Consider the following 55323-nt stretch of genomic DNA (forward strand, 5'->3'; position numbering starts at 1 on the left):
GCGTCGTACCCGTACCACGCGATGACCGATGTCCGCGCGGCCGGATCGGCTCGCTCGGCCGCTTCGAGCAGCGCCAGCGCGCGGCCGACCCCGACACCGATACCGGTCAGCGACGATCCGGTACCGGGAACGAAGGTCGCGACATTGACCGTGAGATCCGGATTGTTCAGTGCGATCGCGCCGTGCCCGTTCCGGTCCACCGCCAGCACCAATCGGCCCGAGCCCGGATCTCCGGCCTGATTCGCGAGCGCCGCGTACCCGGCATCGCGCGTTTGCGTCTCCTTCCGCGCGGCTTCCCACTCCCGCAACCGAATCCAGCCCGCGCTGGTGGTCGGCAGGTTCTCGTGCCGCGTCCAGTCCCGGTGCCGGTCGGCCAGCCGCCGATCCTCCACCGCGGCCTCGGCCCGCAACCGTTGTAAGGCGATCCGGTTGTAGTGGTCGCGGGCCAAGGCCGGCATCCCATCGCGGTCGCCGAGCAGCGGATCGGCCGCGAACAGCGCGTCCTGATCCGCGGGTGTGAGCGACTTCCACAGCGCGCAGAGCACTGTGGGATCTTCCGGAAGACTCGCGGTCCCGTCGAGAATCCCGGCGACCCGAGTGCTCGGCCCGCCACCCGTCGGATCCACGGCCAACCCCGCCAGCGCCTCCGCCACCGCGCCGAGGCGGGCCCCGACCCGCTCGTCGATCTCCCCCGCGAGATCCAGCAGGGGCACCAGCCGGGCCTGCACCTGCTTCGCCTTCGCGTCGAAGCCCGCCTGGAAGATCAAGTCCAGCGCCGAGTTCCCGGTATCGGAGCGCGGCCCGCGGACCGTGCCGTCCTCCGCGATCCGGCAGCCGGTGGCCCGGGCCTCGTCGGCGAGCTGCCCGACCAGCGCGCACACCCGCTCGAGCGCGCCCGCCTCGGCGAACGCGTCGGCGATGTCGAGCAGTGCCGCACCGATATGGTTCGCCGCCAGCTGCGACTCCCATGCCCGCAGCGCGGCCGCCGTCCCCGCCGCCCCCTGCCACCCGGCGACCGTGACATCGGCCAGGCGCCCCACCCGTGTCATGGCCCCGGAGAACGCCGAATCAGCCACCGCCACACCCGAACTGGCGCGGATCGCAGCTCCCGGCTCCCATCCCCGCACTTGCGAAAACCCCGCTCGCACCATCGCGCCTCCCCACGCAATCCCTTCCGATTCGCGAAATCTGCACTGCCGCCGGGGCGCAAGCCTCCCGCGCTGGGCGCCCGACTCCGTCCAACGCGCCACCGGTCACCCTCGGCGCGGAACGCCACAGGTGCCAACGGCGAATACCGTTCAGCAGGAGGCGAGTTCGTTGTTCGTGCGGCCGCCGGACCGGCGAGGCCGGTCAGGAAGCGCCGTGCAGATAGCCGTCCAGCTGGGTTTCGAGAGCTAGCTCGGTGGCCTCATAGGTGGTTGCGGTGTGGACGGTGGTGTCGGCGAAGGTGTGGAGGTGGGCGGCCAGCCTGCGGAGGGCGGCGAGGAGTGGGTCGCCGACGGTGACGGCGGCGGCGCCGATCGCGGAATTCGGCATGGCCCGACCGACTTTCGCGATCAGGTCGACCGGGTCGACGGCCGAGATGGCTGCGGCTTCGGAGTGGATGCCCGCCGCCATGATTCGAAGCGCCGTGATGTCGGCGCGCAGCATGTCTGTCATGCCTCCCCCTTCGTGTGGACACACCCTAGCGGCGGCGGGACGGGAGGTCTCGGCGAAAAGGCGGGGGCTGTGGACAGCGCGGTGGCTGTTCACATGGGCGGGTTCAGGTGGTCGCGGCGGCCCGGCGGGCGGCATCGCGGGCGAGCGCACGGTCGCGCTGCTCTTCGAACCGGACCACGTCCTTGCCGAGTTTGTCCAGGTACGTGGCCAGACTGTCCCGGATCCGCTCGCCGCGGCCGGAGAAGTCGGTGCGCTCGAAGATGTTCCATTTGCGCAGCACCGGGAGGATCACCTCGTCGAGATGCTGGCGCAGATCGTAGATGCCGTGCTTGGCGATGAGGACGCTGTTGCGGCGGAAGTCGGGCATGCCGGCACCGGGCATGCGGAAGTTCTCGATGACCGCGCTGATCGCCGCGAGGGCGTCGTCGGGGACCAGGTCCAGGGCCGCGCCGCAGATATTGCGGTAGAAGACCATGTGCAGGTTCTCGTCGGTGGCGATACGGGCGAGCAGGCGGTCGGCGACCGGATCGTGGCAGGCCTTGCCCGTATTGCGGTGCGAGACACGGGTGGCCAGCTCCTGGAACGTCACATAGGCGACCCCGTGCAGAACGGCGTGGTCACCGGTTCCGGTGGGGTCGTCGACGCCGGTCCCGACACAGATCATGCGGGCGTGCTCGAGCGCCACCGGATCGACGCCGCGGGTGACCACCAGGTAGTCGCGCATGGCGATCCCGTGCCGGTTCTCCTCGGCGGTCCAGCGGTCCACCCAGGTGCCCCAGGCCCGCTCGCGGGTGAACGATTCGGAGATGAGCCGGTGGTAGGAGGGCAGATTGTCCTCGGTGAGCAGATTGGTGATCATGGCGGCCCGCGCCGCCGGGCTGAGCCGGGACTGCCCGGGCTCCCAGTCGATTCCGCCCAGGGCGGCGAAGTTGCGCCCCTCGTTCCAGGGCACGTAGTCGTGTGGATGCCACTCCTTGGCCACCGAGAGGTGCCGGTTCAGATTCGCTTCCGCCACCGGTTCGAGTTCGGCAAGCACTGCGCTCGCGGTCATGGAATTCGCCACGTCGTGACCCTGCCCTACGACTTGATCTCGGCACTCCCCATTGCCAGCGAGCCTACCCGGATCTGCGGTGAATCGCCCTGGCGCTCTTGGAAGACGACCGTTCTGTCGATTGGCGGAATCCGGGTGATCGATACCGATGGGCTGTAAAGATTTTCTCCGTCTGCGGCACCGCACTCGTTTTCGATCTTCAAATCGTGTTCAATGAACCCGGCAATCCATTGCCTTCGGTTCGAATCACCGATGGGTCCGTGACTGCGGTCCGGACCAGGTAGTCCTCGCCCGCCAGGTGCCGGCTACACCCCACGCCAGCAGAACGACCAGCCCGATAGGAAGCGCCGGTCCGGCAGCGCCGTGACCAGCAGGCGGGTCCCCGGCAACCCGCCACGGACCAATCGGGCGACGCGAGTCCACGCGCCACCGACCGCGTTGATGTTGATCTGCGCAAATGCGATTCACCGGCGAAAAAAGATATCTGCGATACCTAGGAGGGCAGATGGCGGCCGTTCCCGCATCTGCGAGAAAGGCACTACCCACCATCGTCTTCACCGTGCTGGTGATGGCCGCGGCGTTCTGGCAGCGGGACGCGGTCCTGACCGGAGTCCACGCCCTCGCCGCAGCCGACCCGCGCTGGCTGCTGCTGGCCGCGCTCGCCACCCTCGCCCTCTGGCCCACCTCGGTTTTCATGCTGCGTGGTTCGATACCCGCCGACACCTCCGCCCGGCAGCTGTTCGCCCTCCAGCTCGCGGTACCCGCCATCGGCCTGGTGCCCGCGGCCTCACTGCTGCTGCGAATGCGGTTTCTGCGCCGCACCGGACTGAGTCATACCGGCGCGGTGGCGTCCATCGCGCTGATGGGATTCGCCGCGCTGGTGGTGCGGGTTCCGCTGGTGGTGATCGCGGCGCTGGCCGCGCCGGGCCTGATGAGCCGCAATGGCGCGCAACCCCCGTGGCACGACCTGGGTACCCGTGCTTCGGCGTGGTGGCACCACCTGATCGGCGGAAATCTCTGGCACACAGCCGCGATCATGATCATCGCCGTGCTCGCGGGAAGCATCGTCCTGGCGGTGGCCGCCCGGGCGATGAACCGCCGGGTACAGGCGCACGGCGGCTGGCGGCAGCTGCCCGCCCGCATGTGGCACGCGCGCTCGGAGGCCGAACTGGCCTGGAAATCGGTGGCTGCCACCGCGGTCCGTCCGCGCCGCGCGGCGGCCCTCTGGATCTGTGCGCTGATCCAGCCGCTGCTCATGGTGGTGGCGCTGTGGGCGGTGCTGCACGCGGTCGGCGCGAACCTCAGCCTGCCCGACACGTTCGTGGTGGAACTGGTGACCGTGGCCCTGGCCCCGCTGCTGCCCTCCCCGAACGGGGTGGCCACCAAGGAGATCACCATCGCGGCCGGCCTCACCGCCGTCGCGGGCCTGACCGGCGGGGTGGCGGTCGGCGCGGCCCTGGGCTTCCGGCTCCTCACCTTCTGGTGCCAGATCCCGCTGGGCCTCGCCTCCTTCGCCTATCTGAACCATCGCCGCGCCATCTGAGCGCGGCCCGGATTCGGTTACCGATCTCGCGGGATCAGTTGCCGATCTTGCAGTCGATGGTCGCGAACTTGGCGACCCCGCCCCACATGGTCTGTGCGACGCCCTGCGCCTGATACTTCCCGTGTTTGGCCTCCACCGTCACGGCGGGCAACTGGTCCCCCGCCCACGTCTGCGCGGTACAGGTGTAGGTCGGAACGGCGGCCTGGGCGGTCGCGGCATCGACAGCCGCCAGGGCCGGTGACATGGCGGCGACGGCCAGGGGCAGGCCGACCAGATACTTCTTGCTCACGGCGACTCCTTGTGCGATCTCGGGTGAGCGGGGCGAACAGCAGCCCAGATTCTCGCACGGCTGCGGCGAGCCCGCCGCCGAACCTGCCGAGCAGGGTCGACGATCAGGGCACTTTCGACGGCGTTGCGGCGTTGATCACCCTGAGGGCGGCCACTACGAAGGAGTTCGCCATGTCATTCCTCGGTTCCCTGCTCGGGCTCGCCCTGACGCTGTTCATGCTGCTGTTGCTGGCCCGCCTCATCATCGACTGGATCGGCGTGCTCGGCGACACCCCGCCGGCGCTGCGGAAGGCTCGCGATGTCGTTCATCGCCTCACCGAGCCGGTGATCGCGCCGGTGCGCCGGGTCCTGAAGCCGGTCCGGCTCGGCGGCGTCTCGATCGACCTCGCCTTCACCGTGGTGTTCATCGCGGTGCTCGTGCTGCGCGCGATCGCCTTCAGCTTGTAGCGGCGGCTACCGGTTCCGCGGCGGGGAGGTCGGGAAAACTGTTGGGGCGCAACAGCAGAATCGTGGCGAGCATGAGTAGTCCGGCGAGCGCGATGGCGGTGCGGGGGCCGGTGACGGCGGCGAGGAGGCCCCAGAGGGCCGTCAGGGCTGCGGTATTCATGTTGCTGGTGATGGACCAGGCGGAGAGCATGCGGGTGGTGCGGTCGGGTGCGGCGCGTTCGAGGCGGAAGGTCGCGTAGACCGGGTTGAAGACTCCGCAGCAGATGATGAGGCCGAATTCCACCACGATCACCACCAGCAGGCCGGTGAGGCCGGGGCCGATGCAGGCGAGGGCGGGCACCCAGCAGGCGCGCAGCATCCCGGCGGCGACGAGCACCCGGCGCTGACCGAACCGGCCGACCAGCGGTGTCGCCAGCCGCGAGCCGATCAGGCCGCCGAGGCAGGGAATGCCGAACGCGAGCCCGTACTGCCAAGGCGCGAAGCCGAGATCGCGCAGCATGATGACGGCCAGCAGCGGTTGGGTCGCCAGGATCAGGCCGTTGACCAGGATCGTGTTGACGAACAGCGGCCGCAGCGCGCGGTGGGTCAGGATGTAGCGCCAGCCCTCGACCAGGTCGCCCATCCGGAAGCCCCCGCTCCCACGCGGCGCGGGCTGCGGCTCACCGCCGCCGATGGCCCGAATTCCCAAGGCGGACAACAGGAAGCTGACGGCATTGGCCGCCACGGTGACCACCGGTCCGAAGATCCCGATCGCCGCGCCCCCGAGCGGCGGGCCCAGCACGGACGCCGTCCACATGGTCGATTCGAATCGCCCGTTCGCCAGGAGCAGGTCCTCCTTGGGCAGCAGGGATTTCAGGTATGCCCCCGACGCCGCCCGGAATGCGATGTCCGAGGCCGCGACGATCACCGAAACCACCACCAGCTGCGCGAAACTCAGCACGCCCGCCGCGAAAGCCAGCGGCACGCTCAGCACCACCGCGAAGCGCGCCAGATCGGTGGCGATCATGACCGGCCGCTTGCGCCGGAATTCCATCCACGGTCCCAGCGGTATCGCCACCACCGCGCCCACCGCCAGTCCGGCGGCCGCCAGCAGCGACACCTGCCCGGGCCCGGCGTGCAGGACCAGCACCGCGATCAAGGGGAAGGCGTCGAAGGCCAGCCACGATCCCGCCGTGCTCACCGCGAAAGCCGTCCACAACCAGCCGAATCCGCGTCCCAGTGACCGCCTGCCCGTCATGCCGCCCGCCTCGTGCTGTCCCGCCGTCGTTGTCCGGCAAGATCGAAGCAGACCCGCGACCTCGGGATCAAACAACCGAACCGCCCGCGAGCCACAACCGGACGTTGTGCGCATACTCTCGTCGCATGGATCTCGAGGCCGTGCGCACCTTCGTCGCGGTGGCGGACGCGGAACGTTTCCAGGACGCCGCCACGGATCTGTCGATCAGCCAGCAGGCGGTCTCGAAACGCATTGCGGCCCTGGAGAAGACGTTGGGCGCCCGGTTGTTCACCCGCACCGCGCGCGGCGCCCGCCTGACCCTCGACGGGCAGGCCTTCCTCCCCCATGCCCGCACCCTGCTCCACACCGCCGAACGCGCCCTGGCCTCGGTGAGCCCGGGCCGGCGGGCGTTGCGCGTGGATGTGGTGGGTCGCCAGCTCGCCCCGGCCGGGCTGCTGCGCGACTTCCACCGCGCCCATCCCGATTTCGAACTGGACGTGGTGCGGCTCCCGCACGCGGGCGCGGCCATGGAGGCGCTGCTGGAGGGCTCGGTCGATGCCGCCTTCCGCTGTGTGCCCGCGCCGGGGCACGCGCTGCCCGAGGGCCTGCAGGCCACGCCGATCTTCGACGAGCCACTGGAGCTGCTCGTCGGCCCGGCCCACCGGCTGGCCAAGGCGCGGACAGTGTCGCCGGAAGATCTGGCCGGCCATCGCATCTGGATGCCGAGCCTGGTGAGCGGTACCGAATGGTCCGCCTATTACGCGTCACTCGCCGCGGCCTTCGATCTCACCATCGATTCGGTCGGCCCGAATTTCGGCCTGGAGCCGCTCCTGGACGCGGTGGCCGATTCCCCGGAGGTCGCGACGCTGGTCGGCGAGGACACCCGCTTCCTCTGGCCCGACACCCACGGTCTGCGGCGGGTGCCCTTGCGTGATCCCACGCCCGTCTACCCGCACTCCCTGCTCCAGCGCGCCGCGGACCCCCATCCCACGCTGGCCGCGCTGCACGGCCATCTGGCCGGCGCGGATGTGGACCGTCCCGGCACCTGGGTTCCGGATTGGGCGCGCGCCTCGGAATAACCTCCGGCCCGTGGTGATTGGATGAGGGCATGACGAGCGCTGACTTGCTGGTGGACGCATTCGGGCGGATCAAGGAGAACGTGCACGGCGCGGTGGAGGGGCTCACCCCGGCGGAACTGGCCACGCGGCCGGACGGGGATGCCAATTCCATCGCCTGGCTGATCTGGCATCTGACCCGCGTGCAGGACGATCACATCGCGGATGTCGCGGGCCTCGAACAGGTGTGGACGGCGCAGGGCTGGGCAAAGCGATTCGACCTGCCGTTCGACGATTCCGCCACCGGATACGCGCACAGTTCCGCCGAAGTGGCGCGGCTGGACGGCGTTTCCGCCGACCTGCTACTCGGCTACTTCGACGCGGTGCACGATCAGACCATCGGGTACGTGTCCGCGCTCACCGACGCCGATCTGCCCCGCATCGTCGACACCCGCTGGGATCCGCCGGTCACCCTGGGAGTCCGCCTGATCAGCGTGGTCGACGACGATATCCAGCATTCCGGCCAGGCGGCCTACCTTCGCGGAATGCTGTTGCGCCGCCGTTGATCTTGCTACGGGACGCACGGAGAATGCGGACATGGCATTCACCGTGGACCGTTTCGATCATGTGGTCATCAACTGTCTCGACCCGGTGGCGACAGCCGACTGGTACGCCCGCGTGCTGGGCATGAGCGTGGAGCGGTTCGGCCCCGCCGGGCGGCTCGCGCTCACCTTCGGGAATCAGAAGATCAATCTGCGGCCGGTCGGCGCGCTGGACACCGACCCGAACTGGACCACCGGGGCCACCGAAGCCGCTGGGGCACAGGACCTCTGCTTCGTGACCACGGCCGCGCCCGAGGCGGTCGCGGAGCACCTGACCGCGTGCGGGGTCGAGATCGTCAACGGCCCGGTGGTCAAGATCGGCGCGCTGGGCGAGATGGTCTCGCACTACTGCCGCGATCTCGACGGGAATCTCATCGAGATCGCGGTCTACCCGTCCTAGCTCGGGCCGCCGGTCAGGTCCACCGGTAGTCGACGCCGGTCAGCTCCGCACTGAGCTCCCAGAGCTTACGGGCCTGGAATCGGCTGTAGGCGAGGGGATTTCGCAGGGTGCGGCGCGGATATCCGAAGGCCTCGAAGGCCGGGCCGCAGTAGGAGTTGCCCGCCAGGCCGGGCATGGTCGCCGCATACAGTTGCGGCAGCGCCCCCTTGGCGTCGGATTGCGCCAGCGAGAACAGCATCCGCTGCTGGACGGCAGCGAAGGCCGCCCCCACACCTTTCTCCGGGCCGGAATCGTAGAGATTGGTCGCCGACAGGCCCGGGTGCGCGGCCACGGCGGTCAGCGCCGACCCGGCGGCGCGGGCCCTGCGCTGCAGCTCGGCGGTGAACAGCAGATTGGCGAGTTTGGATTGGCTGTAGGCCAGCCAACGGCTGTACACCACACGCCAATTCGGATCCAGCCAGTTGATCAGGCCACCCCAGGCGGCGATGGACGACACGGTCACCACGCGTGCTTCGGGTGCGCGCAGCAACTGGGGCAGCAGTAGTCCGGTCAATGCGTAGTGGCCCAGGTGGTTGGTGCCGAACTGCGCGTCGAAGCCGTCGGCGGTGCGCTGATGCCGCGGCAGTGCCATCACGCCCGCATTGTTGACCAGGATGTCGATCGGCGTGCCGCGCACGTCGAGGTGATCGGCGGCGCGGCGGATGGAGGTCAGATCGGCCAGATCCAGCGGCAGCACTTCGGGTTTGGGGCCCGTGGCCGCGGCACCCACCCGCTCCAGCGCGGCCGCGGCCTTGAGCTCGTTACGGCAGGCGAGCAGGACGTGCGCGCCCTTGGCGGCCAGGGCTTCCGCGGTGCGCAAACCGAGTCCGCTGTTGGCGCCGGTGACCACGGCGGTCCGGCCGGTCTGGTCGGGGATGTCGTCGATGGTCCAGCGGCGGGCGAGCAGGGGCGGGCTGGTCACGGTCGGCCGGTCGGGCAGCGCCTCGGTCATACGGTCGTTCTCCTCCTCGAATTTCCGTCTGAGACAATGTACCTGGTGATGCGGGACCGCGCAGTTCCGCGAGCGGAGTCGACCAGCCGGGACCAGATCCCGATCCATTCTGTCTGGGACAATCCGGGGGAGACGGCCCATCATGCTCGCCACCATCATCGTTATCGTCGTCGTCGCAGTGGGAGCGATCGCCGCGGGTCTTGCCGCACTGGTGCTGCGCGCCTGGGCCACCACGGTTCTCGCCGGCCGGCAGTGTCGCCGTGCGGCCAGTGTCGAGCGCCGACATCGTTCGGCTTCGGCGGCCACGATGCCGCGGTGCCGTTCAGCCGCTACTGAGCACGAAACCTACCGACTGCGCTCGATTCTGCGGGCCGGCTGGTCGCCGAGACGGGTCAGCGCGCCACAGCGGGTCAGGCGCGGGAAAAACCCCGGGCCGGACGCGGGATCGTCGCCGCGGTCGAGGGCAATCGCGGCCTGCTGCCACTGCGCGCCGAATCCTGGCTGGTCTACCTGGTCACCCGCGCCTTCCCTGCATCTGCCGGACCCTCATGGGGGTGACGGGCGGACCCGAGGTCGAGCGGGTGGCGCGTTTTCTCATCGACCACCCCGGTTTCATCGGCGCGGCCAGGGAAGCGGCCGAGATATTGCCCCAACGTGGAGGACTCCAAATATATTGGGAGCCCCCGGAATACGATGGCCTCGACCACCCATATCGATGAGGAGACAGATCCATGACCGTCCATCCACCCGCCGAGCCACCCACCAAAGGCAACCGGGTGATCCTGGCGGTGCTAGCGCTGGCCATCATCGGCGCGCTCGTGGCGGCGGCCATGGCGACCGCCGTCTGATCAGGCGGACGCGCTCTGCCGGTGCACCGCGGAATCCCGGCCCATACCCAGCAGTTCGTCGAATTTGGCCAGCACCTTCTCGTGGTACATGGCGAACAGATCCTCGAACAGCGCCAGCTGTGCCTGGGACGGACCGGCCGTGGATTCCCACACCGCCAGCAGCGCCCGCCACACCAGTACGTGCAGATCGGCCGAGGCCGCGAAGTACGCCTCCACCGCCTCCGGCACCTCGAACAGCATCTCCCCCACCGAATTGAGCACCGCGCGCTGCATGGTGTGGCCCAGGTCGGTCAGCACCAGGCGCACCAGGCCGACCTCGAGCTCGAGCATCCGGGTGTGATCGGGTTCGGCGCTGCGCGCCCGGGTTTCGAGTTGGTCGACCGCGGCGGTCAGCACCGCGGGCTCGATGCCGCGCTCGGCGGCGGTGTAGTCGAGCAGTGCCTCCAGCACGATGGCGCGCTCGGCGGCCACGATATTGCCGAACATCTCCGCGGCCACCTCGGGCGCGTGCATGGACAGCCGGAACAGCCGCCGGTACACATCCACCCCGCCCGCGCGGCGCACATCCCGGACGGTGAAACCGCGGCCGCGATGCGCGTCCACGAAGCCGTAGGACTCCAGCCGGCCCAGCACCAATTGCGCTGTGGCCCGGTTCATATCGAATTCCTCGGCAACCTGACGGACCGATGGCATCAGATCACCGGGCGCGTACTCACCGGTCGCGACGCGGCGAGCGAGCTCGTCCGCGACATCGGACACGACCGTCTGGGCACCCATCCTGTCACCTTTCGACAACTTTCGGATACGTCCCAGACAGTTTAGACTTTCGTGTGCCAAACTGCACGTGCATGCGCCGGGGCGGGCTACTCATCGGACCTGGTGAGAGCCACACCGGACGCCGGCGCGGTGCCGCGCACACGACGAGGTGAGCAATGTCGATTCGGCGTATCGGGGAACGGTCGGGGGACGACGGGGGCAGGCCGCCCGTCCGCGGCGCGGTCCGCAATGCGCGAATCGCCAGTCTTCCGGTCGCATTCGCGGGCCGGCAGGCCGCCGGGGTCGGCAAGCGGGCCCTCGGCCGATCCGCCGCCGAGGTGGACTTCGAGATCCGGATGCGCACCGCCCAGCACATTTTCGAGGTACTCGGCGAATTGCGGGGCTGCGCCACCAAACTCGGGCAGTTGCTCTCGCTCTACGAACTCGCGCTGCCCTCGGAGATCGCGTCGCCGTACCGCACCGCGCTCACCCAGCTGCAGGATGCGGTGCCCACCATGCTGCCCGGGACCGTGCACGAGGCCATGGCCGCGGGCATGGGCGAGAACTGGCGCTGGCACTTCACCGAATTCGACGATCGGCGGGCCGCGGCGGCCTCCATCGGACAGGTGCATCGCGCGGTGTGGCACGACGGGCGGCCGGTGGCGGTCAAGGTCATGTATCCGGGCGCGCACCAGGCGGTGCTCGCCGATCTGGAACAGCTGCGCCGACTCTCGGTGCTGGCCACGGTGTTCGCGCCCGGCGCGGACGTCCCCGCGGTGACCGAGGCCATCTGCACCTGTGTGGCCGACGAACTCGACTACGCGGCCGAGGCCGACCATCAGCGGCGCTTCGCCGAGGCGTACGCCGACGATCCGGATTTCGTGGTGCCCGGCGTGATCACACAGCGCGGCGATGTGATCGTGACGGAATGGCTCACCGGCACACCGGTTTCGCGGATCATCGAATCCGGTGCGCCCGAGGAGCGCAGCCGGGTCGGGATGCTCATCATCCGATTCCTGCTGTCGACCTGGTCGCGCACCGGCCTGCTGTACTGCGACCCGCACCCGGGCAATTTCCGGGTGCTGCCCGACGGGCGGCTGGGCGTGGTGGATTTCGGGGCCTGCACGCCCTGGCCGCCCCCGGGCTTCGAGGCACTGGTGGGCGAGGTGATGGAGGCCGCGTTCAACGGCGGTATACCGGAATTGGACGCGGCGGTGCGGCGGCACGGCTTCGTGCGGCCCGGACGCAACTACGACGTGGCCGCCTTGGCCGAGGGGCTCGACGCGGTCGGCGAACCGCTCACCGTGCCCACCTTCCGGCTCACCACCGCCTGGCTGCGCGGGCACGTCCGCTCGGTGCTGGCCCCGCGGTTGTCGAATGTCCACCGGCAACTGGACATGCCCGCCTACTTCACCCCCTTCGCGCGCTCCTTCCTGACCGCGCTGGGCGTGGTGTGCCAATTGGAGACCGAGGGGCCCATCCGAGCCGAATTCGCGCGCTGGTCACCGGAATTGGCCGCGGTCTTCGACCGCTACGACACCCGCCACGCCCAGCCCACCGACCTGGCCGTCGTCCGGCACCTGCGCCCGGTCCCGCCGGACCGCCGTGCCTCCATAGTCGGCTGAACTCCCCACCATCGCAACGAGTCTCGCGCATCGGCCGGCATGAACGCGACTCCCGATCTGCGCTCATGCCGGCCTGGCCGCGGTTCAGCTGGTCGGGGTGAGCGCGGGCGGCTGCCAGCTTCCATTGGCGGCGTCGTCGCGCGGCGCGTAGAGGCGCATGGCGAGATCGAACGTCCCGGAGGATGGGATCGGCAGCCAGTTGCCCTGGGGGACTTCGGGTCCGGGCTTGGCGGCCTGCAGGACGAGATCCACCGAACCATCGGGGTTGGGGGTGACGGCGGGCTGGTGGCCGACGGAGTAGATATTGTCCGGGTTGGGGACCAGGAAGTGGTCGGCGGTGTAGGCGGTCAGCGACCAGAAGGCGTCCGCGGGCGGCAGCTGGCCTGCCGGAAAGTGGCATCGGTAGGTGTGCGGGGTACCGCCGGAATCGGCGGGAACATTGCCCATCATCGGATAGATCGCGTCAGCGGGCAGATTCGCGCCGAGGGCGGTCGATGCCGTGTTGGCGCGCAATGGGTAATCGGTGCCGTAGGCGCCGAGGTCGGTGGCATAGCTCCAGCCGTTGACCTCCTTGGCGCTCGGGTTCTTGTAGTCGTGGATCCGCTGCTGTGCGTCGCGGACCGCGGCGTTCAGGGTGTCGGCGTCGATGCCGGTGACCGAGCCACCGGGCTTGATGCCCAGGCCGGCGAATCGGGCGAGCGCGTCGGCGTCGGCGGGTGCGGGAGCGTCGGCCGCCATCAGTTCATTGAGCTTGGCGAAAAAGGCTGTCGGCCGTGGCCGCCAATCCGGCCGCGGCACCGAACAATCCGCGTCGTGACATCGGGAATCCGGGAACACCGTCGGGCATGGCTGCCGCTCCTGTCGGTATGGGAACCTGAAAAGGCCGTTCCCACACAGTAGCTATTCATTAGCGAATTTCCCGGGCTTCTCCGGTTCATGTCGACACCGACCGTTCAGATCCTTTGCACCACCTCGGATTCAATGCCCGCAATCGCCGCATTATGGTTTCCCATCGACCAGGCATGAGATCAATAGCGAACTGTTGGCGACCCGACAAACTCCCCGACATCCAGCCCGCGTGACCGCCGCGTCCGGATCGCGATACGGCACCGGATCATGCGACCAGGTGTTCCGAAAAGCGGTGGGGTGATGAGCGGTCTCGATACCATTCTCTGGGAGGTGCGCCATGACGAAGGTGCTCTTGATCACCGGAGATGCCGCCGAGGACCTCGAGGTGATGTATCCCTATCAGCGATTGCTGGAAGAGGGGTACGAGGTCGACATCGCGGCTCCGGCTCGGAAACGGTTGCAGTTCGTGGTCCACGACTTCACCGAGGGGTTCGACACCTACACCGAGAAGCTGGGGCGGACCTGGCCCGCTGATCTGGCGTTCGCGGAGGTTGACCCGAGCCGGTATGCGGCGCTGGTGATTCCGGGCGGGCGGGCGCCGGAGTATCTGCGCGGGGACCAGGATTGCCGGCGCATCGTCCAGCACTTCACGGAAACGGACAAGCCCATCGCGGCGCTGTGCCACGGACCGCTGATCCTGGCGGCCGCGGGCGTGCTGCGGGACCGGTCCGCGAGCAGTTACCCGGCGCTCGAACCCGATGTGGTGGCGGCCGGAGGGCAATGGGTCGACAGCCCGGACCACGTCGACGGCAATCTGATCACCGGGCGCGCCTGGCCCGACCATCCGCAATGGATGCGCGCCTTCCTCGACGTGCTGCGCAAATCCGCTCCGCCCACCGCCTGACGATCCGGTACATCGTGGCGGCATAGAACAGGACCGGGGTCGGACATAGAACCGATCTATGCATCCATCGAATTGTGAGCGCTACCGGGGGAAGTGCCGGTCGGCGAGGGTTGAGGCATGACCACCGTGACCTTCCGCCGAACCGCTGCCGCAGCTCCCGCCGCACAGGTGAGCACCCCGACGGCGGCGGGCGAGGGCGACGGGCGGCAGCCGCTGCGGCACCTGGCGCCGAACTGGTTCGCCGCGGTGATGGGCACCGGCATCATCGCCAATGCCGCCGCCACCCTGCCGATGCAGTTCCCCGGATTGAAGGGCGTCGCCACCCTGGTGTGGGCGCTGGCCGCGCTGCTGCTGACCGTGCTGGCCGGGGCCTGGGTCCTGCACTGGCGGCGGTATCCGCAGGAGGCCCGCGGACACGGGCTGCACCCGATCATGATGCAGTTCTACGGCGCGCCGCCGATGGCCCTGCTGACCGTGGGCGCGGGCACCCTGCTGCTCGGCAAGGACATCATCGGCTCGACCGCCGCGGTGACCGTCGACTGGGTGTTGTGGTCGGCCGGAACGGTTTTCGGGCTGATGACCGCCGCCGCCATTCCCTACCGGATGATCACCCGCCACACTTTCGATCCCGACTCGGCCTTCGGCGGCTGGCTGATGCCCGTGGTGCCGCCGATGGTGTCCGCCGCGCTGGGCGCACTGCTGGTGCCGCACACTCCGGCCGGGCAGCTGCGGCTGACCATGTTCGTGGCCTGTCTGGCCATGTTCGGACTGAGCCTGATCGCCTCGCTGGTCACCATCACTTTGATCTGGTCGCGGCTGCTGCATCACGGCCTGCTGCCGGCCGGGATGGTCGCCACCGTCTGGCTGGTGCTCGGTCCCCTGGGCCAGTCCGTGACCGCCGCGGGCAGCCTGGCCAATGTCGCCCCCGGCGTCGTGGACGACCGCACTGCCGCCGGGCTCGATGTCTTCGCCGTCCTCTACGGCGTTCCCACCTGGGGATTCGCCATGCTGTGGCTGGCGCTGGCCATTGCCGTCACCCGGCACGCCCGCACCTCCATGCCGTTCAACCTGACCTGGTGGGGCTTCACCTTCCCGCTCGGCTGCTGCGTCACCGGCAGCACCGCGCTCTACCAGCACACCGGCGCCGACCTGTTCGCCGTCACCGCCGTGGGCCTGTACGCCCTGCTGGTCGCCGCCTGGGCCGTGGTCGCCGCCAGGACCCTGCACGGCGTGCTGCGGGGCGATCTGCTGCGACCCGCGCGCTGACAGCGCGATCTGCGTACGTCCCGGGTGGATCCGGCCGGATCCGCCCGGGACGAATTCGTTGCGATACCGCCGAAACGTGCTCGCTGTAACCCCGGGCGCTATCTACTGACAGACGTGAACACGCGTCTATGTATTCGTTGGATGCGGGAAGCGGCGGTTCATGGTGCGACGGGTCGAATCCGAGCACCGGACGCAGCCTGTCTCGAGCTCGAGCTCGGGTCGGGAGTTGCGGCTGGTGTCCGGTGACAGCTACGCCAGCTGGGAAGCGGTGTACCGGGACAATGTCACCTGGGTGTACGCGTTGATGTTCGGCAAGGTCGGCAACCGGGCCGACGCCGAGGATCTGACCGCCGAGGTGTTCACCGCAGCGCTCAAACCGCTGCGCATCACGGCGAGCGCCCCGGAGGTGCGGGCCTACCTGCGCGCCACCGCGCGCACGGTGCTGGCCGCGCACTGGAAGGCGCGAATGGGCCGGGAGATCACCACCATCGAGGGCGATATCCCCGATGAACCGCCCGAGGAGTTCCACGACTCCGGGGCGGAGGCCCGCGCCAAGGCGGTGCTGGCCGAACTCCCGGACCGCTACCGCCGCATTCTGGAACTGCGCTTTCTCCAGGGGCTTTCGGTCCGGGAGTCGGCGCAGAGCCTCGGTGTCACGGTGGCGAATGCGAAGGTGTTGCAGCATCGGGCGTTGCAGATGGCGTCCCAGCTGAATGAGCGAGGTGTGCGGTGAGCGGGCGGGAAGTGCGGCGGTTCGTCGACGAACTACTGGCCGGAAAGAAGTCCACGGGCTTCCGGCCCGATGAGGCCGAGGCCGAGGAGATGCGCATGGCCATCGAACTGCGGGCCGCGCGCCTGGGCAGCGACGCGCCCAGCGAGGAGTTCCTGAGCAGTCTGCAGCGCCGGCTCGCGGCCGAGATGGACGAGGAGCCGACCCCCTTGCACCCGGCGAACGGCTACCGCCGCCGGAACCTGCTGATCGGCACCTCCGCGGCCGCGGCCGCCGCCACGGTCGGCGCGGTGGTGGATCGGACCCTGATCGGGCACGGGCAGCCGAGCTCCCCGCCCGCCGCCAAGCAGGCCCCGCTGTCCCCCAATACGGGCGCGTGGCTGCCGATCGCCCGCTCCACGGATCTGCCGGAGGGCGCGACGATCGCGTTCGATGTCGGCACCGTCAATGGATTCGTGCGCCGCGACAAGGGGAATCCGGTCGCGGTTTCCGGCGTGTGCACCCATCAGGGCTGCAAGCTGTGGCTCGACGCCCCGGCCGAGCGCCTGCGCTGCCCGTGCCACTCCACCTCCTTCTCCATCCAGGGCGAGGTGGTCACCCATCAACTGCCGGTGGCGCCCGCGCCGTTGCCCACCGTCCAGGTCCGCGAGAACAACGGCACCATCGAGGTTTTCGCGCCCACCGAACCCGCCTAGCCTCCAATAGCGTTGGTGCACAGCGGTTTCCGTCCCATGTAACCCCCGCCCCTATCTATGGATGACCGGTTCGCAGCAGCGAACGGAACCATCCCGGATGGAGGCCCGGACCCCATGACACCCACCCGCAGCCGGCGGCGCGCAGCCGTCGCCGTCACCGTCGCCGCGGCAGCCCTGCTGACGGCGAGCGCGTGCAGCTCGAACGGCGGCGGCAAAGCCACGGACAATGCCGCCCCCGGCTTCACCTTCGCTTCCGGCACCGCTACGCCCGGCATGGTGCCGGACGGCAGCGGGCCGACCGGTATGCCCGGCATGTCCATGCCGAGCTCGTCCGCCCCGGCGGCGGCACCGGCCGGCCCGAATGCTGTCAACATCGACAATTTCGCCTTCGGGCCCAGCTCCCTGACCGTCAAGGTCGGCACCACGGTGACCTGGACCAACAAGGACGAGGAACCGCACACCGTGGTCGCCAACGACGGCAGCTTCCGCTCGCCGACGCTGGGCAACAACGCGACCTACACCTTCACCTTCTCGAAAGCGGGCAGCTTCGCCTATGTCTGCTCGATTCATCCCTTCATGCACGCGACCGTGGTGGTGACCCAATGAACACTCGCAACCCGAACGACCGGTACGCGGACTTCGAGGACGAGGACGCGGCCCGCGATCCGCAGCAGATGACCCGCCGCCAGCTCATGCGGCACTCCGCCTGGTTCGGCGCGGCCGTGGGCCTGGCGGTGGTGGGCGGCGAGGTGGTCTCGCACGTGGCCGGCACCGCGCTGGCCGCCCCCGCCCGGCCCACGCTGCGGTTCGCTCAGGTCAGTGACAGTCACATCGGTTTCACCGGTACCGCCAACACCAGCGTGACCGATACCTTCACCGAGGCCATCTCACAGGTGAATTCGCTGGGCTACGAGCCCGACTTCGTCATCCACACCGGCGATCTCACGCATCTGGCCACGGCCGAGCAGTTCGATCAGGTCCATCAGATGATGCAGGGGTTCAAGACCCCGCACGTGTTCACCGTTCCAGGAGAACATGATTCGAGTGACGACGGCGGTTCCCGATACCGGTCGGCGTTCGGGAACGGCACGCGGGGGGACGGCTGGTACAGCTTCGACATCGCCGGCGTCCATGTGATCGGGTTGGTGAATACGCTCAATCTCAAGGATCTCGGACACCTCGGGCAGGACCAGCTGGACTTCGTGCAGAAGGATGTGGCCGGATTGTCCAGTGACACACCGATCATCGTGTTCAGCCACATTCCGCTGTTCGCCATGTACCCCCAATGGGGCTGGGGCACAGACGATGCCACCCAGGCGCTCAGTTATCTGAAGCGGTTCTCCTCGGTGACCTGCCTCAACGGCCATGTGCACCAACTGTTCACGAAGACCGAGGGCAATGTGACGTTCTACAGCGGCACCACCACGGCCTATCCGCTGCCGAAACCCGGTGACGGGCCTGCACCCAAGCCGGTGACGCTGCCCGCGGGCAAGCTGCACGATGCCCTGGGCATCCGCGAAGTCACGTATCAGAAGGGTCAACAGCAACTCGCTATCAAAGAACAATCGCTGAAATGACCACTGCCCAACGGCGTGTCGCACACGGGTCTCACATCGTTGTCATTTCGTCAGCATGACCGGGCGACGGAAGATCGGAAACGGAGGGTAATCTACTACGCTGGGCAGTAACAAGATGCTGTGCAGCAGTGCGGCGCACGGCGATTACAGGAGGGAAGCTATGCCACCCCGCCGTTTTCGGACGAACGCCGCAGCGAGCGTGTTGATCGCATTGGTGCTGGTGCTGGCGGCCTGCTCGTCCAATCTCCCGAGCGGGAATGTGGGTCCACGCACTCCGGTCGCGCAGTCCATCACCATCACCCCGGCGCAGGGCGCGGACAAGGTGGATCCGTCGGCGCCGGTGAAGGTGAGCACCTCCAGCGGAGTGCTGACCGATGTCACGCTCACCAATGAGGACGGCAAGGTCATCGAGGGCACCTACACGCCGGACAAGACGGCATGGAAGCCGAACGATCAGCTGGGCTACAGCCGCACGTACACGCTGAAGGCCTCGGGCATGGACGTGACCGGTCCCACCGGTCCGGTCACCTCCAGCTTCACCACCATCGCCCCGAAGAACCAGACCAAGGTGTATCTGAACACCACGGGCGGGCAGGCGATCGTCGACGGCAACAGCTACGGCGTGGGCATGGTCATCGTCGCGCACTTCGACGAGGACATCACCGACCGGGCCGCGGCGCAGAAGCGTCTGGTCGTCACCACTGATCCGCCGGTCGACGGCGCCTGGTACTGGATGGACAACCGCAACGCGCACTGGCGGCCCAAGGAGTACTGGAAGACCGGCACCAAGGTGAACGTGGCGGCCAACCTCTACGGCGTCGAGGTCGGCAACGGCCTGTTCGGCCAGGAGGACTCCAAGGCCAACTTCGTCATCGGCCCGTCGCACGTGTCGATCGCCGACGACAACACCCATCAGGTGCAGGTGTTCGAGAACGGTCAGCTGATCCGCACCATGCCCACCTCCATGGGCCGCGGCGGCAGCGAGACCATCGCCGGCAAGACGTTCACGTTCTGGACCATGCCGGGCACGTACACGGTCATGGACAAGGCCAACCCGGTCATCATGGACTCCTCGACCTACGGTCTGCCCGTCAATTCACGGCTCGGATACAAGGAGGCCATCGGCTGGGCCACGCGCATCAGCACCGACGGCATCTATCTGCATCAGCTGGATTCCACGGTGTGGGCGCAGGGCAATACCGACACCTCACACGGCTGCCTCAACCTCAATGCCGAGAACGCGCAATGGTTCTTCAACTTCGCGCAGCCCGGCGACGTGGTGGAGGTGCACAACACGGGCGGCGCGCCGCTCGAGGTGTGGCAGAACGGCGACTGGACGCTGAGCTGGGATCAGTGGGTGGCCGGTAGCGCCGGCTGAATCCGCTCGCGCGCGGCCAGCTGACCGGTCCGCGCGAGATACCAGGCGGCGACACAGAATTCGGCGGCCACCGTGCCCCACACCAGCGTCCACACCGAGTGGGTGCGCAGGGTGAGGAGCAGCGCGGTGGCCGCCACTACTGTCCCGACCACCGCACCGATCATGATGCCGACGGTGTCCTGCCGCACCGGCAGGATGGCGGTGGTGACGAACGAGGTGGTGGCGGTGGCGACCAGAATGCAGACCTCCGCGCGCAGGATCGGCACCACGGCGCGGAAATCGTCGTCGTAGATGAGCTGCACGGCGAACGGGGCGGCTACCCAGATCCCCGCCACGGCAACGGCGGCCACGATCACGCAGGCGGCCAGGGCGCGCATCTCGTGCCGCCAGAAACCCGGATCGGTACGCTCGCGCGCCATGCGGGGCAGCAGTGCCAGCCCGATCGGATCGAGCAGCGACTGCACCGCGCGCACGAGTTTGTCACTCGCCGAATACAACCCGAGCGAGGCCGCGTCCAGCACCGAGGAGTAGACGGTGGCGGTGCCCTGGCCGTAACTGGTCACCAGCAGCCGTGACGCGAGTACGGGTGCACCGATGCGCAGGATCATCACGACCTTGGTGGGGCGTCCCGGGCGGCCGAACCGGGTGTGAGCGTCCCGCCAGGTCAGCGCGACGGTGACCACGGACGACAGCAGCAGGCACAGCAGCACCACCTCGGCGTGCGGAAGTCGCGGCAGCACCGCGACCAGCAGCACGAGGTACACCACGCGCCCGGCGATCTGATAGGTCATCGAGGCCCCGAATCTGGCCTGCCCCACCAGCAGCCAGTCCTCGGACATGGACAGGAATCCGCCCACGAACAGCCCCAGCAGGATCATGCGCAGGTGCGGGCCGGCGCCGACGGCGAGCCCGGCCGTGAGCGCCACCGCGATGATGCTCAGTCCCGCGCCCCGCACCGCCAGGTAACTCCCCCGCAGCTCGTCGAGCCCCTCCTCGTTCAGCAGCGCGGCCAGAAACGTATTGATGCCGAGGTCCACCAGCAGCGCGCCCAGAAAGTACGCCGACATCCCGATGGCCAGCAGCCCGACCCCGCTCACCCCGAGCGTCCGCGCGGTCAATGGCACGGTCACCGCGGTCACCAGGAACTGCCCGTACTTCCCGAGACTGACGAACCCGATGTCCCGCAACACCGACAGCAGCCCATCGTCGGCCACCTTCGCGCGCATCCGCCCGACCAGCGCCGTCCCCACCAGTCGCCGTCCCGCCATAGCGGTCCTCTTTCTCCCCGACCGCGCACTCCGGCCAGACCCCGAAATTCTCCTGCCCCCTCCCCACCCCCGCCACCCCAAACCGCCGACTCACCGCAAAACGTAACCCCGCATTCAAATCAATCGCCCAGTCACCCAGCCTGATTCACCGCGGCCGCGGCCGTCGGGTGCCGGGCACCCAACCACCAACCTGTGCAACGGATTCCAACGTAGGCTCGACGACGCACCGCCCAACCGAAAGGGTGACCCGATGTCCGACGACACCATGTTCAGCGTCTACGGCCGAATGACCGCCCTCCCCGGCCGCCGCGACGACCTGATCACCTTGCTCCTGAACGGATTCCGCGCCGGCGGCCCCACCAGCGGCCTGCTGTCCTACACCATCAACACGGCCCCCGACGACCCCGACACCATCTGGCTCACTCAACTCTGGATCAACAAGCCCGCCCACGACGCAACCACCCGCTCCGAACCGGTAGCCGCCATCACCCGCCAACTCCCGTCACTCCTGGCCGGACAACCCGAAGGCTGCTACGGCAACACCGTCCACGCCGAAGGCCACACCCCCGAGTAACAAGAATTCCCGCCGCCCCCGGGAATCCGCCGCCACATCACGACGAGTTTCGATACCTGGCGCGCGGAACAGACCTGACGCGGGTCCACAATGTCCAGAATGAAGGGGTTGCCCATCGAAAGGTCGTTCCGACGATGAAGTCCACCCGTATAGTCCTGGCCTCCCGCCCGACCGGTATGCCGCAGCCGGAGAACTTCCGCACCGAGACGGTCGAACTGGACCCGCCGCAGCCGGGCGAGGCGCTGCTGCAGACGCTGTACCTGTCGCTGGACCCGTACATGCGCGGACGCATGAGCGACGCGCCCTCCTACGCCCCGCCGGTCGAGATCGACGAGACCATGTGCGGCGCGACCGTCTCCCGCGTCCTCGAATCCACCGATCCCGCACTGCGGCCGGGCGATATCGTGCTCGGCTGGGGCGGCTGGCAGACGCACTCGGTCGAGCGTGTGCGGGCTCTGCAAAAACTGGACCCGAGCGCCGCGCCGCTCACCACCGCCCTGGGCGTGCTGGGCATGCCGGGTCTGACCGCGTACTCCGGTCTGCTCACCATCGGGCAGCCCAAGCCGGGCGAGACCGTGGTGGTCGCCGCCGCCACCGGACCGGTCGGTTCGACCGTCGGCCAGATCGCCAGGATCAAGGGCGCGCGAGCCGTCGGCATCGCGGGCGGCCCGGAGAAGGTCGTCCTGCTGCGCGAGCGCTTCGGCTTCGACGCCGCCGTCGACCACCGCGCCCCCGACTTCGCCGAGCAGCTGGCCGCCGCCACCCCGGACGGCATCGACGTCTACTTCGAGAATGTCGGCGGCGCGGTCTTCGACGCCGTCCTGCCTCGGCTCAATCAATTCGCCCGAATTCCGTTGTGCGGCTTGATCGCCAACTACAACGACACCGACCTGCCGCCGGGCCCCGACCGGCTGCCGCTGCTCATGTCGAGCATCCTGCGCCGGAGCCTGACCGTGCGCGGCTTCATCGTGTCCGAGTTCGCCGGCCAGGCCGGTGAGTTCTATCCGGCGGCCGCGCAATGGATCGCGGAGGGCAAGCTCGTCTACCTCGAGGATGTGGTCGACGGCCTCGACCATGCCGTCGCCGCGTTCCAGGGCCTGCTCACCGGCAAGAATCTCGGCAAGCTGGTCATCAAGGTCTCCGACTGACAGCCGACCTCGGACCTCCGGGACTCCCGTACCGACGGGCGGAAGTCCCGGAAGCCGTTCTCCTACTTCATGACCGCGATGTACGGCCGCAATCCCAGAGCGATGTCCACACAGACACCCAGCAGCACGTCCCGCTCCACCGGGTCGAGCGGGTGCTCGAGCCAGAGCCGGGTGCCCAGGATCGGGACGGGAAGCGGCTGCCCGGCCCGATCCCACCAGAAGGACTCGTTGTAGAGATCGTTCGCGATACGGCGCAGGGTCCAGCCGCCGACCGTACGCACCACGTCGAGGCGGCCGGTCTCCTGTCCCATGCGGTCGAGCACCACGATGCGGAAGAGTTCCGGGGTCCGGGCCTCCTCCGGATCGGGTACGAAGTGGAAAAGTGTTCCCGCCGTGGATCCCACGGCGGTCGAGGTGTCGGCGCGATGCACGGTGGCCAGCGAGGTCCCGTCGCCCCGGCTGAGCACGGTGGGCGCGGAGTCCTTGGACTCCACCCACACCACCGACCCGTCGGCGTAGGTGATGCGGTGCTTGCCGGTGCCGCCGTTCTTGAAGCCGAACAGGATGGCGGCCTTGGCCGCAAGGCCATTGCCCGCGCCCTGCACCCCGGTGGCCAGTGGGTCACCGGGGCCCGCACTGAAGGTGATCTTCAGTGCGTTGCTCACCTTGTGCACGACCCGGCCCTCGATCATCGTCGAGGGGTCCTGCGGCGCTGACATCGTTCGATCGTAGGCCCGCGGGTTCGAGTCCAGCGGCGGTTTCGGCCCGGCACGCCGGACGCGACGCGCCCCTAGCTATTGGGGAAGCCGACCTTCGCCAGCGCGGTGGTCCAGTCGGTGGCGATCGCCACCTGGGCGTCGACCAGCGCCACCTTGCCATTGCAGACCAGGGTGTGCAGCTTGGTCTCCACGCCGTCCTTGGGATTGTTCGGCCCGGCGCCGGCCTGGTGGCCCGGTGACGGCGGTTCGACCCAGATATTGCGCGGATCGTTGGGATCCCCGCCGAGCTCCAGCGAGATCAGGTGGTCGTACTCGGCATCGCGGGGGTCGCCGGTGTAGTCGTAGGACTTGATATTGGCGGCCTTCTCCGGATTCGTGATCGACGTGTTGGGCCGAATCGTGGCGGTATAGCCCGACTTACAGATGGTGTCGGCCAGATTCGCCGCTGTCACTTTGGGATTCGTCGCGCCCGGGGTGCAGTTCGGGTCGGGCAGCGGCTGGCCGTCGGCGGTCGTGCGGTAGTGACAGCTGCCGGGCGCCGGCTGCGCCGCCACCGTGTACGTGCCCTGGGGACCGGGACCGACCGGAATCGTGCCCTCCTTCTCCTTGGGCGCGGGCTGCGGAACCGCTTGTGCCGGTGCATTCGCCGGATGGGTGGCCTCCCCCTTCGAGCACGCGACCGTCAAACCCAGGACCAGCAGGGCCATCGCAAGCCCTTTGTGCGCCTTCATAACTTCCCCTGCTCGAGCCGGATAGCCGCCTAATTGTGCGCTATCCCTTGGCGATCGGCCACCCGCGACGGCGACACTCCGAGCAGAGATGCGGAACCCGGTTACCTGCCGGGCAATACATACCGACCGGCTATGCTGCAACGATGACAGCAGACCTGTCGCACTCCCCCGCGGCAATCCAACCGGTCGGCTCCAATGGCATTCGGGCCCGCGCCCTCGCGCTGGCCGCCCTGCTGCTCGGCTCGGGCGTCCTGCACTTCCTCATGCCCAAGCCCTACGACACCATGATCCCGCCCCAGCTCCCGGGCAAACCCCGTACCTACACCCAGGTTTCGGGCGTGGCCGAACTGGCTGCGGGCGCGCTGCTCGTGGTCCCCCGCACCCGCGCTCTGGGCGCCCGCCTGGCCGCACTGGTCTTCCTCGCGGTCTTCCCCGCCAACCTGCAGCTGACCGCCGACTGGCTGCGCAGCAATCGCCCGCTGCCGCTGAAAATCGGCGCGCTGCTGCGCCTCCCGCTCCAGATTCCGCTGATCACGACCGCTCGCAAGATCTACCGCGGGGTGTGACCGGGCGCGCGCCGACCCGAGCGGACCGCTGCCGCCCAGCATGAATCTGAACCGTAGCGAATCCACAGTTGCTGATGTGTTGTCGGAGAACAGAACACATCCGTTGCCATAGTGCGCCTCAGCATCGGCGAGGACCGGGACGATCATGAGCAGCACCCCGAAACCGAGGGGATCGAGGCTCTTTACGAGGGCGTTTCGAGCAATCTCAGGACCGGCACCGATCCCTGTCTCCAGGGCGTATGAATCCCGACGCAGAAATGATCTGGGTTCGCGGTGAATTAGCCGGTCGGCACCGTCTCCGAACCGAGATCCGAATGTGCCTCAGTTAACAGGAAATTGACAGCTTTCGGCTGGAAATGTCTCGAGGTTCGTGTCGATGTAATTGACTATGACCTCGATTCAGGCCCCTTCACCGCACGCACGGTGGTTCTGGATCGCGGCCGGCAGTTTCGTCGCCGTGATCTCCCTGGCAGCCCTCAGCGCTCCCACTGCGTTCGCCACGTCTCATGATCAGGCCGGTGTCGGCCAGGTACCCGAGATCGCGGCACCCAGCGCGTCTGTGATTGCTCCGCACCCCATTTCGGTGACGGCCATCGCCCAGCAGATGCAAACCGCCATCCAGGCGGGCTCGCCCGGCACCAGCGTCGGCATCGACGTGGTGGACACCACCACCGGGGCGGCCATCGCCAGTCTCAATGCCGACGAGCAGTTCTACACCGCCTCGGTGGTCAAGCTGCTCATCGCGCTGGACGCGTTGAAAACCCAGAACTGGCAACCGGGCCCGGACACCACGACCCAGATCACCCGGATGCTGTCCACCAGTGACGACGACATCGCCGACGTGATGTGGGACAACGGCGGCAACAACGCCATCATCGATCGCATGGTCGCCGCCATCGGACTGTCCGCGACCACCGCACCGGGCGACACCGCCCAGTGGGGCGAAACCCTCACCACGCCACGGGATGTGGTCACTGTCTTCCACTACATCACCACCGCGATCCCGGCCCCGGCCCGGGACCTGATCGTCGGCGCGCTGCACAACGCCTCCGAGACCGCCGCCGACGGCACCGACCAGTACTTCGGCATCCCCGATGCCCTCACCGGTGCGACGTGGGCGGTCAAACAGGGCTGGATGGATCTGGACTCCTCGACCACCCTGGACACCACCGGCCTGGTCTCCCCCTCCCCCGATCAGCCCTATCGCTATGCCGTGGTGGTGCTGTCCACTCAGCCCGCGGGCACCAGCTGGTCGGTGGCGGGCGCGGCCCTCACCGCCGGGGTGACCCTGCTGCACGCCGCCCTGAAGTGAGCCCGTCGCCGCCGTACCGAGCATCGTCACCGACCGAGGGTTAGGGTCGGCCGTCGGATTCGGGAGACGGAGGAGCCGGAGTGGTCACGCTGTGGACGATCGCCCGCGAGTGGGGGCGCATCGGCTGCCTCGGATTCGGCGGGCCACCCGCACACATCGCCCTGCTCCGGGACCTGTGCGTGCGGAGGCGCGGCTGGCTCGACGCGGCGGAGTTCGAGGACGCCATCGCCGCGACCAACCTGCTCCCCGGACCTGCCTCGACACAGCTGGCGATCTATACCGCCTGGCGCCTGCGTAGCACCGCCGGAGCGCTCGTCGGCGGATGCTGTTTCATCGCACCGGGTTTGGCACTGATTCTGGTCCTGGCCGCGGTCTTCCTGGCGGCGGGCAGCCCGGTGTGGGTGCGGGGCGCCGCGGCCGGAGCGGGCGCGGCGGTCGCCGCCGTCGCGGTGCATGCTGCGATGGGCCTGCTTCCGGCCGGCTGGAGGCGCGCGGGCAACGGCCGAGCCGCTCGGGCCCGCTGGATCTCCTATGCCGCACTGGGAATCGTCTCGGCCGCGGTCCTGGGACCGTGGCTGGTCCTGGTCTTGATCGGGGCCGGGCTGGCCGAGGTGGGGATACGCGGCGGCCTGTCCCCGAGCCGGGTATCCGCGTGGCCGCTGGCACCGGTGGCCTGGCCGGCCACCGGCGGCCTGGCAGCGCTGTGCTGGGTGGCCTTCAAGGTGGGCGCGCTGTCCTACGGCGGGGGCTTCGTCATCATTCCGCTCATGCAGGCCGATGCGGTCGACCGCTACGGCTGGATGACCGGAGCGCAATTCCTCAATGCCGTTGCGCTCGGCCAGATCACGCCGGGCCCGGTGGTGCAGACGGTGGCGGTGGTCGGGTACGCGGCCGCGGGCGTGCCGGGCGGATTGCTGGCCGCCGCGGTCGCTTTCGCGCCGTCGTTCGCCTTCGTGCTGGCCGGCGGCAAGTACTTCGACCGGCTGCGGGCCGACCAGCGCGTGCAGGCGTTCTTCACCGGCGCCGGACCTGCGGTCATCGGGACGATCGCGGGCTCCGCGATCCCGCTCGCCCTTGCGCTGCACCACCTCTGGCAGTTCGCGGTGCTCGCGGCTGCTGCGGCGTGGCTATTGGCGGCGCGCCGCGGCGTGGTGAGCGCCCTGCTGGGCGCGGGTGCGCTCGGGGTGGCCGCGGCGCTGGCAGGCTGGCCGGTCGGCTGAGGTCCGTCAGACCGTGATGCCGAGCGCTCCGGCGACCGCGCGGGTGAGGTGGTCGGTCACCTGGGCGGGGCTCCAGTGGCGGTGCTCGGTGAGGTCGTAGACCACGCGCTCGTCGAAGATGGTGATCCACAGCAGCACCGCGTAGGTGAGGTCGTATTCGGCGGTCTTGCCCTGCAGCGCAAGGGCATTGAGCACCTCGGCGAGCATGTCGTGCAGGGCCGTGATGGATTCGTCGCCGTCGGCCAGCCGTTCGATGAAGCCCCGGGAGCTGCGGATGTAGCGCACGGCCGGACCCCACTGCCCGGCCTGGTCCACCCAGGTGCGGCAGCAGCGGTGGAAGCGTTCCACCGGATCGGGGCCGGCGTCGACGGCGGCCAGCGCCTGCACCAGATGTTCGATGGCGCGGCGGTGGAAGGCTTGCAGGGCGTCCTGCGGGGTCGGGAAATGCCGGTACGCGGTGGCCACGCCGACACCCGCCGCCGCGGCGAGTTCCGGGATGGAGAAGCCGATCCGGCCCGCCTCCAGCAGGCTCTGGACCGCGTCGACCAGCAGCACGCGGCTGCGCTGGGCGTCACTGCGGGTGTTCACGGGCACGCCTCCATCCTGCGCGAGCGCGACGCGGTATCAGGGCACGGCACTCGAGTAGAGAAGTTCTTCTCAGTTTCGTATTCTCTAACAGAGAAGATCTCCTCACTTAGGAGGCCGGGATGCGGGCAGCCGCACCGGGGGCGCTGCTGGTGCTGATCATGGCGCAGCCGAACATGGCGACCGGGATGATGCCGTACTACCGGCATGCCTGGACGCTCGCTCCCCTGCTCATCACCGTGATCTTCGCCGCCTACCTGTTCGCACTGACCCCGGCGCTCGCGCTGGTGGGTCCGCCGCCCACCCGACAGGGCTGGTGGTGGCGCATCGGGGTGGGCAGCGGGTTCGGCATCACCGCGGATGCGGCCATGGCCGTGGCGCATTCGCCGGGGCCGGCGGTCGCCGCGCGGATCTGCGCGGGGCTATCGGTGGGGTTGGTGACCGGCTCGGTGGCCGGATTGATCCTGGAACGCACGGGCGAACGCGGGCGCACGGCCATGGCGGTGGCGACCGTGCTCGGCTCGGCACTGGGGACGATCGCGGCCGCGGTCGTGGCGCAGTATCTGCCCGCGCCCGGGGTGACCGTCTATGTGGGGCACGCGATCCTGCTCGCGGTGACCGCGATGGCGGTGCTGAGCGATCGTGCGGCGCGACCGGCGATCGCCGGTCGCGCGGCCGCGGCTCCCGAGACCGTCGAACCGCGAATCGCCGGATACCTCAGCGGCATTGCCGCCTGGGTGTCGGCGGGACTGGTCGTCGCCCTGCTGCCGAGTTACGGTGCGGAACTGCTGGGCACGACGAATCTCGCCCTGCTGGCGCTGCCCGTCACGCTGTATCTGGTGAGCGCCTGGCTGGCCCAGCGCCTGATCGCGCCCGCCGGACTTGCCGCCGAACCCGTTGCGGCGCAGTGGATCATCATCGCCGGGGTCGCGCTGACGGCTGCCGTGTCCTGGCTGCCCAGCCTGGCGCTGCTGCTGTGCGGCGGCGCCGTGGCCGGTTTCGGACAGGGCATCGCCTATCGCTCCGGACTCCGGATCGTCAGTGCCGCAACAACTCCCGATCATCACGCCCGGGCGGCCGCGCGCTTCGCGGGCGTGGCTTACGCGTGTGCGGCGGTCGCGACGGTGGGCTTCGGAGCCATCGCGACCGTGGCGTCCATGCGCGACGCGGTGCTCGCCGCCGCGGTCGTCCTCGTTCTGGTGGCCACGACCACCGCAGTCGTCCGTCGGCACGCAACGGCGCGCGCCACGGACTCCGTTCCCACTCCGCAGATCTCGACAACCGCATAATTCTTCCGCCGCCATATTCGACGCATCGAATGGAACGGCACAATTGATCGCGCGCGAATTCCGATCGCGCGCAATTCCGCATGCCCGCAATGCTTTACATTGCCGAATACTCCGGAATTCGACGAAACGAAGTCGTTACGCGAGTTCACCGACACATAAACTCCGGCCGTTTCACTGGAATACATCAGCTCCAAAAACATTCTCTCCGAATGGATTCCAGAAATGGCAGCACAAACTCGGGCCGGCGTGACTCCGGCAACCCCGGCCGCCGACGGAACGCTCACCCGCAGTCTCGGCCGGGTGGACCTCATCGCCATGGGCGTCGGCACCATCGTGGGCGCGGGCATCTTCGTCACCACCGGCATTGCGGCCGCGACCAAGGCGGGACCGGCCATCGTCCTGTCGTTCGTGCTGGCCGGGGCCATCTGCGCACTGGTGGCGCTGTGCTACAGCGAACTCGCGTCCATGACGCCGCTGTCCGGCAGCGCGTACACCTATACCCGCGGCACGCTGGGCGAGGTGCCCGCGTTTCTGGTCGGCTGGAATCTGCTGCTCGAATACGCGGTCGCGGCATCGGCCATCGCCATCGGCTGGTCCGGATTATTCGGGGCCGCCCTGGATTCCTTGTTCGGAGTGACACTGCCCAAGGCGATTTCCGCGGGCCCCAGCGACGGTGGCGTCATCAATCTTCCGGCGGTCCTCATTGTCGCCGCGCTGATCGGCGTGCTCGTGTTCGAGGTCAGACTCACCGCAGTCGTGGTGAAAACTCTGGTGGCCTTGACCATCGGCGTCCTCGTCCTGGTGATCGCGGTGGGCGCGCCCCACCTGCATCCCGGCAACTGGTCGCCGTTCCTGCCTTTCGGCGTACACGGCATCGCGGCCGGCGCGGCGCTGGCGTTCTTCGCGTATCTCGGTTTCGATGTCGTCGCCACCTCCGCCGAGGAGACCCGCGATCCGCGCCGTGATCTGCCCTGGGGCATCATCGGCTCGGTCGTCATCGCCACCGCCCTCTATGTGGCCGTGAGCGCTGTATTGACCGGTGTCGCACCGTATTCCACCCTCGGCAATGCCGCGCCGGTGGCGACCGCACTGGCCGCCGTGGGAGCCGGGTGGATCGGCAAGGTGATCCTGGTGGCCTCGGTGGTCGCGCTCACCAAGGGACTGCTCATGGTGTGCTACGGCCCGACCCGCCTGGTCTTCGCCATGAGCCGCGATGGCATGGTTCCGAAGGCGCTGTGCCGCACCGGTTCCCGGGGCACGCCCGTCCGGCTGAGCCTGCTGCTCGGCACGGTCGTCGCCGCGGTGGCCGGGCTGCTGCCCATCGGCACGGTGGCGGAGCTGGTCAATATCGGCGCGCTGTTCGCGTTCGTGATCGTGGCCGTGGGCGTGCTCGTCCTGCGCCGCACCGCACCCGACCGCCCGCGTCCGTTCCGGGTGCCCTTCCTGCCCGTGGTGGCCGTCTGCGCCATCGCCGGATGCGTCTGGCTGGCAACCACATTCGAGGCGCTCACCTGGTTGCGGTTCGTGATCTGGAGCGCGGCGGGAGTCGCACTGTATCTGTTCTACGGTCGCAGCCACGCGACCGCCGTCCACGGCCCGACCGCCACTGCTCTCGATCCACCCCAGGTGCCCGATCCGAGCCCGGCACCCGATCCCACCCGGGCGACGGCCGATTCGAGCGCACTGACCACGACCGCGACGGTGACCACCGGCGGTGCCGCGTGACCGCGCAGCTCGACAGCTTCTACCCGACCCGCGTCGACTTCGGGACCCTCGACGAGATCCATCGCGCGGCCGCGACCGCACTGCCCGCCGACGTCCTGGACTTCATGGAGGGCGGCGCGGGCAAGGAGATCACCCTGCGGGAGAACCGGCTCGCCTTCGACCGCTGGCGCATCCTGCCCGCACCGATGAGCGGGGTGGGCGCACCCTCGACCCGCACCGAATTTCTCGGAATGCCCCTGGAGACACCGCTTCTCACCGCACCGTTCGGCGGTGACGCGCTGTTCCATCCGGACGGGCATCCGGCCGTGGCCCGGGCCGCCCAGGCCCGGGGAGCGCTGTCCGTCGTGCCGGAGGCGGGCAGCTTCTCCTATCAGCGGGTACACGCCGCCGCACCGCGCGCCGCCCGGATCGCGCAGGTGCATCCCTTCGGGCACGCGGCCGCGGTCGCGGACCGAGTGGCGCGACTGGGCTACGACGCGCTGTGCGTCACCCTCGACTGCCCGGTCGGCGGCTTCCGCACCCGCAATATGGCCAATCGCTTCGACCCCGACCAGCGGCACTTCGCCGGGAATCTGACCGGCGAGGACGGCGCTCCCGGAGTCGCGGAGATCTTCGGACAGCTGCTCAAACGCGGTGGCATGGTGTGGGATTGGGCCGAGCTGGCCGGCGCCGCCACCGGGTTCGGGCTGCCGTGGATCGCCAAGGGCGTGCTCACCCCCGCCGCGGCCGACCGCGCCCTGGCCATCGGCGCGAGCGCCCTGGTCGTCTCCAATCACGGTGGCCGCCAAGTCGATCCGGCCCCGGCCAGCCTGGACATGCTGCCGCGCATTCGCGCGGCGGTGGGCCCGGAGACACCCATCCTGCTGGACAGCGGCATCCGCACCGGCAGCGATGTGTACCTGGCGCTCGCGCTGGGCGCGGACGCGGTGATCCTGGGCCGCGCGGCCATCTACGGCCTGGCCGCGGCCGGGGAGGCCGGAGTGGATCGGGTGCTGGAGCTGCTCACCGAGGAGCTGCGCACCCTGATGATCCTGTCCGGCGCGGCCACCCTCGCCGAGATCGACGCCACCCGGATCATGCGAGCCGCCCCGTGAGCGCGTTCCCGTTGGCCCGCACCGCGGCCGGGCTCGTGTTCACCTCCGGCCTGGCCGCCGTCGACCCGGACACCCTGACCGTCACCACCACATCCTTCGAGGGCCAGACCGCCGAGGTCTTCCGGCAGCTCGACGCCGCCCTCACCGCGGCGGGCAGCGGCCGCGCGCACGTGCTGCGGCTGGACTGCTACCTGTCCGATCGCCGCTGGTTCCCCGGCTGGAACTCCGCCTTCCACACGCATTTCCCGACGGCCGCACCGGCGCGGATCACCACCGTCACCACCCTGCCCATCGACGGGCTGCTCATCGAAATCCAGGCGATCGCCGTCGCCACCGCTCAGGAAGATCGATCATGACCGCAGTCACCCCGCTCGTCCAACCGCAGTCCGCCCTCGGCGATTTCACCATCCGAGACGTCATCGAGGGCCAGACCGCCGGCCAGCTCATCGTCGCCGCCGACGACTGGGGCTGGTGGGTCACCCTGCTGGGCGGCGACACCGTCGCGCCCACCACCGGCATCCAGCAGACCGTCGCCGAGGGGCTGGTGCGCGCCGGCTTCCTGCTGCGGCGCGGGCGCCGCTACCAGCTCACCCACACCGGCCACGATGTCGGCAAGAACCGCGGCTTCGTGCGGGTGGCGGTGCGCGGGTGGGAACCCACCTTCCGGCAGCTGTCGGACAGCCCGCACCGCGAATACATTCCCGCCGCCACCGAACCCGGCGAGGTGGCTCGCGGCTGCACCGATATCGCGCGGCGGCGGCCGGAGATCTTCGAGGCCATCGGGCGCGCCATCGCGGCCGGAACACCCGGCTGCACCATCGATCTCGGCTGCGCCGACGCCGGGCGGGTGCTGGCGCTGGCCGGAATCGCCGAGCGGGAACGGTTCCTCGGCGTGGACATCGAGGACGGCGTGATCGCCTCGGCCACCGCCGAACTCACCGCGCGCGGGCTCGGCGACCGCATCACCCTGCTCGCCGGATCGGTGCAGCCCGAACCGGAACCGCCCGCCTGGCTGGCCACCGTCGACCGCGATGCCGTCACCACCGCCATGTCGTTCTTCCTGCTGCACCAATTGGCCAGCGACGGTGACGGCATCGCCGCGGTGCTGCGGGGCTGGATGGACTGGTTCCCCAACCTGCGGCGGCTGGTGATCGGCGATGGCTACCTACTCGAGGCCCCGTATTGGACACAGCAGCCGTGGTTCTCGCCCACCTACGAGATCTATCACGCGGTCACCGGCGTGCGACTGTGGACGCGCCAGGAGTACGAGCAGGCCTTCGCCGAACTCGGCTGGTCCGTGCGGCGGCGGCTCGAGGATCACACCATGCTGGTGACCAGCATTCTGGAACGCGACTGACCCGAATTCCCCGGCCAGAGCTCCGGTCGGCTTCGCACATGGCCGGGGCCGGCCCGGGGTAGGCTCGCCGGGTTCGTTCGATGTTGAAGGAGAGTTCGTGGGTAAAAAGAGCCGTCTCGCTTCGGGTTTCGGAGTGATGGCTGCAGGGGTCGCGTTGCTGGGGGCGGCCGCGGGGGTGGCCGGGGCGGAGCGCGCACTGACCGCGCCGGAGCAGGTGTTCGTGAGCTACCTGCAGGAGCGCGGTGAGCTGCTGACCGATCAGGATCAGCAGCTCGCGGCCATCGATGTCGGCAAGGCCGACTGCGCGGCCATCGCTTCGGGCATGACCAAGGAGCAGCTGTCCGAACAGCTTCCGGGTGGGGCGGCCGAGAAGGAGGAGGCCGTACTGTTCCTCGACGCGGCCACCGCGCCGGGGAGCCTGTGCGGCTGAGCCGAGCCGCGGACGTACCGAGCCTGCGGGCGCTACCGGAAACGGCGGCGCCCGCAGGTTTTTTCGGGCCCCGGCGGGTCCAACCTGTACGTCGCGCTGGACCGGAACCGCGGCAATCTGGCACTCGCCCGGCATCGGCTCCGCGACATCGAGGAGAACCTCGAGGTCTGAGCCGTCGGAAAATTTCCGCGGCGGTGTCGTGATCGCGGCAGCCCGTTCGTGTAGAGGGTGAACCCGGCAACCTGGCCGGGCCGCAGCCAAGGAGCGAACATGGGCAGCATCACCGCGGTCGTCAACCTCACCCTCGACGGCGTCATGCAGGCGCCGGGCCGGGCCGACGAGGACACCCGGAACGGATTCACCGGCGGCGGCTGGGCACACCGGTACGCGGACCCGGTCCAGGGGCGCGTCATCGGTGCGCACACGGCCGCGCACAGCGACAGTGGCCTGCTGTTCGGCCGTCGCACCTATGAGGACTTCTTCGGATTCTGGCCGCATCAGACGGACAATCCGTTCACCGAGGTGCTGGACAAGGCGGAGAAGTTCGTCTGCTCCCGCACCCTCGCCGCACCGTTGCCGTGGCACAACTCGACCCTGCTGCCCGGCGACGGGATCGCGGCCGTGCGCGCGCTCTGCGCCCGGCGGCCGGACCTGGATCTGGTGGTCCTCGGCAGCGGCGAGTTGCTGCGCTCCCTCATGCGCGCGGGCATGATCGACGAGTACCTGCTCTCGATCCACCCGTTGACGGTCGGTCCCGGCGCGCGCCTGTTCGACGGCGTCGACGTGGGCACGCTGCGGCTGACCGACAGCGTCACCACGACGACCGGTGTCCTCATGGCCACCTATCGTCCCGCCGGAGAGGAGTCGCGTTGACGGAGTACCTGCTCAGCGTCTACCAGCCCGACGACACCGCGCCGCCGGACAACCTCGACGCGATCATGAGCGAGCTGACGGCACTCGATGCGGAGATGCGGGAGTCCGGGGCGTGGGTGTTCGCGGCCGGGCTGCACGCGCCGAGTACCGCCACCGTGCTGCGCGCGCAGGGCTCGGAGGTACTCGTCACCGACGGGCCCTTTGCCGAAAGCAAGGAGCACATCGGCGGTTTCACCGTCATCCGCGCGGCCGACCTGGACGAGGCGCTGGACTGGGGTCGCCGCATGGCACGCGTCATCGGGCTGCCGATCGAGGTCCGGCCGATCCAGGACAGCTGACATGCTTTCCGGCACAGTCGATGTCGCGGCCGTCTTCGCCGAGCACTACGGCCGCTCGGTGGCCGCCCTGATCCGTGTCTTCGGCGATGTCGATATCGCCGAGGACGCGGTGCAGGACGCCTTCGCGACGGCCGCGCAGCGCTGGCCGCGCGATGGGCTGCCGCCGAGTCCACCCGGCTGGATCATCACCACGGCCCGTAATCGCGCGGTGGACCGGCTGCGCCGCGAGGCCGCCCGCGCGGACAAGTACGCCCAGGCCGCGCTGCTCCGGGCAGAGGGCGAACCGATCGAGGAGGGCGCGGTGCGCGACGACCGGCTGCGCTTGATATTCACCTGCTGCCATCCCGCGCTGTCCCGCCAGGCTCAGGTGGCGCTGACCCTCCGCCTGCTGGGCGGGTTGTCCACGGCGGAGGTCGCCCGGGCCTTCCTGGTGCCGGAAACCACCATGGCGCAACGCCTCACCCGCGCGAAGGGCAAGATTCGCGATGCCCGGATCCCGTACCGGGTGCCGTCCGATGCCGAGCTGCCCGCCCGGCTCGACGCCGTGCTCGCGGTCGTCTACCTGATCTACACCGAGGGCCACACCGCCACCGACGGCGCGCGCCTGACCCGCGCCGACCTGTGCGCCGAGGCCATCCGGCTGACCCGGGTGCTCGCGGAGCTCATGCCGGACGAACCCGAGGTACACGGCCTGCTGGCGCTGTTGTTGCTCAGCGAATCACGCAGTGCCGCACGCACCTCCGGGACCGGCGAGCTCGTGCCGCTCCCCGAGCAGGATCGAAGTCTCTGGGACACAGCCCTGATCGCCGAGGGCCACGCTCTGGTCCGAGAATGCCTGCGGCGCAACCAGCCCGGCCCGTACCAGATCCAGGCCGCGATCAACGCCGTGCACACCGACGCCCGCACCGCCGCCGACACCGACTGGCCGCAGATCCTGGAGCTCTACGACCAGCTCCTCACCTTCACCCCGAGCCCGGTGGTGCGGCTCAACCGCGCGGTGGCCGTCGCCGAGGTCGCCGGACCCGCAGCCGCACTGGCCGAACTGGACCAGTTGGACCTCGACGACCAGCACCTCTTCCATGCCGTCCGCGCCGATCTCCTGCACCGCCTCGGCCGGAATGCCGAAGCCGCACAGGCATACCGCGCCGCAATCGCCCACGCCCGCAACGACACCGAACGCGACTTCCTCATCGCCCGCGCCGAGGCGGCACGCCCTGCCTGACCCGCTCAGCGCTTGGTCAGTCGCTCGACCGAGTCGTCCGGCAGCCCGAACTGCATGTCCGTCTCCGCCTTCAACGCCTCGGCGCGTCCGAGTTCCCGCGAATTCGCGTAGAGCGACTTGTAGATTCGATTCGACCCGGCCGAGTTGGCGGTGATCTGCGCGGCCAGGTGCGCCACGAATTCGTCCAGCCCCTCATCGGGTACCGCGTGATTCACCAGGCCCATGTCCGCGGCCTCGACACCACTGAACCGCCGGGCGGTGAAACTGAGTTCCTTGGCCCGGGCCATGCCCACCCGCTCCGGCAGCCGCACCGACATGCCCCACAGCGGGGCCAGCCCCCACTGACTGTGGGTATCCCCGAATTGCGCGTTCTCCCCCGCGACCAGAAGGTCGCAGGCCAGGGCCAGTTCGAGTCCGCCGGTGAAGCAGTGCCCGCGGATCTTGCCGATCACCGGCGCCGGGAACGCCTCGAGCCGGGCAATGGTCTCCGCCTCATGGTAGCGGGACGCCAGCGCGTCACCGGCGGCGAGCGACTCCAGATCGTGTCCGGCGCAGAAGGATCGGCCCGCGCCGGTCAGGATCACGCACCGGACGTCCGCGCCGGCCAGCGCGTCCAGATGCGCCGCCAACTCCTCGAACGAGGCCGCCGTCAGCGCGTTCAGCTTCTCGGGACGGTTCAGGGTCAGGGTGGCAATGCCATCCTCGACCGTCCGGAGCACGAGCTCAGCACTCATGAGAATTGCCTTTCCTTCGACCAAATCCGGCCAACGCGGCGCAGGCCACCGGCCGGATACCGAATTCAACTGTCTCAGTCCGTCTTCAGGGCTACGGCCGATGATCTCGTCCATGATCTCAGGCAGGCTCGCGCACTACCGATCGGAGATGGCTTTTTCCTGCCGATGTGGCTCACTTGCATCCGTCCTGTGGGTGTCCGTCGCTGTCAACCGCTGACAGTGTTCTGCCAGCGACCGGATGCAGACTGCGAATTCACCTCTTCGAAAGGAATCACGTGGTGACACAGCAGGACCCGAAGATCCGGGCGATCAGCGACTTCTTCGAGGCGTATGCGCGCTACGACTTGGACGGCATGAGGGCGGTACTCACCGACGACATCGCATGGACTATTCCCGGGCACCACGCGCTCTCCGGAACCAAGCACGGACTCGACGAGGTCCTTGCCTTCTTCGCCCAGCTGGCCAAGGCTGGGATGAAGGCCGAGACGTTCTTCCTCGAAGCCAACGCCGAATACGTCGTCGATATCCATCGTGGCTACTCGACCGAGGGCGAGGGCCAGGTCGACACCCTGTGGGCGCTGGTGTGGCACTTCAACTCCGACGGCAAAGTGGACCGCGTCGACAACCTGACCCTCGACCAGCACCAGATGGACACCTACATCTGGAAGAACTTCTCCCTCGCACCCCTGCCCACCCGCCTCGCGACCGCCTGAGGTGCGGCGTTCTATCCGAGGACCATCGGGCACGAGCGAGCCCGTGTAGCAGGTACGGGCAGCGCTGCGGTGTGCGCTGGCGTCCCATTCCGAGTGCGCGATCGGTCGTGGACTGCACCGGCATGACGCACTCACCGCGGCCGGCGTTCCTGGGCTTGCCTTAGCTTGACGTCGAGTTGCACCCCGTCCGGCGGCGGAACCGGCAGTGCGAGTTCGGTTCCGGTGATCGGCGGTCTCTCGAGCAGCCTTCGCCGCATCAGGTCCTGTCGCCCAATGAGCCGAATCGACCGGCGGCCGCATTGCTGGGCCGGTCTGTGCGGCGGCGGCCCGAGTCGAATGCCGGGCGGTGGTATCGGGCTTCCGTTCGGGCCCGGGTGCCGGCGGTCACGGCGCCGCATGACCTCAGCTGCTGTCGGCGATCTGGTTTTCGATCTTGTTGTTTCGAAGTACAGGGGAAAACTACAGTGAGAGTTGTTGTTTCGATTGTCCTGCTGATCGCGGCGGCATTGTGTGCCAGCGGTTGCCGGGTAGGTTCGAATACTGCCGGATCACCCTCAACGGTTGCGGGTGCCACACAGCCGGTAGCCGGCGGCACCGTGCCGAGCACCGAACCAGGTGGTCAGGCACAGCCGAGCACGACCTCTGCCGTGGTCCCGGCCGACTCCGCGACCACGCCCATCGGTGAGGTCCCGGGCTTGCCGAGCGCCGCTGCCGCGTTACGAGCATCAACGACGTCCGCGGCTGAATCCATGGTCACCCCAACCGAACGCCCGATGTTCGACCGAGCCACGCAGTGGCACCGCAGTAGCCTCTGCGCGTTGACTCTCCTCGCACTGACACTGCCGACCGCCGGCGGCTGCGCGAGCCTGTCCGATACCACCTGGGCCGTCCCCCCAACCGCGGAACCCGCGGCCACCACGCCCTGCACAGACGCCGTGCAGGCCGTTGACCCGAGCGACCGAATCGTCGAGCTGATCAACCTGTCTGCCGATGACAAGCTGACGTACAGCCTCGTCCACTACGCCCGAACAACCACCAAACAATGGCGAGCCGCATGCGGACCGAACCTCACCGCGCCGCTCTCCGACCAGGTCACCATCACCTCCATACCCCAATCCGCGATGTGCGGCTTCTCCGTCGACTCGGCACACTGCACCCTCACAGCGATGAAAACCCAAGCAGACCACTGGAGCTCATGGGCCCCGATCGCCACCATTCACATCGCCGACGGGAAGGTCGTCGACATCCGAGAGCAGTACGAAGGCTGACTCGCGGACACAACGAACCGCCTGCGACAAGTTTGCTCGACGACGCGGCGACCCCCGGCTGCTCGCTTCAATCCGGCGGGCTTGTTCTCGACGGCATCGGCGCACAAGGACACGCAGTCGTTGCCTCGGTGAACAGCGGGTCCCGGTTGGCTGCCGCGCCGATGATGGGGGAAGTAAGAATCGCGTCGGGTGGTACATGAAGCCGCTGAAATGCCTTGTGGCAAAATGCCGCCGCGCTTTCATTGTGTCGGGCGACCAGCGGTTTCAGTAGGTTCCAGGCTCGCCGGCCGGGCAAATCGGGCGTCCTCGTCGCGCCTCGTCGCGCCTCGCCCGCGAAGGGCGTGGGTGGCGCTACGGTTCCGCCATGATGCTGCTGCAGCCGCCCACGATCGCGTCAGCGCAGGAGAAGGGGATGATCCTCGATGTGGCCGCTCTCGGCCGCCACGATCCCCTCGGTGCCGACATCCCATACGTACGCGCCACCGACGGCTGGATGTTTCAACTGCCCGAAGAGTTGCGGGAGTGGGCGACGTTCGTCATCGGAGGCAACCTGCACAACCTCCAGGCCGGATACCCGTCGGAGTTCCCGTGTCGGATCGAATTCGGGGTGCGCGACGGCCGCATGTACGCCGAGATGCTATAGCCCGCACAGGGGCCGAGACCGGAAGACACGCTCATGTACCAGGCGACACGATTCTTACCGGCACCCCGGAACCCCGGAACCCCGGAACCCCGGAACCCCAGGGTTTCAGCAACGTGGGCGGAGTCCACGCGGGCGGCACTGGACAACGCGCTGGGTGAGGTCACCCGGCATCTGGGCATCGACCTGCCGGGGTTGCTCGCACACGTCGCGATCGGGCCCGCGGTGCACGAGCCCCGGCCTGGTACTGAATCAAGGGCACAATAGGCGGCATGAGCCTCGGATATGTGCCGGTGACCGTCGAATCCCCCTGCCGCACTTCACCGGAGACCGCCTTCGACATCATCGAGCCGATCGACCTGACCACCATCTTCACGGGAATGGGACCACTGCCCGGGGTCGGCGGTGTCCGTGACCAGTCCGGGCCATGGGACACCGTTGGCAACACTCGCATTCCGGTCCTGTCCGACGGCTCCACAGCCCGCGAACGCCTCATCGCCTACACCCGGCCCCACAGCTTCGCCTACGAAATAACCGATTTCACCGGCCCGCTGCGTCTTCTGGTCGAAAAGGTGCGTGGAGAGTGGACATTCACCCCGAACGGTTCGGATTGCCTTGTCCGCTGGACTTATTCGTTCCATCCACGTCCAGGTCGGTACTGGTTGATCCGCCTTGCGGTCGCACCCGTGTGGCGTCGCTATGCCACCGCCACCCTCGTCCGCGCCGTCCGCGCCGCCGAAGCGGCACTGTGACCCCCGATTGCGGCTCCCGCCCCATCTGTCGAACGAGCCGTCCTCACCGGCTCACGAACGCCGGCAGCGCCACACCACGGGCCTCGTGACCACGGCGGCACCGGGTTGGGCGGCGTAGCCGCCCAACCCGTCATCGGGAATCAGCTACCAGCGCGGTGAATCGGCTGGTTCGTTCCACGAGGGTGGCTCGCCGAGAATCCAACGAGGTTCGACATAATCCCTGATAGGGGTGATCTATCGGTGGCGACGGCTCGCTTTGGACCTGATGTCACGACCGATAGCGCCAGCAGCTGTCGGCGGCCCCCAGTCGCCGTGGCTACAGCGTCGGCAGCGTCGCTACCCAACTCGCTCTCATTGGGTGACGCAGCGAACAGACCGATCAAGCCCGCGATCATGGCCGATAGCGGCGCGGCAACAACCGTGGCATCGTGCCCTGTGAGAAGCAGCAACGGGATGCAGCCAACCAGTTAGGACGGCGAGTGTGAGCATTCCGATGATGAACATCCGTATGAGTTTCGTGCGCTCACGGTCACTCTTTGGAATGAACTGCGTAGACATCGGCGCCGGTCGACGCCCATAACCCGCTGGGTCTGGAGAGTAGAGCCCAGGCGGTTGCTCAGCGAACGGATCGCCCCCCGAAGGCCTGTAGGCGCCCGGGGTCCCTGTGTATATGCGTGAGGTCGGAATGGTGGTGGGTTCGTCGGTGATCCCCACGTCGGCGAACCCTGCGCTTCCTTCACCACGCGGGGATCCAAAGGGTGCCGGGCTACACCGGGCCGTGAACACCGTGGAGTGAGTTGGCGGCTTGAGCGGAGATGCTGACGAGGAACGCCACGAGGGGGCTGGAGGGGCCGGAGTACCCCCATCCGTCCATGTCGATGGGAGCAGCGGGACTGGGCTCGATGGGGATCTCCGCTGCGGCAGGTCCGGCCGCGAAAAGCATTGCGGCGGTAGGCAGTCCGGCCAGAGTCGCGAAGACGGCGATGCGGGTATGGCGGTGTTTCATGAGCCCCGACAGTAAGTGAACTGTTAGTACTTCGCATCGGTTCGAGGTGCCCCCAATGCTGGGGGCGCGGCGTCGCAGCAGCGCGTATCCGGCCAGCGAGCGCCCTTCCCTCGAAAACTCACACCGCCAGCCGCCATCAACCCATCACGTCGGTGATCCCCACGTCGACGACTCCTGCGCTTCCTGGTGACCACCCGAGCTACACCACGCCCCGGGATTCGACCGTGCCAACAACGGATACCTGTGTCGGGTATGGCCAGGCTGATCGAACGGCGCTGGGTCACCGCGAGTGGCCCGCTGGCAGCGGTTGACAGTGCGGTGTCAGCGCCGTCGGGCAGTATCCGCGGCCATGACGGAAATGACAGCGACGATGCGGGCCGCCTACGTCCCGACCGGCCGATGCGATGCGGGAAGTGCGTAACCTGCCCAGGCCGCAACCGGGTCCCGCCGAGGTACTGATCCGGGTGCGGGCCTCTGCTACATCGACACCTGGTCCACCACAGGGTGTTTGGATGGAAGTCGGGGATGGCGTATCGATGCGAGGAGAAATATGAAGGCCAGACCAGTGCTGTTCGCCGCGTTCGCCGCCGCCCTCGTGGCCGCCGCGAGCGGATGCTCGGGCAGCTCGTCGACCCAGGCGGGAACAGCGAGCACGACAGTCGCCGCATCCCAAGCGACGACCGTGCCGGCGCAGGGCAACCAGTCGGCTCCGCCGCCCGCCCAGGCCCCGGGCGGCCAGGACGGCAATCCATCTGCGGGCGAACCCAATTCGCCACAGCCCGCACCTGCCACGAGTGCCGCGACCGACACGCCGCAGCCCACGATCGTGCCGGTGACCACGAATCCGGCACCCAACGGCAGCGGCCACGGACTGTGCTTCGACCTCAATTCCGGGCTCGCCAACTCGGCGATCAAGAGTCTCGCCCCGACCGCGAACGGCGGATGGGGCAATCCGTCGGCGAGCAATGACCCGATCTCGGCGGGCTGCGATGGCGTGCTGTCGTGGATGACGGTGGAATCGGGCAATATTCACCCCTACATCCATGTCCTGTTCTTCACCAACGGCACCTACCTGGGTACCGCGACGTCCAACCCCTATGGCTATACCGAGGTCATCGGAAAAACCGCGAATACCGTCTCGGTGCAGTACAAGTGGGCGAAATCCAGTGACGCCCTGTGCTGCCCGAGCGGCGGACCCAGCGTGGTGACCTTCACACTCTCGGGTGGCAAGGTGGTGGCGAAGGGGCAGTTCCCGCCGAGCAATTGAGCATCGGCCAGTTGGACCAGCAGCGCGTGCCGTGCAGGGATGTCGGGCGACCGCATAGCGCGGACGATCTCGGTGCGGACTTCCTCGGCGGTGCGGGCTCGGGGCGACATCGTCCGGATCAGGACCCGCTGGGTGCCGGAGCCGGGCGACGGCTGCTGTTGTCGACCGTGGCGCTCAGGTAGTCGATGCCCTTCACAGTGTTCCAATCGATGAGTCGGTGTTTGCTGAACCACTCATCCGGGCATGAGGCACTTACCTGTTGGGTGGAGTGGCTGTTGACCACGAACGAGATCTCGTGTGGGCCAACGGTGCCCGTGCACCGCACCCGGGCCTGCACGCGGTAGACGTCGTCGGTGTCGTTGCGGCAACTGCGATCGTTGCACGACACCCCTTCGGCCAGGTCCGTGGCGTTCGCCGCCGGGGCGAGCGCGCCAGCCGCAGCGGCGATCAGAGCGGCAGTCCCCAGACCGACCAGCAACCGTTGAGCCATGCGTGTAACTCCTTATCGACAGTGTCCCGACCCGGGATTCAGCTTGTCGCGCGGGAGGTTCGGCGCGCATCGGGGTGAACCCGGAATTCGTCCGCTCACCCACCCTGATTCGCGGTGAGTGCCGCGGCGACTACCGCGCACAGACGGGCAACATGCGCATTGCGACGAAAGATCCCCGAAACCCCTTGCTCGCAGCGCTTTCCGAAGGCATTGCTCGGCCAAGGGATTCGCACCACCTCCGACATTCCGGGCAGCCCTTCGGCTCCCGCGGCGTTCGGGTGGTGTTGCGATGCGCCTGCACGCAGCAAAAGTGCAGGTAAGGGTGTGCCCTCGGCAGATTCGAACCTGCGAAGCCTTACGCGTCAGAGGTTTGCCGCGATGGACAGATCAGAACCGACCCTGCCCATACTCCTGGTCGGCCAGGTCGGCCTGGGCCTTCTCTTCTGCTGCCGGAGACGGCGCGGTGCTGACCGTCTTGGTCGGGGCGAAGAACGCGGCGGTGACGGCGCAGACAGCTAGCAGGATCACCGTGAGGTACAGCGAATCGGTCAGGGCCGAGGCATAGGGTGCTTTGACGAGGTCGGGGAGGTGCCCGGCTTCGCCGGACGAGGCGGGCAGCGAATGCGCGGCCATGCGCGCGGTGAGAAGCGCGCCGATGCCCGCACTACCGAGCACCGAGCCGACCTGGCGGGTGGTGTTGTAGATACCCGAGGCCGCACCCATCTGCTGCAGCGGGAGGCTGCGCAACGCGGTCGCCGGGAGTGGCGCCCAGATACAGGAGCTGCCGACCCCGCAGAGCACCGACATCAGGCACATCAGCGGGATGGACCCGTACGGGGTGGCAAGGCCGATGAACCACAACACCGCCAGGGTGAACAGGGCGAAGCCGAATGTCAGCAGATAGCGCGGCGCCACCTTGTCCGAGAGCTTGCCTACCACCGGCGACAGAATGGCGGAAACGACTGCCATCGGGGCGAATACCAGCGCCGCCTTCGTCGGGGACAGGTCGCGCACCGCCTGCAGGTAGAAGTACGACGGCACCATCTGGGCCGTCATCGATGCTCCCAGCGCACCGGTCGCCACGTTGCCGAGGGAGAAGTTGCGGTTCCGGAACAGGCCCAGCGGCACCAGCGGTTCGATCTTCGTGCGGCCTTGGTACACCAGGAAGAGCGCGAGGACGACGAGACCGCCGAAGATCAGGCCCCACACCCAGCCCGCCCAGTGGTAGCTGTTGCCCTCTTGGATGCCGAACACCAAGGCCGACATTCCGATCGCGACGACGATCACTCCGGGGATGTCGAAGCGGTGATCGTTCGTCGGCAGCGCCGGAACCAGCCACACGCCCAATGCGAATGCGAGCAAGCCGATCGGCACGTTGACATAGAAGATCCACTGCCAGCCGCCGTTGTCGATGAGCGCACCGCCGAAGATCGGGCCGATCAGCGTCGCGATGCCCGCCACTCCGCCCCATACGCCCATCGCCGCGCCGCGCTTGTCCCAGGGGAAGATTCGGCCGATCACCGCCATCGTCTGCGGCGCCATCAACGCGGCGCCGAGCCCCTGCACTGCTCGTGCGGCGATCAGCGAGCCGATGCCGCCGGCCAGGCCGCACCACAGCGACGCCAGGGTGAAGACCGCAAGTCCCCCTAGATACAGGTATTTCGGTCCGAAACGGTCGCCGAGGCGGCCGGTGATGAGCAGCGGCACCGCAAAGGTGAGCAGGTAGGCACTGGTCACCCAGATCACCTTGGACATGTCGGTGTGCAGGCCGTTCATGATCGCCGGGTTCGCCACCGCGACGATGGTCATGTCCAACAGGATCGTGAAGTAGCCCACGCACAGCGCGCCCAGTGCCCCCCAGGGGCTGCGTTCAGTCGTCATATCCCCGCCCTCGATTTCTATGTTGATCGACACAGAAATAGGTAGCAGCGCTCCGGAAGCCGCGTCAAGAGATATCTTTAATGGACGACACAGAATTCGTGAGACCACGGAAGGCAGGTGGAGAATGAGAGAGCGTGGTCGTCCTCGCGGCTTCGACCGCGACGCCGTGCTGAGGCAGGCGATGATTGCGTTCTGGAGCAACGGGTATGAGGGGACGTCGATGACAGACCTCACGGCCGCAATGGGTATCGCCTCGCCCAGTATCTATGCCTGCTTCGGCTCCAAGGAACAACTCTTCCGAGCGGCTGTCGAGCTTTACGACTCGACCGTGGGCAATCCGGCGCGCCTCGCGCTCGACCACGCACCCGTCGCCCGCGAGGCGGTACACGAGTTGCTATCCGCGAGTGCCGATTTCTTCGCCGATCCCGCGACTCCGCCCGGATGCATGGTCACGCTGGCCGCCCGGACCGCGACAAATCAAGACGCCCAGGCATTCCTCGCCGACCTCCGTCACGGCATGCAAGCCGCGATCGCGGCCCGGCTGCGCCGCGCGGTCGACGAGGGCGACCTTCCCGCCGAGGCAACCGTCGACACCATGGCCGCGTTCTACACCACTGTCCACCAGGGCATGTCGATACAGGCCCGCGATGGTGCCACCCGCGCCGACTTGGAGGCCATCGCCACTGCCGCCATGTCCGCATGGGAACCATTGGCAGGTCTACACTGACGCTTCCTTCGTCGAGGATTACGCCGCCCCGAACACCGGCAGTACACTCGGTAATCGAGCACCCGAACAGCAAGCGCCCCTGCGGATTACGGGCGGGTAGATCACGAACAGTGGGCCGGAACCAGGATTGGTGGGTCATCGACATTCGCGCTCAGTCGGAGGCGCTGTACCAAGGGTGAAGTTCACCCTCGACCACGATCGCCGTCAGCCGTCCGGGCTGCGTACGGTTCACGCACACAATCACCAAAATGTGTGCCTGAAACAACTTTCCGGCGGACTTGATGGCTCCGTGACGATCGTCGATGCCAGGGTTTGCATGAACGCGTGTATGCCCGCCAGCGTGTGCGCCGGCATCATGACGTCGCAGAACGGCAGCGCCGCCGCCATCGCACCGGTGGTCGGCTGGAATCGGGAGTCGCCGGCACGGGGATTGAGCCAGATGACGCGCCAGGCCCGGCGTCGGATCCGGGCCATCGCGCGGGCGAGGACATCGGGCGTGTCGCTGTCCCAGCCGTCCGAGGCGATGACGACGACGGCGCCGCGCACAGCGTTGCCGGACGGAGTCGCGAGCAACGTACCGAGGCACCGGCCGATATGCGTGCCGCCGTAGCGGTCGGCCACCTTGTCGTTGGCCCGGGCCACCGCGACATCCGGGGAGCGGTGCGCCAGCACCGAGGTCAGCCTGGTCAGCGAGGTGGAGAAAGCGAACACCTCGGGGCGATCGGGCGAACGGCGCTGCATCGCTGCCCGCATCAGGTGCAGGTAGATCGTCGAATACGGCTGCATCGAGCGACTGACGTCGCAGATCATGACGATCCGGCGCGGGCGGCGCCGGTGACGAGTGCGGACCAGCACCGCCGGCTCCCAGCCGGTGCGACGGGAGTGGTCCATCGTCGCCCGGAAGTCGATCCGCTTGCCGTGCGGATGGTGTGCGTAGCGCCTGCTCCGGCGCTGCGGCCACCGCGCCGACGCCTGCTCCAGCCAGACGCCGACGGTCCGCAGGTCGTCCGGATCGAAGCGGGCGAACGGTTCCTGTTCCCGTGCCGCGAACCGGCTCGGCAGCACGTCCGGCAGCGCCACGCCCCGGTCGGTCGATCGGTCGGCACCGGTCGCTGATTGCAGTGTCGCCCAAGGAACTTCACCGCCCTGCCCGGACTGTCCCCGACCGCCCGTGCCCGGCGCCGGCGCGCGTTCGGTCGGCAGCCCGTGCGTTCGGCTCGGCGGGTCCAGACCCAGCACCGCGTCGGCGAACACCGTCGCGAAGACCGCGTCGAAGGCGGCGAGATCCTGCATGCGATCGACGAGCGTCAGTCGCGCAGCCCAATAGAGCTCGGTGCGCGACCGCGGCGCCATGCGACGCAAGGCCTGCACGAACAGCGCGGGGCCGCTCGGCGCCACCGCGACGCCACCACGCCGCAGCCGCGCGACCACCGCGACAGCGAACGCGGCCAGATCGACGCGCAGCAGTGCCGCTCGCGTCATCGCTTCCCGCGCATCTGCCTGCGTACCAGGATGATTCCGAGCACGGCCGCGAGCACGAACGCGATGACGGGCGCGTACTTCTTGATCATCGCGGGCCCGACGAGCTCGACCAGATCGAGCGGCGCCGGCTCGGTTTCCGCGACCGGTTGCGGCCGTGACGCTCGGCCGTCCGGCCCGGCCGTCGCTGCTGCGCCGGCCGAATCGCCCGCTGCGAGCTTCTCTTCCAGCGAGGCGACGAATTGACCGATCATCTTCTCCGACACCTGCTGCAACATCCCGCTGCCGAACTGGGCGAGCTTGCCGACGATCTTGAGGTCGGTGTCCACGGTGACACGGGTCTCGTCCCCGTCTTCGCGCAATTGCGTGGTGATGGTCGCCGCCGCGTTTCCGGATCCGCGTGAATCCCGGCCACTGCCGGTGATCACGGCGCGATGGTCGTGTTCGTCGCGCTCGACGAAATTCGCCTTCCCGGTGAATTCACTGGTCACCGGACCGACTTTGACCTTCAGCTTGCCGAGGAAGTCCTCGCCCTCCCAGCCGACCAGCTGCGCCCCGGGCATGAGCGGAACCACCTGTTCGAGATCGGTCAGCACCGCCCATGCCTGCTCGAGGGGTGCGTGGACGGTGAACTCATTGGCGATCTTCATCGGAGTATCTCTCTCATCCGGTAGCCAGGCTTCGGGTGTATTCGACGAATGCCTCGTGGACCGTGGTGCGGTCGTCGGGTGTTTTCGCCAGTGCGCTGAGCGCGGCGACCGCCTCCGGCGCGGTGAGATCGGCGACGTCGAGCGTCACCAGCGCGGCGATCCAGTCGATGGTCTCGGCGACGCCGGGCGGCTTGTCGAGATCGAGATCGCGCGCGCGGCCCACGAATTGGGTGGCGTGCTCGATCAGCGCGTCGGTGGCCCCGGGCACGGTGCGCCGCACGATCGCCACCGCGCGGGCCGGTTCCGGGTAGTCGATCCAGTGGTAAAGGCAGCGCCGCCGCAGCGCGTCGTGCAGGTCGCGACTGCGGTTCGAGGTCAGCACCGCGAGCGGCGGGTGTTCGGTGACGAAGGTCCCGAGTTCGGGAACGGTCACCGTGGCCTCACCGAGGAACTCGAGCAGCAGCGCTTCGAATTCGTCGTCGGCACGGTCGATTTCGTCGATCAGCAGCACCGGGGGCGTCGGGCCGCGATATCGCACACAGCGCAGGATCGGGCGGTCGACCAGATAGGCCTCGGTGAACAGGTCGGCTTCGGTGAGCTCGGCGCCGCGCGCCTCGGCGAGCCGGATGCTGAGCAGTTGACGCTGGTAGTTCCAGTCGTACAGCGCTTCGCTCACGGTGAGGCCCTCGTAGCACTGCAGGCGGATCAGCGGTGCACCCAGCACGGTGGCCAGGGTCTTCGCCGCCGTCGTCTTGCCCACTCCCGGTTCGCCTTCCAGCAGCAGCGGCCGGCCCAATGTGGTGGCCAGATAGAAGGCGGCGGCGGTTCCGGTATCGAGCAGGTAGTCGTCGGCGTCGAATCGCCGCACCACGTCCTCGATATCGTCGAACGGCGACATCATGGCGACGTCGCGGCGCGCAGGCGCTGGTAGTCGTCCCAGGTGTCGACGTCCAAGGGCGCCGGTGCGTCGACGTCGAGTTGCGACACCGGGACGCGACCCGACTCGATGATCTTCCACACGGCCTTGTCGCCGTGCAATCGCGCCAACTCGCCGAATATGCTGCGACTCAGCCAAAATGGATGCCCGATACCGTCGTGGTAGCGGCAGACCGTGATCACGGCGGACGTTCCCTCGGCGATCAGCCGCTCGACGGTCGCCGCCGACAGACCCGGTTGATCACCGAGCATCAGCACGATTCCGGCGGACCGAGGATGCACCAGGTTCAGTGCCGAACGCAACGACGACGAACATCCCGAACGGAAATCTTCGGCCAGGACGACCTCCACCCCGGTGAGATCGACCTGCTGGGCCACCGCCGCCGCCGCGCCGCCGAGCGTGACGATGATCTGATCGAACGCGCAGGATCGGACCACGTCGAGGGTGGCGCCGAGAACCGTCGTATTCCGGTACGGCAGTATCTGTTTCGCCGTGCCGAGACGCTCTGAGGTGCCCGCGGCGAGCACCACCCCGGTGACGCCCACGTTCGTCATGAGCCTGTCCTCGTCGCTGCGAAGGAGGTGCGGCAGCCGGAGCTGCAGAACCAGTGGTCGACACCGTCGACAGTGAGATGCGGTGTGTCCGGCCCGACGGTCACGGTCATGCCGCACACCGGATCGAGCACCTCGATCGCGACCTTCGCCGCGCGGGGCGTGACGGCCAAGCCACCTTTACGGATCGCCTGGATCACTTCCGCGACAATCGAGACCGCTATCTCCGCGGACGTCTTGGCGCCGATCGGCAAACCCACCGGGGTGCGGATGCGAGCCCGCTCGGCGTCGGTCAATTCGAGGTCGTCGAGGATCGACGCGCCCCGAATCGTGCTGGCCACCAAGCCGATGTACCCCACACCCGCGTCGAGCGCGACGCGGATCATCTCGGCCTCCGGGCCACCGTGGCTGGCGATCACCACCACCGTCGTATCGGCCAGCGAATCCAGCGAGCCGGCTTCGGCAGTACTGCGCCGCACCCCGAAACCCACCAGTTCGCACATGTCGGCCAAGGCATCCGCGATGGGTGTCGCGCCGCAGATGCGCACCAGCGGCGCCGGGATCTGCGGCTCCAGGAAGATCTCCAGCGCTCCACCGGACAGACAGGGATTCACCACCACCGCCGCGCCGGGCGCTTCGGGAAAATGCAGATCGCCGTCGGGCAATACCCGCAGCAGCACACTCTCGTGCGACTGCAGGGCACCCAGCGCCGCCTTGCGGACCGAGTTCTGGGCGCACTGGCCGCCGACGAATCCTTCGATCGTCCCGTCCTGCAACAGGATCGCCTCGTCCCCGGCGTGCGCCGAGGTCGGCTGCTGGGCACGCACGACGGTCGCGTGCACGAACGGGGTCCGGGTGCGGACCAACTCCTGGGCACGGTCGTTCAACGTCATCGGTGATCCCATCCCACTCAGATGGGCGGCGCAGCGCGGCCCTGCATCGCGTCCCACACCCGCGACGGCGTCAACGGCATGTCGGCGTGCCGAACCCCGAACGGCGCCAGCGCATCCACCACCGCGTTGACCACCGCCGCCGGCGATCCGACCGTGGCCGATTCGCCGATGCCCTTCGCGCCGATCGGATGATGCGGCGACGGCGTGACCGTGTACCCGGTCTCGAAATGCGGAACCTCCAACGCCGTCGGGATGAGGTAGTCCATCAGCGATCCGCCGAGGCAGTTGCCATCCTCGTCGAAGGCCATGATCTCCATCAGCGCCATGCCGATGCCATCGGTGATGCCGCCGTGCACCTGCCCCTCGATGATCATCGGATTGATCCGGGTGCCGCAGTCGTCGACGGCGAGAAAGCGCCGCACCTTCACCACGGCTGTCCCCGGGTCGATGTCGACGACACAGAAGTACGCACCGTAGGGGAAGGTGAGATTCTCCGGGTTGTAACAGATCTGCGCGTCGAGTCCGCCCTCGATCCCCTCGGGCAGATCACCGGCGCCGTGTGCGCGCATCGCGATCTGCTGGATCGTCACCGCCGCGGACGGATCGCCCTTGACGTGGAACGAGCCCTTCTCCCACTCGAGGTCGGCGACGGAGACCTCGAGCATGCCCGACGCGATGATGCGCGCCTTGTCGCGCACCTTCCGCGCCACCAGTGCGGCAGCGGCGCCCGAGACCGGTGTCGACCGGCTGCCGTAGGTGCCGAGGCCGAACGGCGTCTGATCGGTGTCGCCGTGCACAACGTCGATGTCGTCGGGCGGGATGCCGAGTTCCTCGGCGACGATCTGGGCGAACGTTGTCTCGTGCCCCTGCCCCTGAGTCTGAACCGACAGCCGCACAACGGCTTTGCCGGTCGGATGGACGCGCAGTTCGCACCCGTCGGCCATCCCGAGTCCGAGGATGTCCATATCCTTGCGCGGACCCGCGCCCGCGGCCTCGGTGAAGAAGGACATCCCGATGCCCATCAACTCGCCGCGGGCGCGCCTGTCCCGCTGTTCCTTTCGCAAGGCGTCGTAGCCGATCATGTCCATCGCCAGCCGCATGGTCTTCTCGTAGTCGCCGGAGTCGTAGACCCAGCCGGTCTTGCTCCTGTACGGGAATTGCTCGGCGCGAAGAAGATTCCGCAGCCGCAGCTCGGCCGGATCCATCTTCAGCTCGTAGGCGAGGCAATCCACCAACCGCTCGACGAAGTAGACGGCCTCGGTGACCCGGAACGAGCACGCGTAGGCGACGCCGCCGGGGGCCTTGTTGGTATAGACCGCGGTCATCTTGCAGTAGGCGGCCTCGATGTCATAGCTACCGGTGAAGACGCCGAAGAAGCCCGCGGGGTACTTCAGCGGCGCGGCCGTGCCGTTGAAGGCGCCATGATCGGCGAGCACGGTCGACCGGATGGCCAGGATCTTGCCGTCGGTGGTGGCGGCGATTTCGCCGACCATGATGTAGTCGCGGGCGAATCCGGTGCTGGTGAGGTTCTCGCTGCGATCCTCCATCCACTTCACCGGTTTGCCCAGCAACAGCGACCCGACGATGGCGCAGACGTATCCCGGATAGATGGGCACCTTGTTGCCGAACCCGCCGCCGATATCGGGTGAGATCACCCGGATCTTGTGTTCGGGCAGTCCGGCCACCATCGCGTAGATCGTGCGGTGGGCGTGCGGCGCTTGGCTCGTCGACCACAACGTGAGCTTCCCCGTCACGGGATCGAGATCGGCGACGGCGCCGCAGGTTTCCATCGGGGCGGGATGCACTCGCGGATAGACGATCTCCTGCTTCACCACGACATCGGCGCGCGCGAACACCGCCTCGGTCGCGGCGGCATCGCCGGTCTCCCAGTCGAAGCAGTGGTTGTCCCGCTTGCCCTCGAGATCATCGCGGATCACCGGCGTCTCGGGCGCCAGTGCGGTCCGGGCATCGATCACCGGATCGAGCATCTCGTACTCGACATTGATGAGCTCCAACGCATCACGCGCGGAGTAGCGATCCTCGGCGACGACGAAGGCCACCTCCTGGCCCTGGAATCGGACCTTGTCCGTCGCGAGCACCGCCTGCACATCGTTGGACAGCGTCGGCATCCAGGCCAGACCCTTCGCCGCGAGGTCCGCACCGGTGACGACCGCCTTCACCTTCGGATGCGCCTGTGCCGCTGAGACATCGACGCTCACGATCCGCGCGTGCGCGAACGGGGAACGCAGGATCGCCATATGCAGCATGCCGGGCAGCTGCACGTCGTCGACATAGTTGCCGCGCCCGCGAATGAACCGCGGATCCTCCTTGCGGAGCATCCTGCCGTGACCACACGGCTTGCGGTCGTTGTCGACTCGGTCTTCGGGCCGGGGCTCGACGGCGGTCATGACGTGCTCCCTACCGGCGTCGGCGGGGCAGCGGGTTCGGGCTCCACCGCTTCGCCTCGTTGCTTCGCCGCGGCCCACTGGATCGACCGCACGATGGTCGTATATCCGGTGCAGCGGCAGATCTGGCCCGAGATCGCCTCGCGAATCGTCTGCTCGTCGGGATTCGGATTGCGGTCGAGCAGGGCGCGGGCGGTGATCATCATTCCGGGCGTGCAGAAGCCGCACTGCAACCCGTGACACTGCATGAAGCCCTCCTGCACGGGATCGAGCCGGCCGTCCACCTCGAGCCCCTCGACAGTGCGCACCGCGTGGCCGTCGGCCATGACGGCCAGCATCGTGCACGACTTCACCGGTTCGCCGTCGACCTCCACCACACAGGTGCCGCAGTTGCTGGTGTCACACCCCCAGTGGGTTCCGGTGAGCCGCAACTGATCTCGCAGGAAATGCACCAGCAGGATGCGTGGCTCGACCTCCGCGGTCACCGGCTCGCCGTTGACGGTCATGGTTACCTGCATGGCTAATTCCCTTCCAGCGCAGATTCGTTCAGGGCGCGCTCGACCGCGGTACGCAGCACACGAATCGTCAGTTCGGACGCGAGATGGCGCTTGTAGTCCGCACTGCCGCGGGCATCGGTGACAGGTGAGCACGCTGCGCTCGCGCGGCGGCCCGCCTCCGCGAAAACGTCTTCGGTGGGCGGCCCGCCGATGAGTGCGTCGACCGCGGCGGCCAGCGCCGCCGGATCGGGATTGACCGCGGTCAGACCGATCCGTGCGGCCGCTATCGTGTCGCCGCGCAGTGTCACGGTTGCCCCTGCCGCCGCGATCGCCCAGTCGCCGACCCGGCGCTCCACCTTCGCGTAGGCACTCGAGGTCCGATGCCGCACCGGAATTCGGATCTCGATCAGAAGTTCGTTGTGCGCCATGGCGGTTTCGTACGGACCGACCAGGAAGTCGTCCATGGCGATCTCCCGGTCGCCGGACGGCCCGCGTACCAGGCAGGTGGCGCCGAGGACCGTGCAGACGGTGGTGAGATCCTCGGCGGGATCGGCCTGGCACAGCGAGCCGCCGATCGTGCCGCGATTGCGCACGACCGGATCGGCGATCACGCGCTCGGCGTCACGGAAGATCGGGCACACCGCGGCGAGATCGTCGGACTCGAGCAAATACCGATGCCGGACCATCGCACCGATGCGCACCAGGGTCGGATCGGTGACGATGTAGCCCAGTTCGGCAGCCAGGTCGTTGATGTCGATGAGATATTCCGGATTGGCCAGCCGCAGCTTCATCATCGGGAGCAGGCTGTGCCCGCCCGCCACGATCCGCGCCTCTTCGCCGAGCCGATCCAGTAGTCCGATGGCGTGATCCACGCCCGTTGCGCGCTCATATTCGAATGGCCCAGGAACTTGCACGTGATCTACCTCACATCAATGGGAAGAAGCTCAGCCTCTGTCCCGCTGATGCGGTCGTCAAGACCGAATTAAGCAATCGCTTAACTGGCTGTTTGGGCCCTGTGGTGGATGCGGCCGCCGGTCCGGGTCAGGGAGCGACCGTGTCCGCCCCAGCGGCGCGCGATGATCTCCGCCGCGATGGACACCGCCGTCTCCTCGGGTGTCCGGCCGCCGAGATCCAGCCCGATCGGGCTGGCGAGCCGGGCGAGTTGCTCGTCGGTGAGACCTGCCTGTCGCAGCCGGGTCAGCCGCTCGTCGTGCGTGCGGCGGGACCCCATGGCGCCGACATAGCCGATCTCCGGCGCGCGCAGGGCCACCTCGAGCAGTGGCACGTCGAACTTGGGATCGTGGGTCAGCACGCAGACCACGGTCTGCGAATCGACGGCACCCGCCGCGATCTGCGCGGCCAGGTAGCGGTGCGGCCAGTCGACGACGACCTCGTCGGCGGTCGGGAACCGGGCGGACGTGGCGAAGACCGGCCGCGCGTCGCACACCGTCACCCGGTACCCGAGGAACGATCCCTGCTGTGCCAGGGCGGCTGCGAAATCGATCGCCCCGAACACCAGCATCCGAGGCTGCCGGGCATAGCTGGCGACGAAAACCGCCATGCCCTCGCCGCGGCGCTGCCCGTCCGGACCGTAGGACAGCACCTCGCTGCGGCCTGCCGCGAGCAGCCCGCGTCCGTCATCGATCACCGCAGCGTCGGCGCGCGCCGACCCCAGGGTGCCGTGCGCGGTGCCCGGCCGGATCAGCAGCCGCCGCCCTACCCGGGCGGCGTCGGGGTGCTCGATGACGGTCGCGACCGCGACCGGGCGGTCAGCGGCGATCTCCGCGGCGACCTCGCCGAGCTCCGGAAACGTTGCCCGCGAGACCGCCTCGACGAAGATGTCGATGATGCCGCCGCAAGTGAGACCGACGGCGAATGCGTCGTCGTCGGAGATGCCGAACCGCTCCAGCACCGGACGACCGGTCCGGATGACGTCGGTGGCGAGTTCGTAGACCGCACCCTCGACGCAGCCACCGGAGACCGAACCGCCGACCGTCCCGTCCGAGGCGACGACCATGGCCGCGCCCGGCGGTCGCGGCGCCGAACGGAAGGTCCGCACGACCGTCGCGACCCCCGCCGTGCCCCCGCCGTTCCAGGTTTTC

Annotated in this window: 59 protein-coding genes (2 of these 59 running past the window's edge); 33 read left to right on the plus strand and 26 right to left on the minus strand. The window is 68.3% G+C overall.

What is annotated here, in order from left to right:
* The 3 genes from ACWEQQ_RS25155 to ACWEQQ_RS25165 form a co-directional block, all read right to left on the minus strand.
* On the minus strand, positions 1 to 1076 hold the 5' portion of the coding sequence (locus ACWEQQ_RS25155; protein WP_452349914.1) for an alpha/beta hydrolase. Its footprint begins 523 nt before the window's first position; only the first 1076 of its 1599 coding nucleotides appear in the window; it begins with the start codon at positions 1074 to 1076; its stop codon lies beyond the left edge, outside the window.
* Between the two features lie 274 nt (positions 1077 to 1350).
* Entirely contained in the window at positions 1351 to 1659 is a 309-nt protein-coding gene (locus ACWEQQ_RS25160; protein ID WP_452349915.1) for a hypothetical protein, read from the minus strand.
* A gap of 103 nt (positions 1660 to 1762) precedes the next feature.
* On the minus strand, positions 1763 to 2710 hold the full coding sequence (locus ACWEQQ_RS25165) for an acyl-ACP desaturase (RefSeq protein ID WP_452340644.1): 948 nt from the start codon (positions 2708 to 2710) through the stop codon (positions 1763 to 1765).
* A 505-nt stretch (positions 2711 to 3215) separates the two neighbouring features.
* Here ACWEQQ_RS25165 and ACWEQQ_RS25170 point away from each other — a divergent pair.
* Positions 3216 to 4253 (plus strand): lysylphosphatidylglycerol synthase transmembrane domain-containing protein, encoded by a 1038-nt coding sequence (locus ACWEQQ_RS25170; protein WP_452349916.1) that lies wholly within the window; start codon positions 3216 to 3218, stop codon positions 4251 to 4253.
* A 34-nt stretch (positions 4254 to 4287) separates the two neighbouring features.
* Here the strand turns inward: ACWEQQ_RS25170 and ACWEQQ_RS25175 are convergent, their stop codons facing one another.
* The gene (locus ACWEQQ_RS25175; protein WP_452340642.1) at positions 4288 to 4542 is read right to left on the minus strand and encodes a hypothetical protein; all 255 of its coding nucleotides are present in this window, start codon (positions 4540 to 4542) and stop codon (positions 4288 to 4290) included.
* Positions 4543 to 4712: 170 nt separating this feature from the next.
* Here ACWEQQ_RS25175 and ACWEQQ_RS25180 point away from each other — a divergent pair, with 170 nt between their 5' ends.
* Positions 4713 to 4988 (plus strand): YggT family protein, encoded by a 276-nt coding sequence (locus tag ACWEQQ_RS25180; protein ID WP_452340641.1) that lies wholly within the window; start codon positions 4713 to 4715, stop codon positions 4986 to 4988.
* On the opposite strand, the gene ACWEQQ_RS25185 is transcribed toward ACWEQQ_RS25180, so the two are convergent.
* Entirely contained in the window at positions 4978 to 6225 is a 1248-nt protein-coding gene (locus tag ACWEQQ_RS25185; protein ID WP_452349917.1) for an MFS transporter, read from the minus strand. The genes ACWEQQ_RS25180 and ACWEQQ_RS25185 overlap by 11 nt on opposite strands.
* A gap of 125 nt (positions 6226 to 6350) precedes the next feature.
* On the opposite strand from ACWEQQ_RS25185, the gene ACWEQQ_RS25190 reads away from it, so the two are divergent.
* From ACWEQQ_RS25190 to ACWEQQ_RS25200, 3 genes are read left to right on the plus strand one after another with little or no spacing between them, the layout of a single operon-like run.
* Positions 6351 to 7283, plus strand: coding sequence for a LysR family transcriptional regulator (locus tag ACWEQQ_RS25190; protein WP_452340639.1), 933 nt, complete (start codon positions 6351 to 6353; stop codon positions 7281 to 7283).
* A gap of 29 nt (positions 7284 to 7312) precedes the next feature.
* A complete protein-coding gene (locus ACWEQQ_RS25195) occupies positions 7313 to 7825 on the plus strand; it encodes a mycothiol transferase (RefSeq protein ID WP_452340638.1) in 513 nt (170 codons plus the stop codon).
* A gap of 31 nt (positions 7826 to 7856) precedes the next feature.
* Positions 7857 to 8261 carry a VOC family protein gene (locus tag ACWEQQ_RS25200; RefSeq protein WP_356998299.1) on the plus strand — a complete coding sequence of 135 codons (405 nt, stop codon included), beginning with the start codon at positions 7857 to 7859 and terminating at the stop codon, positions 8259 to 8261.
* Positions 8262 to 8274: 13 nt separating this feature from the next.
* Here the strand turns inward: ACWEQQ_RS25200 and ACWEQQ_RS25205 are convergent, their stop codons facing one another.
* The gene (locus tag ACWEQQ_RS25205) at positions 8275 to 9252 is read right to left on the minus strand and encodes an oxidoreductase (RefSeq protein ID WP_452349918.1); all 978 of its coding nucleotides are present in this window, start codon (positions 9250 to 9252) and stop codon (positions 8275 to 8277) included.
* 848 nt (positions 9253 to 10100) lie between these two features.
* Positions 10101 to 10877 carry a GntR family transcriptional regulator gene (locus tag ACWEQQ_RS25210; RefSeq protein ID WP_452349919.1) on the minus strand — a complete coding sequence of 259 codons (777 nt, stop codon included), beginning with the start codon at positions 10875 to 10877 and terminating at the stop codon, positions 10101 to 10103.
* Between the two features lie 155 nt (positions 10878 to 11032).
* On the opposite strand from ACWEQQ_RS25210, the gene ACWEQQ_RS25215 reads away from it, so the two are divergent.
* Positions 11033 to 12481: an ABC1 kinase family protein gene (locus ACWEQQ_RS25215; protein WP_452349920.1), complete on the plus strand. Its 1449-nt coding sequence runs from the start codon at positions 11033 to 11035 to the stop codon at positions 12479 to 12481.
* Positions 12482 to 12565: 84 nt separating this feature from the next.
* Here ACWEQQ_RS25215 and ACWEQQ_RS25220 read toward each other — a convergent pair whose 3' ends face one another.
* A complete protein-coding gene (locus ACWEQQ_RS25220; protein WP_452349921.1) occupies positions 12566 to 13219 on the minus strand; it encodes a DUF1214 domain-containing protein in 654 nt (217 codons plus the stop codon).
* Between the two features lie 448 nt (positions 13220 to 13667).
* On the opposite strand from ACWEQQ_RS25220, the gene ACWEQQ_RS25225 reads away from it, so the two are divergent.
* The 7 genes from ACWEQQ_RS25225 (at position 13668) to ACWEQQ_RS25255 (ending at position 19880) form a co-directional block, all read left to right on the plus strand.
* Positions 13668 to 14234 carry a DJ-1/PfpI family protein gene (locus ACWEQQ_RS25225; RefSeq protein ID WP_452340632.1) on the plus strand — a complete coding sequence of 189 codons (567 nt, stop codon included), beginning with the start codon at positions 13668 to 13670 and terminating at the stop codon, positions 14232 to 14234.
* Positions 14235 to 14351: 117 nt separating this feature from the next.
* On the plus strand, positions 14352 to 15500 hold the full coding sequence (locus ACWEQQ_RS25230; RefSeq protein WP_452340631.1) for a TDT family transporter: 1149 nt from the start codon (positions 14352 to 14354) through the stop codon (positions 15498 to 15500).
* A 160-nt stretch (positions 15501 to 15660) separates the two neighbouring features.
* Positions 15661 to 16233, plus strand: a complete 573-nt coding sequence (locus tag ACWEQQ_RS25235) for an RNA polymerase sigma factor (RefSeq protein WP_452349922.1) — start codon at positions 15661 to 15663, stop codon at positions 16231 to 16233.
* On the plus strand, positions 16230 to 16925 hold the full coding sequence (locus ACWEQQ_RS25240) for a Rieske (2Fe-2S) protein (RefSeq protein ID WP_452349923.1): 696 nt from the start codon (positions 16230 to 16232) through the stop codon (positions 16923 to 16925). Before ACWEQQ_RS25235 ends, ACWEQQ_RS25240 begins: the two co-directional genes overlap by 4 nt.
* Positions 16926 to 17039: 114 nt before the next feature.
* Positions 17040 to 17531 (plus strand): cupredoxin domain-containing protein, encoded by a 492-nt coding sequence (locus ACWEQQ_RS25245; protein ID WP_364624356.1) that lies wholly within the window; start codon positions 17040 to 17042, stop codon positions 17529 to 17531.
* Between the two features lie 68 nt (positions 17532 to 17599).
* A complete protein-coding gene (locus ACWEQQ_RS25250; RefSeq protein WP_452350002.1) occupies positions 17600 to 18502 on the plus strand; it encodes a metallophosphoesterase family protein in 903 nt (300 codons plus the stop codon).
* Between the two features lie 160 nt (positions 18503 to 18662).
* On the plus strand, positions 18663 to 19880 hold the full coding sequence (locus ACWEQQ_RS25255; protein ID WP_452349924.1) for an Ig-like domain-containing protein: 1218 nt from the start codon (positions 18663 to 18665) through the stop codon (positions 19878 to 19880).
* On the opposite strand, the gene ACWEQQ_RS25260 is transcribed toward ACWEQQ_RS25255, so the two are convergent.
* Positions 19853 to 21106 carry a lipopolysaccharide biosynthesis protein gene (locus ACWEQQ_RS25260; RefSeq protein ID WP_452350003.1) on the minus strand — a complete coding sequence of 418 codons (1254 nt, stop codon included), beginning with the start codon at positions 21104 to 21106 and terminating at the stop codon, positions 19853 to 19855. The genes ACWEQQ_RS25255 and ACWEQQ_RS25260 overlap by 28 nt on opposite strands.
* A 292-nt stretch (positions 21107 to 21398) precedes the next feature.
* On the opposite strand from ACWEQQ_RS25260, the gene ACWEQQ_RS25265 reads away from it, so the two are divergent.
* Both ACWEQQ_RS25265 and ACWEQQ_RS25270 read left to right on the plus strand, forming a co-directional pair.
* Positions 21399 to 21722: a putative quinol monooxygenase gene (locus ACWEQQ_RS25265; protein WP_452349925.1), complete on the plus strand. Its 324-nt coding sequence runs from the start codon at positions 21399 to 21401 to the stop codon at positions 21720 to 21722.
* 134 nt (positions 21723 to 21856) lie between these two features.
* Positions 21857 to 22870, plus strand: coding sequence for an NADP-dependent oxidoreductase (locus ACWEQQ_RS25270; protein WP_452349926.1), 1014 nt, complete (start codon positions 21857 to 21859; stop codon positions 22868 to 22870).
* Positions 22871 to 22932: 62 nt separating this feature from the next.
* On the opposite strand, the gene ACWEQQ_RS25275 is transcribed toward ACWEQQ_RS25270, so the two are convergent.
* Together ACWEQQ_RS25275 and ACWEQQ_RS25280 are read right to left on the minus strand one after the other, a co-directional pair.
* Positions 22933 to 23589, minus strand: coding sequence for a hypothetical protein (locus tag ACWEQQ_RS25275; RefSeq protein WP_452349927.1), 657 nt, complete (start codon positions 23587 to 23589; stop codon positions 22933 to 22935).
* A 71-nt stretch (positions 23590 to 23660) separates the two neighbouring features.
* Entirely contained in the window at positions 23661 to 24320 is a 660-nt protein-coding gene (locus tag ACWEQQ_RS25280) for a hypothetical protein (RefSeq protein WP_452349928.1), read from the minus strand.
* A gap of 143 nt (positions 24321 to 24463) precedes the next feature.
* Between ACWEQQ_RS25280 and ACWEQQ_RS25285 the strand changes: the two genes are divergently transcribed.
* From ACWEQQ_RS25285 to chrA, 3 genes are all read left to right on the plus strand, one after another.
* Complete coding sequence (locus tag ACWEQQ_RS25285) at positions 24464 to 24886, plus strand: DoxX family protein (RefSeq protein ID WP_452340563.1); 423 nt, start codon at positions 24464 to 24466, stop codon at positions 24884 to 24886.
* Positions 24887 to 25274: 388 nt separating this feature from the next.
* Complete coding sequence (locus tag ACWEQQ_RS25290; RefSeq protein ID WP_452349929.1) at positions 25275 to 26198, plus strand: hypothetical protein; 924 nt, start codon at positions 25275 to 25277, stop codon at positions 26196 to 26198.
* An 80-nt stretch (positions 26199 to 26278) separates the two neighbouring features.
* The gene (chrA, locus tag ACWEQQ_RS25295; protein WP_452349930.1) at positions 26279 to 27418 is read left to right on the plus strand and encodes a chromate efflux transporter; all 1140 of its coding nucleotides are present in this window, start codon (positions 26279 to 26281) and stop codon (positions 27416 to 27418) included.
* A gap of 6 nt (positions 27419 to 27424) precedes the next feature.
* Here chrA and ACWEQQ_RS25300 read toward each other — a convergent pair whose 3' ends face one another.
* On the minus strand, positions 27425 to 28006 hold the full coding sequence (locus ACWEQQ_RS25300; RefSeq protein WP_452340560.1) for a TetR/AcrR family transcriptional regulator: 582 nt from the start codon (positions 28004 to 28006) through the stop codon (positions 27425 to 27427).
* A 119-nt stretch (positions 28007 to 28125) separates the two neighbouring features.
* Here ACWEQQ_RS25300 and ACWEQQ_RS25305 point away from each other — a divergent pair, with 119 nt between their 5' ends.
* The 9 genes from ACWEQQ_RS25305 (at position 28126) to ACWEQQ_RS25345 (ending at position 36331) form a co-directional block, all read left to right on the plus strand.
* Positions 28126 to 29292 carry a hypothetical protein gene (locus ACWEQQ_RS25305; protein WP_452349931.1) on the plus strand — a complete coding sequence of 389 codons (1167 nt, stop codon included), beginning with the start codon at positions 28126 to 28128 and terminating at the stop codon, positions 29290 to 29292.
* A 222-nt stretch (positions 29293 to 29514) separates the two neighbouring features.
* On the plus strand, positions 29515 to 31017 hold the full coding sequence (locus tag ACWEQQ_RS25310; RefSeq protein WP_452349932.1) for an amino acid permease: 1503 nt from the start codon (positions 29515 to 29517) through the stop codon (positions 31015 to 31017).
* A complete protein-coding gene (locus ACWEQQ_RS25315; protein WP_452340557.1) occupies positions 31014 to 32111 on the plus strand; it encodes an alpha-hydroxy acid oxidase in 1098 nt (365 codons plus the stop codon). Before ACWEQQ_RS25310 ends, ACWEQQ_RS25315 begins: the two co-directional genes overlap by 4 nt.
* Positions 32108 to 32467 carry a RidA family protein gene (locus ACWEQQ_RS25320; RefSeq protein ID WP_452340556.1) on the plus strand — a complete coding sequence of 120 codons (360 nt, stop codon included), beginning with the start codon at positions 32108 to 32110 and terminating at the stop codon, positions 32465 to 32467. Before ACWEQQ_RS25315 ends, ACWEQQ_RS25320 begins: the two co-directional genes overlap by 4 nt.
* A complete protein-coding gene (locus ACWEQQ_RS25325) occupies positions 32464 to 33468 on the plus strand; it encodes a hypothetical protein (RefSeq protein WP_452349933.1) in 1005 nt (334 codons plus the stop codon). The genes ACWEQQ_RS25320 and ACWEQQ_RS25325 overlap by 4 nt, the downstream gene beginning before the upstream one ends.
* A gap of 97 nt (positions 33469 to 33565) precedes the next feature.
* The gene (locus tag ACWEQQ_RS25330; RefSeq protein WP_354848287.1) at positions 33566 to 33898 is read left to right on the plus strand and encodes a DUF732 domain-containing protein; all 333 of its coding nucleotides are present in this window, start codon (positions 33566 to 33568) and stop codon (positions 33896 to 33898) included.
* Between the two features lie 270 nt (positions 33899 to 34168).
* On the plus strand, positions 34169 to 34771 hold the full coding sequence (locus ACWEQQ_RS25335; protein WP_452349934.1) for a dihydrofolate reductase family protein: 603 nt from the start codon (positions 34169 to 34171) through the stop codon (positions 34769 to 34771).
* On the plus strand, positions 34768 to 35109 hold the full coding sequence (locus ACWEQQ_RS25340) for a YciI family protein (protein ID WP_452349935.1): 342 nt from the start codon (positions 34768 to 34770) through the stop codon (positions 35107 to 35109). The genes ACWEQQ_RS25335 and ACWEQQ_RS25340 overlap by 4 nt, the downstream gene beginning before the upstream one ends.
* A 1-nt stretch (position 35110) precedes the next feature.
* A complete protein-coding gene (locus tag ACWEQQ_RS25345) occupies positions 35111 to 36331 on the plus strand; it encodes an RNA polymerase sigma factor (RefSeq protein ID WP_452349936.1) in 1221 nt (406 codons plus the stop codon).
* 5 nt (positions 36332 to 36336) lie between these two features.
* On the opposite strand, the gene ACWEQQ_RS25350 is transcribed toward ACWEQQ_RS25345, so the two are convergent.
* Entirely contained in the window at positions 36337 to 37065 is a 729-nt protein-coding gene (locus ACWEQQ_RS25350; RefSeq protein ID WP_433565896.1) for an enoyl-CoA hydratase-related protein, read from the minus strand.
* A 278-nt stretch (positions 37066 to 37343) separates the two neighbouring features.
* Between ACWEQQ_RS25350 and ACWEQQ_RS25355 the strand changes: the two genes are divergently transcribed.
* Positions 37344 to 37778, plus strand: coding sequence for a nuclear transport factor 2 family protein (locus ACWEQQ_RS25355; protein WP_452349937.1), 435 nt, complete (start codon positions 37344 to 37346; stop codon positions 37776 to 37778).
* 619 nt (positions 37779 to 38397) lie between these two features.
* Here ACWEQQ_RS25355 and ACWEQQ_RS25360 read toward each other — a convergent pair.
* A complete protein-coding gene (locus tag ACWEQQ_RS25360; RefSeq protein ID WP_452349938.1) occupies positions 38398 to 38529 on the minus strand; it encodes a hypothetical protein in 132 nt (43 codons plus the stop codon).
* 67 nt (positions 38530 to 38596) lie between these two features.
* Here ACWEQQ_RS25360 and ACWEQQ_RS25365 point away from each other — a divergent pair, with 67 nt between their 5' ends.
* The 3 genes from ACWEQQ_RS25365 (at position 38597) to ACWEQQ_RS25375 (ending at position 40438) form a co-directional block, all read left to right on the plus strand.
* Positions 38597 to 39046 carry a hypothetical protein gene (locus ACWEQQ_RS25365; RefSeq protein WP_452349939.1) on the plus strand — a complete coding sequence of 150 codons (450 nt, stop codon included), beginning with the start codon at positions 38597 to 38599 and terminating at the stop codon, positions 39044 to 39046.
* 364 nt (positions 39047 to 39410) lie between these two features.
* On the plus strand, positions 39411 to 39689 hold the full coding sequence (locus ACWEQQ_RS25370) for a hypothetical protein (RefSeq protein WP_040861380.1): 279 nt from the start codon (positions 39411 to 39413) through the stop codon (positions 39687 to 39689).
* A 269-nt stretch (positions 39690 to 39958) separates the two neighbouring features.
* Entirely contained in the window at positions 39959 to 40438 is a 480-nt protein-coding gene (locus ACWEQQ_RS25375) for an SRPBCC family protein (RefSeq protein ID WP_452340546.1), read from the plus strand.
* 766 nt (positions 40439 to 41204) lie between these two features.
* On the opposite strand, the gene ACWEQQ_RS25380 is transcribed toward ACWEQQ_RS25375, so the two are convergent.
* Positions 41205 to 41444: a hypothetical protein gene (locus ACWEQQ_RS25380; RefSeq protein ID WP_452349940.1), complete on the minus strand. Its 240-nt coding sequence runs from the start codon at positions 41442 to 41444 to the stop codon at positions 41205 to 41207.
* Between the two features lie 550 nt (positions 41445 to 41994).
* On the opposite strand from ACWEQQ_RS25380, the gene ACWEQQ_RS25385 reads away from it, so the two are divergent.
* Positions 41995 to 42711: an LppP/LprE family lipoprotein gene (locus ACWEQQ_RS25385; RefSeq protein ID WP_452349941.1), complete on the plus strand. Its 717-nt coding sequence runs from the start codon at positions 41995 to 41997 to the stop codon at positions 42709 to 42711.
* 118 nt (positions 42712 to 42829) lie between these two features.
* On the opposite strand, the gene ACWEQQ_RS25390 is transcribed toward ACWEQQ_RS25385, so the two are convergent.
* Positions 42830 to 43201 carry a hypothetical protein gene (locus tag ACWEQQ_RS25390; RefSeq protein ID WP_452349942.1) on the minus strand — a complete coding sequence of 124 codons (372 nt, stop codon included), beginning with the start codon at positions 43199 to 43201 and terminating at the stop codon, positions 42830 to 42832.
* A 387-nt stretch (positions 43202 to 43588) separates the two neighbouring features.
* On the minus strand, positions 43589 to 45082 hold the full coding sequence (locus ACWEQQ_RS25395) for an MFS transporter (RefSeq protein ID WP_452350004.1): 1494 nt from the start codon (positions 45080 to 45082) through the stop codon (positions 43589 to 43591).
* A 181-nt stretch (positions 45083 to 45263) separates the two neighbouring features.
* Here ACWEQQ_RS25395 and ACWEQQ_RS25400 point away from each other — a divergent pair, with 181 nt between their 5' ends.
* Positions 45264 to 45809: a TetR/AcrR family transcriptional regulator gene (locus tag ACWEQQ_RS25400; RefSeq protein ID WP_452350005.1), complete on the plus strand. Its 546-nt coding sequence runs from the start codon at positions 45264 to 45266 to the stop codon at positions 45807 to 45809.
* A gap of 240 nt (positions 45810 to 46049) precedes the next feature.
* On the opposite strand, the gene ACWEQQ_RS25405 is transcribed toward ACWEQQ_RS25400, so the two are convergent.
* From ACWEQQ_RS25405 to ACWEQQ_RS25445, 9 genes are all read right to left on the minus strand, one after another.
* Positions 46050 to 47291, minus strand: a complete 1242-nt coding sequence (locus tag ACWEQQ_RS25405; protein ID WP_452349943.1) for a vWA domain-containing protein — start codon at positions 47289 to 47291, stop codon at positions 46050 to 46052.
* Positions 47288 to 47938 carry an SRPBCC family protein gene (locus tag ACWEQQ_RS25410; RefSeq protein WP_452349944.1) on the minus strand — a complete coding sequence of 217 codons (651 nt, stop codon included), beginning with the start codon at positions 47936 to 47938 and terminating at the stop codon, positions 47288 to 47290. The genes ACWEQQ_RS25405 and ACWEQQ_RS25410 overlap by 4 nt, the downstream gene beginning before the upstream one ends.
* A 13-nt stretch (positions 47939 to 47951) precedes the next feature.
* Positions 47952 to 48839 carry an AAA family ATPase gene (locus tag ACWEQQ_RS25415; RefSeq protein WP_379384002.1) on the minus strand — a complete coding sequence of 296 codons (888 nt, stop codon included), beginning with the start codon at positions 48837 to 48839 and terminating at the stop codon, positions 47952 to 47954.
* Entirely contained in the window at positions 48836 to 49429 is a 594-nt protein-coding gene (locus ACWEQQ_RS25420; protein WP_452349945.1) for a nucleotidyltransferase family protein, read from the minus strand. The genes ACWEQQ_RS25415 and ACWEQQ_RS25420 overlap by 4 nt, the downstream gene beginning before the upstream one ends.
* Positions 49426 to 50319 (minus strand): XdhC family protein, encoded by an 894-nt coding sequence (locus tag ACWEQQ_RS25425; RefSeq protein WP_452340372.1) that lies wholly within the window; start codon positions 50317 to 50319, stop codon positions 49426 to 49428. Before ACWEQQ_RS25425 ends, ACWEQQ_RS25420 begins: the two co-directional genes overlap by 4 nt.
* Before the next feature lie 17 nt (positions 50320 to 50336).
* Positions 50337 to 52727, minus strand: coding sequence for an aerobic carbon-monoxide dehydrogenase large subunit (locus ACWEQQ_RS25430; RefSeq protein WP_452349946.1), 2391 nt, complete (start codon positions 52725 to 52727; stop codon positions 50337 to 50339).
* Complete coding sequence (locus ACWEQQ_RS25435; RefSeq protein ID WP_452340374.1) at positions 52724 to 53242, minus strand: (2Fe-2S)-binding protein; 519 nt, start codon at positions 53240 to 53242, stop codon at positions 52724 to 52726. Before ACWEQQ_RS25435 ends, ACWEQQ_RS25430 begins: the two co-directional genes overlap by 4 nt.
* 2 nt (positions 53243 to 53244) lie before the next feature.
* Positions 53245 to 54135, minus strand: coding sequence for an FAD binding domain-containing protein (locus tag ACWEQQ_RS25440; protein ID WP_452340375.1), 891 nt, complete (start codon positions 54133 to 54135; stop codon positions 53245 to 53247).
* A gap of 80 nt (positions 54136 to 54215) precedes the next feature.
* A protein-coding gene (locus ACWEQQ_RS25445) for an XdhC family protein (RefSeq protein ID WP_452350006.1) crosses the window boundary here: on the minus strand, positions 54216 to 55323 show its 3' portion. It continues 26 nt past the right edge of the window; 1108 of the gene's 1134 nt are visible here — the last part of the coding sequence; the start codon falls outside the window, past its right edge; its stop codon occupies positions 54216 to 54218.

Source organism: Nocardia sp. NPDC004123, assembly GCF_053603795.1.

Coding starts and splice junctions, on each gene's coding strand:
- ACWEQQ_RS25160 (WP_452349915.1), bottom strand. CDS start 1,659: ATGACAGACATGCTGCGCGCCGACATCACGGCGCTTCGAATCATGGCG.
- ACWEQQ_RS25165 (WP_452340644.1), bottom strand. CDS start 2,710: ATGACCGCGAGCGCAGTGCTTGCCGAACTCGAACCGGTGGCGGAAGCG.
- ACWEQQ_RS25170 (WP_452349916.1), top strand. CDS start 3,216: ATGGCGGCCGTTCCCGCATCTGCGAGAAAGGCACTACCCACCATCGTC.
- ACWEQQ_RS25180 (WP_452340641.1), top strand. CDS start 4,713: ATGTCATTCCTCGGTTCCCTGCTCGGGCTCGCCCTGACGCTGTTCATG.
- ACWEQQ_RS25185 (WP_452349917.1), bottom strand. CDS start 6,225: ATGACGGGCAGGCGGTCACTGGGACGCGGATTCGGCTGGTTGTGGACG.
- ACWEQQ_RS25190 (WP_452340639.1), top strand. CDS start 6,351: ATGGATCTCGAGGCCGTGCGCACCTTCGTCGCGGTGGCGGACGCGGAA.
- ACWEQQ_RS25195 (WP_452340638.1), top strand. CDS start 7,313: ATGACGAGCGCTGACTTGCTGGTGGACGCATTCGGGCGGATCAAGGAG.
- ACWEQQ_RS25200 (WP_356998299.1), top strand. CDS start 7,857: ATGGCATTCACCGTGGACCGTTTCGATCATGTGGTCATCAACTGTCTC.
- ACWEQQ_RS25205 (WP_452349918.1), bottom strand. CDS start 9,252: ATGACCGAGGCGCTGCCCGACCGGCCGACCGTGACCAGCCCGCCCCTG.
- ACWEQQ_RS25210 (WP_452349919.1), bottom strand. CDS start 10,877: ATGGGTGCCCAGACGGTCGTGTCCGATGTCGCGGACGAGCTCGCTCGC.
- ACWEQQ_RS25215 (WP_452349920.1), top strand. CDS start 11,033: ATGTCGATTCGGCGTATCGGGGAACGGTCGGGGGACGACGGGGGCAGG.
- ACWEQQ_RS25220 (WP_452349921.1), bottom strand. CDS start 13,219: ATGGCGGCCGACGCTCCCGCACCCGCCGACGCCGACGCGCTCGCCCGA.
- ACWEQQ_RS25225 (WP_452340632.1), top strand. CDS start 13,668: ATGACGAAGGTGCTCTTGATCACCGGAGATGCCGCCGAGGACCTCGAG.
- ACWEQQ_RS25230 (WP_452340631.1), top strand. CDS start 14,352: ATGACCACCGTGACCTTCCGCCGAACCGCTGCCGCAGCTCCCGCCGCA.
- ACWEQQ_RS25235 (WP_452349922.1), top strand. CDS start 15,661: ATGGTGCGACGGGTCGAATCCGAGCACCGGACGCAGCCTGTCTCGAGC.
- ACWEQQ_RS25245 (WP_364624356.1), top strand. CDS start 17,040: ATGACACCCACCCGCAGCCGGCGGCGCGCAGCCGTCGCCGTCACCGTC.
- ACWEQQ_RS25250 (WP_452350002.1), top strand. CDS start 17,600: ATGACCCGCCGCCAGCTCATGCGGCACTCCGCCTGGTTCGGCGCGGCC.
- ACWEQQ_RS25255 (WP_452349924.1), top strand. CDS start 18,663: ATGCCACCCCGCCGTTTTCGGACGAACGCCGCAGCGAGCGTGTTGATC.
- ACWEQQ_RS25260 (WP_452350003.1), bottom strand. CDS start 21,106: ATGCGCGCGAAGGTGGCCGACGATGGGCTGCTGTCGGTGTTGCGGGAC.
- ACWEQQ_RS25265 (WP_452349925.1), top strand. CDS start 21,399: ATGTCCGACGACACCATGTTCAGCGTCTACGGCCGAATGACCGCCCTC.
- ACWEQQ_RS25270 (WP_452349926.1), top strand. CDS start 21,857: ATGAAGTCCACCCGTATAGTCCTGGCCTCCCGCCCGACCGGTATGCCG.
- ACWEQQ_RS25275 (WP_452349927.1), bottom strand. CDS start 23,589: ATGTCAGCGCCGCAGGACCCCTCGACGATGATCGAGGGCCGGGTCGTG.
- ACWEQQ_RS25280 (WP_452349928.1), bottom strand. CDS start 24,320: ATGAAGGCGCACAAAGGGCTTGCGATGGCCCTGCTGGTCCTGGGTTTG.
- ACWEQQ_RS25285 (WP_452340563.1), top strand. CDS start 24,464: ATGACAGCAGACCTGTCGCACTCCCCCGCGGCAATCCAACCGGTCGGC.
- ACWEQQ_RS25290 (WP_452349929.1), top strand. CDS start 25,275: ATGACCTCGATTCAGGCCCCTTCACCGCACGCACGGTGGTTCTGGATC.
- ACWEQQ_RS25305 (WP_452349931.1), top strand. CDS start 28,126: ATGCGGGCAGCCGCACCGGGGGCGCTGCTGGTGCTGATCATGGCGCAG.
- ACWEQQ_RS25310 (WP_452349932.1), top strand. CDS start 29,515: ATGGCAGCACAAACTCGGGCCGGCGTGACTCCGGCAACCCCGGCCGCC.
- ACWEQQ_RS25325 (WP_452349933.1), top strand. CDS start 32,464: ATGACCGCAGTCACCCCGCTCGTCCAACCGCAGTCCGCCCTCGGCGAT.
- ACWEQQ_RS25335 (WP_452349934.1), top strand. CDS start 34,169: ATGGGCAGCATCACCGCGGTCGTCAACCTCACCCTCGACGGCGTCATG.
- ACWEQQ_RS25345 (WP_452349936.1), top strand. CDS start 35,111: ATGCTTTCCGGCACAGTCGATGTCGCGGCCGTCTTCGCCGAGCACTAC.
- ACWEQQ_RS25350 (WP_433565896.1), bottom strand. CDS start 37,065: ATGAGTGCTGAGCTCGTGCTCCGGACGGTCGAGGATGGCATTGCCACC.
- ACWEQQ_RS25360 (WP_452349938.1), bottom strand. CDS start 38,529: ATGGATTCAGCCGCGGACGTCGTTGATGCTCGTAACGCGGCAGCGGCG.
- ACWEQQ_RS25370 (WP_040861380.1), top strand. CDS start 39,411: ATGATGCTGCTGCAGCCGCCCACGATCGCGTCAGCGCAGGAGAAGGGG.
- ACWEQQ_RS25375 (WP_452340546.1), top strand. CDS start 39,959: ATGAGCCTCGGATATGTGCCGGTGACCGTCGAATCCCCCTGCCGCACT.
- ACWEQQ_RS25380 (WP_452349940.1), bottom strand. CDS start 41,444: ATGAAACACCGCCATACCCGCATCGCCGTCTTCGCGACTCTGGCCGGA.
- ACWEQQ_RS25385 (WP_452349941.1), top strand. CDS start 41,995: ATGAAGGCCAGACCAGTGCTGTTCGCCGCGTTCGCCGCCGCCCTCGTG.
- ACWEQQ_RS25390 (WP_452349942.1), bottom strand. CDS start 43,201: ATGGCTCAACGGTTGCTGGTCGGTCTGGGGACTGCCGCTCTGATCGCC.
- ACWEQQ_RS25395 (WP_452350004.1), bottom strand. CDS start 45,082: ATGACGACTGAACGCAGCCCCTGGGGGGCACTGGGCGCGCTGTGCGTG.
- ACWEQQ_RS25400 (WP_452350005.1), top strand. CDS start 45,264: ATGATTGCGTTCTGGAGCAACGGGTATGAGGGGACGTCGATGACAGAC.
- ACWEQQ_RS25405 (WP_452349943.1), bottom strand. CDS start 47,291: ATGACGCGAGCGGCACTGCTGCGCGTCGATCTGGCCGCGTTCGCTGTC.
- ACWEQQ_RS25410 (WP_452349944.1), bottom strand. CDS start 47,938: ATGAAGATCGCCAATGAGTTCACCGTCCACGCACCCCTCGAGCAGGCA.
- ACWEQQ_RS25415 (WP_379384002.1), bottom strand. CDS start 48,839: ATGATGTCGCCGTTCGACGATATCGAGGACGTGGTGCGGCGATTCGAC.
- ACWEQQ_RS25420 (WP_452349945.1), bottom strand. CDS start 49,429: ATGACGAACGTGGGCGTCACCGGGGTGGTGCTCGCCGCGGGCACCTCA.
- ACWEQQ_RS25425 (WP_452340372.1), bottom strand. CDS start 50,319: ATGACGTTGAACGACCGTGCCCAGGAGTTGGTCCGCACCCGGACCCCG.
- ACWEQQ_RS25430 (WP_452349946.1), bottom strand. CDS start 52,727: ATGACCGCCGTCGAGCCCCGGCCCGAAGACCGAGTCGACAACGACCGC.
- ACWEQQ_RS25435 (WP_452340374.1), bottom strand. CDS start 53,242: ATGCAGGTAACCATGACCGTCAACGGCGAGCCGGTGACCGCGGAGGTC.